This window comes from Paenibacillus sp. 05T425 (assembly GCF_056396205.1).
Map to the genome: position 1 here is coordinate 576,714 of NZ_JBFTLA010000001.1, position 57,671 is coordinate 634,384.

Here is a 57,671-nt window from a genome sequence, read left to right on the forward strand (position 1 = left end):
AGGGTGATTATCGGTTTGAATGGTTGGATGCGGCTATAGAAGTATTCGCCGCGCGCGGCATGGAGATCGTTTTATGCACACCTACCAATACCCCGCCGAACTGGATGACAACCCGTTATCCCGATGTGCTGCCAATGGATGAGCAACGTCAAATCATCCGGCCGGGTGTGCGTGGACATCGTTGCAACAACAGCTATTCCTTGAGAATGCTGGGCTCCAAATTTGTGGAAGCGATGTCACAGCGCTATGCGAAGCATCCCGCCGTCATTGGCTGGCAAATCGATAACGAGATGCACTATCAGGAATGCCATTGCGATACGTGCAATCGTGCATTTGTCGCTTGGCTGCAGAAGCGTTATTCCAGTCTGGAAGAGTTGAACCGGGAGTGGGGCACGGTCGTCTGGAGCGGGGAGTACAGCAGCTGGGCCGAGGTAACGACGCCGCTCGGTACCAGTAAGCCGATGAATCCTTCCTATCTTCTGGAGTATAAGCGGTTCTGCTCGGATAGCGTAGGTTATCTGCTGGGATGGCAGCTTGAAATTCTACGCAGCAACTGTCCAGGCCAATTCGTGACGCATAACATGTGGCAATACCCGAATAGCCTGGACTATTATGATCTTTACAAAGAGCTGGACTTCGCCTCAGTCGATTATTATCCGAATGAGCTGTATCGCGATTATGGCGATCGGTTTCCGAGGAACGGAGCGCTGTCGCTGGACTTGGTTCGCGGCATCAAGCGCCGCAATTTCTGGGTAATGGAGCAGCTGAGCGGAGCGCAAGGCGCATGGATGCCAATTCAGCGCACACCTTATCCTGGACTGATCCGAGCTCGTTCCTGGCAGACAATCGCCCGCGGCGCCGATATGGTCGTCCATTTCCGCTGGCGGAGTGCTGCCGTCGGAGCCGAACAGTTCTGGCATGGGCTTATCGACCACAGCAATGTTCCTGGACGCAGGTTCAGGGAGTTCGCGGAGCTTACTCGCGAGGTGAACCTGCTTGGCGAACTGCTGGCCGGCTCGACAATCGTTACTCAGGTTGCGATTCTGCATTCGCACGATCAGCATACGGCGCTTTCCCTTCAGGCGCAAGCGGAGGGGGGAATGCACTATATGGACAACTTGTCCTCTATGCACAATGCATTTCTGAAAATGGGCGTCGGTACGGACGTTATCAACTGGACCGAGGAGCTCGATGGCTACAAGCTGGTCATTGTCCCTTCCCTCTTTCTGTTAAGTGAAGAAGTAGCGCAGCGGCTGGAGCGTTTCGCAGCCGGGGGCGGCACGGTCGTCCTCACCAATCGGACAGGCGTGAAGAACATGAAGAATGTATGTGAGATGCTGCCTCTGCCGGGGCTGCTGGCGGAAGCGGCGGGTGTTGTCGTTAGTGAATATGATGCAATCGGCAACAGCGAGCATCGGATTCGGAACGCGGAGGGCCGGACATTCGCTGCGAAGCAATGGTGCGATCTGCTGGAACTGCGAGGAGCAGAACCGATTGCCTGGTATGACAACGACTTTTACGAGGGTGTGCCGGCGGTAACTGTCAATAAGCTTGGTGAAGGTGAAGTGTATTATGTCGGCACTTGGCCGGAGCCATCGTATTTCTACCAGCTGTTCGAAGGCATATTGAAGGAAAAGGACTTGGCGCCCAAGCTCCAGCTGCCGGAAGGTGTCGAGCTGTCGATTCGAACGAAGGGTGAGGAAAGCTTCCTGTTCCTGATCAATTTGACCAATGAGCAACGTGAGGTTACGCTTGACGTTCCCTATCGCAGCTTGTTGACGAGCGAGAAATCAGAGCAGAAGTTGACGCTGCCAGCTCTGGGAGTAGATATTCTAACTTTATAAGATCAGTGGCTTGCATCTTTGCGAAGGGCTGTCTCACAAGGCTGAATACCTTGAGGGACAGCTCTTTATCGTTGTTCATTTGAAGTGAGGTAGAGTATTTATAAGGGGATCGCCCCGAAAGCTGTTGGCTCTCGGGACAATCCCCTATTACTCCGCTTATTCGATTAACCTTCGATCAGCTTCTTGTAAGCATCCATTTGACGTTGCAGCTCGGCGAGCACTTTGTCGTAACCCGCTGTTTTCAGCTTGTTGCGGAATTCTTCAACCGCTTTGACAGGGTCGCCTGCTTTACCGTACCCAATGGCAGGCCCCATCTCGCCGGATACTTGCGTAACCGCTGTGAGCTCAGCCTCAACCGGCGTTTTGTCGAAGACGAATTGGCCGTAAGGGTAAGGTTTTTTGTAGCCGTCGTATTCCGCATAAAGCGTTTCTTCCAATTGATCCCATGTCGTTGCGCTCGGAATTTCGAATTTGTCGACGCGGCCGCCCCAGAAGTCGGCGTAGAATGCGTGCTTCGCTTCGTCGTAGCCTGCCGGCTGTTGACGTTTGCCGTCTACCACTTCATATTGAACGCCTTCGAGACCGTAGTTGATGAGGTGATAAATTTGCTCGTCGTTGCGAATCAGATCGTACGCCATAAGCGCGCGCTCCGGGTTTTTGCTGTGCGCCCCGACCGAAGTACCGCCGTGCGTGATCGACAGCTCCATCAGGTTGTTGGCGCGGGTACGGTGGAACGGGAACATTTGCAGCTCGGAGCCCGGTTGGTCTTTGTCCATTTGGACGCGAAGTCCGCCGAACGTCTGCGTATGATGCTGGTCAACGCCCGACAAGCCTGCACGGAGCGCTGCGCGCGCATCGTTCTTATTGTTCAACACGTCTTCGCGCCAGTAGCCTTTGTCTGCCCATTCCTTCATCAACTTGGCGTAGTTCAGGAACGTATCCTCGAATACAGGGCTGTTCACCGTATATTTCTCGTCATACGATTTCGTTGCGTAAATCGGCGTGTAACCCGTCGCGATCGGAAGCTCGAGGTTATCCGAATACGAAGCGACATAACCGCCGAACGTGCTCGTTTGCGCGGCTGCGTCCCAAGGGATAACATCCGGTTTGTTGTCTTTAATATATTGAAGGTACTTGCCCATTGTTTCCCAATCCTTGATCGGCTCCGTAATGCCAGCTTCCTTCGCCCAGTCTCCGCGGTAGAAGAAGCCGTGGTTAACCCATTGCGTGTACTCGTTCTCGGGAATGAGTACGATTTTGCCGCCAAATTTGCTTTCTGCCCAGTCTTCTTTCGGAATCGAGTTCCATGTCTGCGGCGCGTACGTTGGAAGAAGATCGTCGAGGTTCATGAACGCTCCACGCTGCGCATTGCCCCAAGTATCGAGCCAGTCCGTGCCGATCGTGATGAGATCGATCGCTTCGCCCGACGCGAGCAGCAGGTTGTATTTCGTTGTCCAGTCGGCCCACTCCACCCATTTCCACTCCAGCTCGGCGTTGATTTTTTCTTTCATCAGTTTATTAACTTCGGCCAGCACCGCCTCGAACTGTCCATTGGTCGGTTTGTTGCCGAGTACGACGTAGCTGATTTTGACGAACTTGGACGTATCCGGACCTTTCGTTTCTTCTCCGCTGTTGTCTGGGGCATTCGTCGCTGCACCTTTATTCGTTTCGGCTGGCGGTTCGTTGTTGTCTCCGTTATTGCCCGAGCAGGCCGCTACAACGAAGATCATCATGATCGCAATCAGCAGCGCGGAAATTCTCTTCAAGTTGGACATTGCTATTCTCCCCTTTGATTTGATTAATTGGGCCTTAGCCCGCTATGTGAATAGACCGCTTGCGACAGACGGCCTACGGCACATTGAACACCAAACGCCAAGCACTACCCTTTTACCGCGCCAACCGTAATCCCTTTAATGAAGTAACGCTGTACGAACGGGTAAAACAGTATAACTGGCCCCGTAGCGACGACCGCAGTCGCCATTTTCATCGATTCCAGCGGCACATCGCGCAGTTCTACGTTGGAGGCGGCAGCGGAATTTCGAATGTAATCAGCGCTTGTAATCGTGTTGTACAAAAACAGCTGAAGCGGACGATACTTCATATCCGCCGATAGGAACAGCATCGAGTTGTACCATTCATTCCAGTACCCCAAGGCGATGAACAAGCCGATCGTGGCGAGCGCCGGCGTCGTCATAGGCAGAATCAGCTTCAGGAAAATCGTAAAGTCGCCTGCGCCGTCGATTTTGGCGGATTCGGTAATCGCATGCGGGATCGAGCGCACGAAGCTTTTCATCATAATAATGAGGAACGGGCTAAGCAGCCCCGGAAGAAGCACAGCCAAGTAATTGTCCTTTAGCGTCAAGTATTGCGTCATTAGCAGGTAGAAGGGAACTAACCCGCCGGAGAACAGCGTCGTGAAGTAGATGAAGAACGAGATCCCGTTGCGGTAGCCGAAGTCGGGACGCTGCAGCGCGTAGCCGGTCATCGCGACCAGGAACAAACCGATTGCAGTCCCGGCCAAAGTCAGGCCGAGTGTAACGAAATACGAGCCGATCATCATATCGGGATTTTCGAAGACGACTTTGTACGCGAACGTACTGAATTCTCTCGGCCAGAAGTTAAAGCCAAACTTCTTAATGGCTCCTTCCGCGGTGAATGACGTGCCGAGTATGAGCAGGAAAGGCAGCAAGCAGCAAAGCGCGAAGAAGGATATGAACACATAGCCGAACACTCTGACGATAATGCCGCTCATGTCGGTTCGTATGCTTCTGGACTCCTCCGATTGTTCCATGACATTCACCTCCTAATGGGTCAGAATAGGGAGTTCTCGGGTGACGCTTTCTTCACAAGCCAGTTCGCGGTGATGACAACGATGAAGCCAAAGACCGATTGATACAGGCTCACGGCGCTGCCGATCGAGAAGTTGAAATTGGTCATAAGCGCGCGGAATACGTAGGTCTCGATAATATCCGTCGTCGGATACAAAGCCGTATTATTCGCCCCGACAAGGTTGTAAAAGAGTCCAAAATTGCCTTTCAGCACGCCGCCGAGCGAGAAGAGCATCAGAATGATAAACGTCGGCTTCAGCCACGGAATAACGATGTAGAGTATGCGTTGGAGCGCGTTCGCTCCGTCAATCTCGGAGGCTTCTATAATTTCGTTGTCGAGACCCATGATTGCTGCAAAATAAATGATGGAGCCGTAGCCGGTAGCTTGCCATAAGAAGGTGAGGACGATAATGAACGGCCAGATCGTAGGATTGGAGTAGGTTTTGACTGGCTCCATGCCAAGAGATTCGAGTATCCCGTTCAACAGGCCGTAGTCGTAGCTGAGGATGTTGTAGGCAATGAGGCCGATAAGCACGGCCGAGATGAAGTGAGGAAGAAACATGAGCGTTTGCGATACTTTTTTGAACCATTTTTTGCGCAGCTCGTTAAGCAGGATGGCGACGAATATTTGCAGGAAGTTGCCTAACACGATAAAGACCAGATTGTAGGCTACCGTGTTGAAGGTGAGCCGCCATAAGTCGCCGTTGATGACGAGAAAGCGGAAATTGTCGAAGCCGACGAAAGGACTTTTGAATATGCCGTCCGAGTAGTTGTATTGAATGAACGCAAGGTACAAGCCCGGCATCGGCAAGTAGGCGAATATGATGAAGAAAAGGATAGCAGGCAAGCACATAAGCATTAACGTCTTGTTATTCCAAAAGCGCCTGAGCCGTCCCGAGCCGGCAGGCAGGGGCTTGCTGCTCGGGACGGATGTTTTCAGAGCGGTTGACATGGTAATCCCTCCTTGTTGCCTAGCATTGAACAGGCGTGAACGAGATGGAATCCAGTGTACCCTTGTTGCTGCGATCGACAGCCTCCAGCCATATCCGGACTCTGCCTTCACCCCCTTGAAGCCAAGCACCCGGCAAGTAAGCCGAATTCGTGCTGCCCCCTGTCAGCACCGGCCGATCATTATCGCAAGGTAGCCATAGTCTGCCTATGATTCGATCCTCCAGCATAACGGTCAACTTCAGCCCCCTGCCATTAAACTTCATGCGCCAGCCTGCGCCCGAACTGGAATTGACGACCGCCCCATACAGCCAAGCCGTTGCTCCCGGTTCAAGCGAGATCGGCAGCTCCACTCGCGTTGCTTGATCGCGCTCCCCGTCTGCCGCCGCTGCCAGTTGCTGCTCCTCCGCGCCGCTGACGGACCAATCGGTCGCATCATTGCCCTCGTATAAGACGACATTGCCGGATGGCAATCCGAGCACTCTCTCGATAAATATGGTCAACCGCGTCTCCTTGCCTGCCTCTACATAAGGCGTAATGTCGACATAGGGATCGAATGGGTTGACGACTAAGCCCGCAGCCGTGCCCGCAACAAATACCTTCGCATGCGACTGCAAGTCTTGAAAATAAAGCGTCCACGAATCGGCATCCGCCGCTGCCCGGAAGGTCCGGCTATAATATTCGAATGCCGGATGATCGGGAGACAACCAGCCGCCGAAGCTGACGATCGGCCACAGACTCCGATCGATGTCGCCAATAAGAGCTTCCTGAAGCTCTCGCCTGTCTGTGCGGTATACGCTCCAATTCCGGCTTAGATCGCGCACAGCCGTTATCGCTGCCATGCCGGACATTCCCTTCATCGCGTTCAGCCTTAATGCCGGAAGCCTCGGGTCATCGAAGTTCGTATGACCCCATATTTCAGTTCGGGCGGTGAGCCTGCCCGCCTGCAACGGACGCGCTTCGTCCAGCGGCATGTAGCGGCTGCCACCGCCCGGCGTTGCCGTACCGACATAATCACCGTCTGCATACAGCGAGATGACATCGCTTGCTTCGCGAAGCAGAATACCCTGCACGGGCTTGCCGCCAGGCACATCGACAGAGGCTTCGTACCAGGAATAGCCTCTATATACGCCTAACATTTCTAAGCGGCTTGCTTTCGCTGCTCTGCTGACTAGATCCTCCCGAGGGTTGATCGGCTTAGCCTCATCGTCTGCGCTTATCTCATACGCGATGACCGGATGGTCTTCGGCACTCTCATAACGGATAGCCTCGCCGAAGGCAATCGCTCCAAGCTCATCGAATGGCTCGGCAATAAGTGCTTCCTCTCTGCTATGCACATAAAGCATTAGCTCGCTTCCGTCCGCCAGTCGAATGCAGCACTCGGCAGCTTCCGTTCCCTCGAAGCTTAACTGCAGCGCACTATCTCGCTGCACGGCTTCTAGATGTTGCGCTTTTTCCACGAACCAGCCTTCTCCCAGCTCCAGCAAGATGCGGCCTCTTCCTTCCGTGTGGAACGAAATCGCCGCGCCGCCTGCAAGCCGCTTCGCCATATAGAGCTCCGCTGTAGACTGTGCAAGCTTCCCTTGAATGCCCCAGCCGGTAAGCGGCAGCTGCACCGGGAGCGCCAATGATCGACCGCCCTTCAGCACGAACGTCCTAGATCTGCCTACTATCCATGCATCCGAGAATGCAAGCTCCTTGTCGCGATCGTCCAAATTCGTTATGAACAGCAGTTGCCCTCCGCCCTGCAAGGTCAATACATGCGGTCCAGCGACTCCGCTCGTTTCACCGGCGATTGTCATGTTCGCGGCTTCCTCTGCGCTCGCTACCGAAGCTGCGGCAAGCGATGACCCGTAGGCTTCAAGCAAGCATCCGAGCAGCCTGCCCTCGTGAGCCTCCTGCCGAATATGGCCTTCCGGCGAAATCATGCCGCCGAAATCGTAATCCGAAGTCATGAACGCAAGCGGCTTACCCCAATTGTTCGTCGCGTTCGTGAAGCCGAAGTCCGTACCCGATACTTGCAGATAAGGCCCAAGCAGCTTGGCGCCGCAGGCTAACAATCTTCGCAGCAAGTAATGCGCTCTGTTCGTCTCCGTCACGAGCAGCGGGTAGTTCCGCTCGGCCAACAAATCACGATAATGCAATACTTTGGACTCGAACTCCGGATCGCGATTGTCCGGATAGAAGTTGCAGGTCGGAACGACTCCGTCCGCAAGACCGGATGCCTGCGGCAATCCCCCTTGTCCGGCGCAGGCGAAGATGGGTACCGAAATGCCGTGAGCCAGCGTCATATCGCGAAGCGATGCCATGTACCCCGCCGGATCGGAGCAATCGTAGAAGTCCAGCTCATTGTCGAGCTGCACCGCGATAACCGTACCTCCTTCTCCCGCTTGGTAAGCTTTCAACAGCGGCAATACCCGATCGTACCAGCTTGATACGCTTCGCAGGAATGTATCGTCGTTATCCCGCAGCTTCATGTCTTTGGCGAACAAATACGCCGGCAGAGCGCCGCCATCCCATTCCGAGCAAATATACGGTCCAGGTCTGGCTACAACCCACAGTCCAACCTCCGCAGCAGCCGCTAGAAAAGCGCTTATATCACGCTCGCCGCCGAAATCCCATACCCCCTCTGCCAGCTCGTGATAATTCCAAGGGAAGTAGACGTCGATGCTGTTGTAACCGAACGCCTTAACCTGCTCCATCCGCTCCTTCCAGTAAGCCCTCGGAATGCGGAAGTAAAATAACGACGCGCTTAGCAGTACTTGCGGCTTGCCATGAATGCGTACCGCTTCTGCTTCGAATTGAACGGCTGCCTTCGCCTGAATGTCCATGCTCATGCCTTAACCCCCTACCGCATTTAGTGTTTAGTCGCGAATGTTCGCAATAATCATCGAAATATGTAACCCGTTTCATGAAACCCGTTACATTTTAGGCAAAAATAAATACACTCTCAATCGACCGAGCGTGAACGGCCAAACGCCTCTACAGTGGCGGCGTTAAGCAATCGTTTCGCGCAGAATTCTAAATGACTGGCTAGAATTCAAAAAAACAATAAATGTTTTTTCTGCGGTATCCTGACGTGTATCGTGTGCGGATCGTCGTATGTGTGAAAGCACCGAAATAAAATGTAACGGGTTTCATTTGTGAGTGTGACAACTGCCAAAGTTTAGACACCTTGATTCTATTCAACCGTGAAAGCGTTGTCAATAAGTTTTTTTGGAGCTGCTATTCGTCTTATCATCACCTTGCTTATCTCGGAACCGCAGTCGTCTCTCGTATGATGAGCTCCGGTCTTACTCTCGTATGCTTATTCGCTTTCGTCTTCGTAATCAGCTGGTGCAGCACGTCTGCGGCGCTCCGGCCCACATCGTAGCATTTCAGAGAAACCGTCGTCAGCTCGGGAATGCTGTTCGCGGCATACGGAATATCATCAAAGCCGACTAGCGACAGATCTTGAGGCACGGACATGCCGGCTTTGTAAGCAACCTTCATGACGCCGATCGCAACAAGATCGTTCGCGCAGAAAATAGCGGTCGGAAGCTCCGACTCCTGCAGCAGCTGGTTCATGAACCGCTTGCCGCTTTCGACCGAGAAGCCCCCATCGAGCAGCCATTCTTTGCGAACCGTCAGTCCATTCTGCTCCATTGTGCGGACGTAGCCTTGAATACGCTGCAGCGTATTGGACATGCCTCGATAACCGCCTACAAAGGCAATATCGCGGTGCCCTAGATCAATCAGGTGCTGAGTCGCCAGCACGGCGCCTTCGCGTTCATCGGCAAATACACGGTTCATCGAATGGCCGGGCAAGCTCCCGTTAATCAACACCGTCGGCACGCGCTTGCTCACTTCGAGTACCTCGCTGACCTGCTCCTTGGTAGGTCTAGCTAGATTAATCCGGCCGCCGATCATGACGATCCCATCCACCTGCTTCTCGAGCAAAATATTTAAATATTGCGATTCACGCTCATACTGCTCCTTGGAATCTCCGTTCGTAGATACGGTATCGCAAAGAAAGAAAGTATATCCCTTGCTTCTCGCTTCCTGCTCCAAACCTGCCAGCACCTCGGGAAAGAACGGGTTCGTAATGTCCGGCAATATGACCCCGATCATGCCTGTCTCCTTCTTCGATAAGCTTCTAGCCAGTGCATTCGGCTGGAACTGATACTTGTTAATGAGCTCGACGATCCGCTCGCGCGTCGATTTCTTCACGGGAGCGGTGTTGTTAAGCACGCGCGACACCGTCGCTACCGAGACGTTCGCTTCCCTTGCTATGTCGTATACCGTGACCGGTTTCAAATGTGGTCGCTCCTTTCCCCCTGATCCGTTCTTAGGTAGAATAGCAGACTTTTCCTAAAATAAAAACGAGTATTTTCCAGCTTTTTCAAATTTGTTTTTATGACAGCATTCGACTCTTTTTAACTATTCGGTATAGATTGGATTTTGTACAGGCTAATGGGCTAAATGACATCAAATATGTAGTTTGAATGGATTCCATACAGGCAAAAGAGGCAAGTTGGACGGAAACAAGTAAAATCGGCGAATTAGGCTGTATGAGTTCCAATCAAAGGTGCTTCTTCACTCTACAGCAGGGTATTAGGTTGGACGGTTTCCATTCAAATGTGATTAACGATCGGATGCGGATGAAGCTTATGTCCCTAAACAGTTCGCGTGACATAAGTATCCCGATCCATACGCAAAGAACCTCAAACCTTCCACTGCAAAGTGAAAGCTGAGGTTCCTTTTCTCAAAAGCATATGGCTTTGAAACTATTACTGCTTCTATGATTCTCGTATCCAAGTCTCATATCGACAAAATGTCTTATCCATTTCTCGTTGTTAACCCGACGTTATCTCGTACTGCTCGACAAACGCTGCGCTCGTCCATCTACGGGCTAGCGCATCACCAAAAAGTAAAATACTGCCGCAAGCACGAAACGGTACAATGCGAACCATTCCAGCTTCAGTCGCTTGATCAAGTTAAGGAATGTCACAACCGCAATCATAGCGACAACGAATGCCGCGATAAAGCCGATCAGGAACAAGAGAAGGGAATCCGAGTTCAGATGCTCGCGGCTATCGTACATATCGAGAATCGTCGCGCCGAACATAACCGGCACCGAGATGATGAAAGTGAAGTCAGCCGCCGCCTTCTGGCTCGTCCCGAGCAGCAAGCCGCCGGAAATCGTCGAGCCCGACCGGGAGAAGCCCGGCCATAAGGCGAAGCATTGGAACAAGCCTATTCCTAGCGCCTGCTTATACGTAATATCGTCGGTGTTCTCCGCCGTCACCTTGCGCTTGACGCGGCTGGCGATAATCATCAGTATGCCGCCGATCACAAGCCCGATGAGCACCGGTCCCGGCCCGAACAGCACATCCTTGATAAAGTCCTTGAATACCAAATAAACGATAAGCGCAGGGATCATAGCAACGATGAGATGCAGGGCGTTCAGCTTGCCCGGCGTCTTGAATTTAAAGGCCAGCATGTCCTTCAATATGCCCATATACCTAGACCAATAGAGAACGAGCACCGCCATGACCGCGCCTAGTTGAATGACGATTTTGAACGTATCCGCCGCTTCCCCTTCGAAATTGAGCAAGTCTCCCACAAGAATCATATGGCCCGTAGACGATACCGGAAGAAACTCCGTCAACCCTTCCACGATGCCAAGAATAATCGCTTTAATGAAATCGTACATAAATCATTGTCCGCCTTTCTTACCCTATCGGTTAGTGAGTGCGATAACTTAGCAAAGTATACTATAATTACAATGCTGCTTGTTTACTAGATATATAAGATGCCAGCTGCAGTTATTCCATTATGCCAGAAATAGACAAGCCCGTACAAGGAGACTGAGTCCTATGCCGTTCTTGTTCCAACCAGGCGATTATCCGGAAAGTCCTGGCTGCTATATGATGAAGAGCGCCGATAGCCGCATCCTGTATATCGGCAAGTCCAAAAACTTGCGGAATCGGCTGCGCTCTTACTTCACCAAGCAGCATGAGCATAAACGCATCAAGCAGCTCGTAGAAGAAATCGCCTCCATCGAGATTGTGCTCGTCAATAACGAGGCAGAAAGCCTTTTGTTGGAAAATAATTTGATCAAGCTCCATAAGCCGCCATACAACCGCGCCCTAATGAAAGAAGAAAGCGGCTACGCCTACTTGCAGTTTACAAAGGAGAAGCTTCCTAGACTGGAAGTCTACTACCGAAATCAAATGAGCAGCCATTCCAAGGAATCTGCTGGCGAGAAGTTAGGTCCGTTCAAGAGCTCGCGATATCGCGATGCGCTCCTGACGGTCGTAGCCGAGCATTACGGACTGCGTACTTGCGATCCTATGCCGAAGCGCGTCTGTCTGCAATATCATATCGGCAAGTGCAGCGGCGTATGTGAAGGGCTCATATCAGAATCGGATTACTTGGACAATGTGCGCCGGGCTTCGGAACTGCTCATGAACAAAGGGGAAAGCTTGATCGAAACCTTATATGCGCAAATGGAGCGCTATGCGGAGCTGATGCAATTCGAGAAGGCGCAGCGTCTCTTTCTTAGCATTCGCAACCTGGAGCATGCATCCGACAAACAAATCGTAGAGAGACAAACCGCGATTGACCAAGACGTCCTCTACTTTGAACATCCGTTCGTCATGATCGCCAAAGTAAAAGAAGGCATGCTGAGCGAATTCCAGTTGCTGCCCCTGGGCGACGGATCGCAAGACAATGCTGTTGATACGTTTCTTATGACGCAATATGCGCCGTTTAAGGGACAAAGCAGACCAAGCGAACTGATCGTGAATGCAATCAACGATTTGAAAAATGTCCGCTCAGCGTTAAACCCTCGGGGAGCAGCCCCCATTACGATCACAATCCCAAAGCGCGGGATCAAATACGAGCTGCTGCAGCTCTGTCGAATTAATTATGAATACCGCGTCAATGCGCCAAAATAAAATCGACGACCGGCTTCGGATCCTCCAAGCTATGAGGATGATGCCCAACTCCCGGCTTGACGATCATCTCGATCTCTCCGCCGAGATTGCGGTACATCTCCTCAAGCACCGACGCATTTTCGCTCATCGGAACAGGAATATCCGCATCGCCTGCAACGACAATGATCGGGACGCCAGCTTGGGCCAGCGGCTCGAGCCGATCAAGAGGCGATACGCCTTCATAGGCGGTTTCCTTATCCGTCATGCCATAAACGGCTTTGCACTGCTCCCATTCTGTTTTCCATTCCCAATCTGCGCCGACTCCTTTACCTTTGCCGCCCGGCCAACTGCTGATGTCGAGCACGGGGGCGTCCAAGTAAACGGATCGGATGTGTTCGGGATGGGCAATCGCATAATTCATCGCGTAAAGCCCGCCGCGACTGAAGCCGAAGAGGACGGTCTTGTCGGCCACGCCGAACGTCTCGTTAACGAATCTATGAAACTTTTCCATCAGATCTACCGCACCAGGGCAACCGTACAGATCGCTAATTCTGTAATAGGCGATTGCCCAGCCTTGGCTGAGAAGCGCCCGATCAACGGTCGCGAAAGCATCGAAAAACTCGGCACGCCACAGCCACGGCTTGCCCGGCGCGTAATCCTTCGGGGCCACGATGAAGCCTTCTCTTCCTTCCAGCATGAATTCGCTTCGTTTATAGCCGTTCCAATCTCCGACTTTAATGCCGTCATCCAATTGCAGCTCTCGTTCCAACTTGATATTAAACAACGATTGAATCAGTCTTCTAGCAACTAGCCAATCAAGCTTCATTTGAGGCATCCCCGCCGGCATTTCATCAAGCCGCACAACGAAATCCGCATCAAGTTCCGCACTCTCCCTGATCAATACTGAATCAGACTCCACGACAACGATCGCCTTAGCACCGGCGGAACGTACGCTCTCGATGGACCGATTCAATAATTCTGCGGTAGAATGCAAGCTTAATAGGACCCAATCGATTGGCTCTGCTTCCAGCTCATCCAACTTAACAAAGCGAATCTCTCGATTTGGGTGATGCTTCCCGAAGTATGCGTCCAAACAGCCTGCCACGCCGCTATCTTTCCAAAGGCTGCCTTCAGCGAAAGCGACTGTCAGCTTGGCGGGAACTTCGCCGTTTTTACCGAATAAAGGTATCATACCATCCCAACCTTCTCTCCATTAGTCTAGCAGTTAATTAAAGGAATCTTTGCATTGATCATACACCTTCATCCATCAATGGTCATCAGTTAGGGACCTAGGCGACGCTATTAGGCCAAATTACAATCCTATTGCGCGGTTACGGACCAAGGAGACTTTATGGGCTCATTTTCCAAACAAATCAGCGCTGTTTGTCACGGATAGAGTATGCTGAGTCCGTAATGATGGGAATCAGAGGGAGAAAACGCAATTACGGTCTATATGGTCCGCAATACGATCAACCAGCTAATTACTTTCTTATGGCTCAAGATGAAAAAAAGCCTAGCGAAACGGAGGTCAACATCCTCAGATTCGCTAGGCTTTTGTTTACTTGGTCTAAACCACATTATTGTCCAAATGAATGATTGCGCGAGCCAATGCCTCTGCTCCCTGGGCGATAGGCTGAATATCCGTCCATTCTTCCGGACAGTGGGAGCGTCCGCCTAAGCTTGGCACGAACAGCATCCCGATCGGCGCAATCCGGCTCAATTGGTTGCCGTCATGGCCGGCGCCGCTTGGCAGCTCGGCATACAGCGAGTCGCTCCCTAGCGTTTCACGGCATGCTAGAGCAAGCGCGCTGCGGATTTGCTCGGGAACGGTTACCGGTTCCGAGCGGGTCAGAGCTTCAATTCGAATGAATAGTCCCCGATTCTCCACCAGTGCCCTGGCGCGTTCCAAATATTGCTCGCACACTTCGGCGATCAACGCGGCATCGATGCTTCGAACCTCAAATTTAAACGTTACTTCGCCAGGCACGACATTCGCCGCATTCGGATTAACATTTACGACGCCGATGGTGCCGACAACAGGACTGCTGTATGTTTTGCGGCAAATCGTTTCCAGCTCGACAAACAGCTCTCCGGCCGCTGGCAAGGCATCGCGCCGCATCGTCATCGGCGTTGTCCCGGCATGATCCGGTTGCCCTATAACCGTTATTTGATAGCGGCTAATGCCGACAATTCCGGTTACTACCCCGAGCGGTTTGGACGTTTCCATCAAGACGGGGCCTTGCTCAATATGCAGCTCCAAATAAGCGGCAACCGAGCCTTGCTTCCTCGCCTCTTGTTCAAGCCGAGCAGGATTACCGCCCGCTTCGGTGATACAATCGATCAGCACGCGTCCCTCAGGATCACGGCTGTTGCGCATGTCTTCGCTCAGGTTGCCGACCATTCCCCGGCTTCCGACGGTTGAAACGCCGAAATCGGTCGGTTCCTCCGCCGTAAAATCTACGATTTCTAGCGAATGCTCCAATTGAATGCCCGTTTCCTTCAGCATCCGAACGATTTCCAACCCTACCACTACACCCGCTATGCCATCGAATCGTCCGCCGCCTGTAACGGTATCCGTATGCGACCCCACCATAATCGGAGGCAGCTCAGGCTTGCGTCCCGCAAGTCGGCCAATGACGTTCGAGGCCGCATCCTGATAAACATCCAGCCCCAGCGAATCCATCTCCCGCTTAAGCCATGCGCGTCCGTCTTCATATAGCGCCGTAAAAGGACGTCTGGTCCATGGCCGCTCCGGATTCGTGATTTTGCTTAATGCTTCAATATCGGACCAGATTCTGGCCTCACTTGGCTTCAATGACAACCGAATCATTGCTCTTCGCCTCCTTGTAAGGTTTTAATGGCAAATACGACACATGGTCGGGCTTAACGAATTGCCCGATACACTTATCGGACACGGACTTGCCGTCATAAACCTCATGACCGCGAACGTAGGACGCCCCGATTCGGCCCTTCATTTCCAGTCCGTGATACAAGCTCCAGCCTGCGTTGCTATGCTGGTCGTTCTCGTCGAGCATCCACCGAGCAGCAGGATCGATTGCGATAAAATCGGCATCCGCGCCTATTTTGAGCGCTCCTTTGCGATCGGAGAGTCCATATACTCTTGCCGGATTTTCGCTCACTAACCTTACAAGGTCGTGGATCGACAGCCGCCCTTCCGCTACGCCGAAGGCATACAATAACGGCACAAGCGTTTCTACTCCCGGCGCACCCGATGCATTATCGAAAATGTTCGACGCGCTTTTTTTCTCGATTTTCCAAGGAGCATGATCAGAGGTCACGAGACCTATAGCCCCGTTTCTGCACTGCTCCCACAGCTCCGATTGATCCGCAAGCGCTCGAAGCGGCGGATTGATCTTAGCTTTGGCACCCATCCGCATCATATCGCGATCCGTTAGCACAAGGTAGTGGATGCAAGTCTCGACGCTTACGGCAACGCCTTCCCTTGCATAGCTTTCCGCCAACCTTACCGCATGCGGAACGGTCGTATGATGGAAATGGACATGCGCCCCGGACCAATACGCAAGCTCAAGTGCGGTCGCCACGGCCGTGCTTTCCGCAACCGGCGGCCTTGATTTGCAATGCAGCAGCGGATCATGATGCACATCCCCCGCCTCATGCTTCCTCGAAAGCCGGCGAACGATTTCATCATTCTCGGCATGCAGGCCGACGGCGCGCTTCTGGGCGGCAATATGCTCGAACGCTTCCAGCATTTCGCCGTCATTGATTCGAGGAAATCGATACGGGTTCGTATTGAAGGTCGATAGCTTAAAGCCGCAAGCGCCCGCTTCAGTGAGCCTGGCGATTTCGCCCATGTCGCCATCCGGCCGGATCGTCGCAAGCAAGGCAACGTCAACGAACGCTTCCTTCCCGATGCGTTCGGCTTTCCTTTCCAGAAGCTCTGCCGTCCATACCGGTTCGTCGGAATCGTATGGCATATCGATGATCGTCGTCACGCCGCCGGCTGCCGCGGAGCGAGTCGCTCCCGATATTCCCTCGGAAGGCTCGCTGAAGCAATGAACATGCGCATCTATCGCTCCGGGGACGATCCACATGCCGGCAAAGTCTTGATGGTTGTAGGAATCAAACGGCTCTCCGTCTTCTAATATCGCCGCAATGCTGCCTTGATTGATAGCCAACACGCCGTTATTCACGATTCTACCGCCGGGCAGGACCAAATTGCCGCGAACGGAAAGTTCGTAGGCTTGATCTTTCATTTGTAGGTTCACTTCTTTCGATAGAAATCGAGTTGATTAGACAACTATTATTGCTCGCCTAATGCGGATTTAATGGCTTGCAGCAGTTGACCGCTTTTGCACAATTCATATATTTGTTCAATATCCTTGGTTTGCTCACGATCTTGGTCCAAGAAAGGCACAACGGAGCGAATAGCGCGATATGCGGCTGCCGCCCCCTTTCCTAATCGAAGCTCCCCGCGCAAATCAATCGCTTGCGCGGCATGAAGCAGCTCGATTGCGAGTACGTAGTACAGCCGGTCAATAATATCCCTTGTTTTGGCTACGACGAACGGCGCATTCGTGCCATGGTCCTCAATATCCCCTGCGAGAGAATAATAATCGGCAGAAGCCGGGTTAGACAGATGACGGATTTCGGCGTCAAGCGCGGTTACCGTTTTCTGTACGGTGCACAATCCGATCGACGAAGCTTCATCCGCGGTAAGAAAGCGGGGCAATCCCGTAAAGGCGGGGTTGCCAAGCTTTAATGTCCGGAAGCAGGAGCTCCGCGAGACGTGGACAAGCGCATTGCCCAGCATCTCGAAGCCGAGCACCCATACAATCGGATCAAAATTAGCACAAGCTACGATACGCCCTTCATCCGGAAGCACGCACGGGTTGTCATCCGAGCTGTTCAAATGGGTAACAAGTCGGCTCTCTGTATAGGCGAGCGAGTCCCTTGCGGCTCCGTGAATTTGGCATGCATCTCTAAAGCTTAGCGGGTCCTGCAGCGATTCGGCATTCTGATTGTCCCAAAGGTCGCTATCGCGAAGTAACCGACGAATTCCACCTAAACTTTCAAGCTGCCCTTGATAAGGTCTGACATGATGCACGGCGGGATCGAGCGTACTGACATTGCCGCGCAGCGCCTCGAGCGATAAGGCAGCCGCAGCGTCTGCAAGCTCCAGCAGCAGGCGGCCTTCATGCAAAGCCAGCGCTCCGATTCCGGACGAAACCGCATTGGAGCTGACGATTGCGAGCCCGTCTTTTGGCCCCATCCGCAAAGGTTCCAGCCCTGCCCGAAGCAATGCTTCGCCAGCCGGGATGAGCTCGCCGCCATAGCGCACGTCCCCTTCACCGATCATCGCCAAACCAATGGGCGAGATAAGGGTAATATCCGAAGCGCCGACCGAGCCGCGAAGCCGCAGCACGGGATGAATGCCGTGATTAAGAAACTCCGCGTATCGCAAGGCGACCGCCGGCTGGACGCCCGTATGTCCCAGAAGAAGGCCGTTCAGCCTGGCTAGGAGTACCGCGCGCACTTCCTCCTCCGTCGCCTCCGGCTTGACCGCCGCATGATGGGAAAATAACAAATTACGGTTAAAGTCTTCGAAGAAGGAGGGCGTAATCTTCTTGTCCTTGTTCCAGCCTACGCCACGGTTCAGTCCATATACGGGCTGATCCTGCTCGGCAAGCTCGAATACGAGCTTCCGCGACCGCTCCAGTCTCTCCGTCGCCGCCGCAGCTACCGAAACCCGCTTTTTTCCGTAAGAGACGTTGTATAATTCCTGTATCGTAAGGCTTCTTCCGTCAAGGAGCAGCGTTTCCCCGCGATCTACCCTCCCGCTATTCACGGCTAAACCCCTGCTCCGGACGGCGTTCCCAAATATTTCAACAGCTCGATCCCCATCGCTTGCTCCACTTCCGGATAAACGGAAGGATCCTTCACGCTCGAGCTCAGCGGAATAAGGGAACGGTCAATGACGAATACGCCGATCTCCGCCCCTTCTTCGATATGTCCAACACTTACGGGACGTCCCGTTTCCAGCGATAAGGTGGCGATGACATCCGGGAAGGTGCTAAGCCGCTCTCCGTCCGGCCCATCCACGGCCATATATTCATTCATGACATGCAGCTTCACAGCTCTGCCGTCCGCTTCTTCCAAATCAATCGTGCCAAGGTCGAAAGCGCCCGCATAATGGACGTCCTTCTTCGTTATGCGTCCTCTAGCCAGCAATTTGCCGCCGGTATGGCCGCAAATCGTTTGAAGCACATGCTCCGCGCCTTGCTGCTCCGCCTCGATAATAGCCTTGCCAAGTTCTATCGCGATAGATATGCCGCCTATCGCCGCATGCTCCTTTATATACTTCGCAGGCAGCGGATGCCGCGCCGCAGCAATAAACCCGCCAGCCATATCGGATGCCGTTCGCAAAATATTGGACGTGCGCGCAGGCGTTCCTTTCACGACCAGCTCGATATACGAGCCAAGCTCCGGTTTGCCGCCGACAACCGCTTGTATCGTTTCGTATTCAAGGCTTGATGCGAGTCCCAGTGAACCCATCTTGCCGGTTGGATGCGCCCTGATGTCGCCGGTGGCGTCTACCACGACAAGGCCGAGCGCAGCCGCTGGCAGCCAGCCGTTAATCGAGCTCGACATGCCGTTCTGCGGCGTCATGACGCCAACGATCCTTCCCTCGTATTGCTCCATAATGAGCTCGACCGCTTTGATATAATCTTTGCCTAGCATCTGCCAATCCGTACCTGCAGGCGCTCCGATTGCCGTGCATGTCAGCACGATCGCATCGTCCGGCAGCTCATCCACCGATACAAGCTTCGGTTTGCCGATCGCCAGCGCCGCGCCTCCAATTTCTAGTCCATGGTCGACCCAGCCGCCGCCTCCGCTTGCATAGACGGAACCTCCCCGGACCGCTGCGAGCACGTCCTCTTTCGTTAATTCACGCATGTCATTATCCTCCTGCCAGGTAGTAGTGAAAGTGTGCAGCTCATATCAATCGGCGTTAACGCGCCGTATCCCTTTTTTGTCGATTTCGTCGAACGATTCTTCGTAGCCGGCATCGGCGTAACGAAGCACGCCAAGGCCTGTATCATTAGTCAGCGCCGTCTGCAAACGTTCCTCCGTCGCCTCTGCTCCGTCGGCTACGATCGTAATTCCCGCACTGGTCATGAAGCCGGCATAACCGCCGCCTCCCGAATGGATGGCAACCAAATCGGCCATCGACGAGCAGCTCATCATCGCATTCAATAACGGCCAATCAGCGATGGCATCGCTGCCGTCCTTCATTCTCTCCGTCATAATCGTCGGATGCGCCATTGCACCGGCATCCAGATGGTCGCGGGAAAAGGCGATCGGTCCCGAAAGCTTGCCTTCTCTGACCATTTGGTTAACCGCTAGCGCCAGCTTCGTTCGGTCGCCGTGCCCGAACCAGCCGATTCGAGCAGGCAGCCCTTCCACCGGCACGTAGGCGTTAGCCAACCCGATCCAGTTGGTCACGATATCGTTGTCCTTGAATTCGTCCAAAATATACTCGTCGATGATGCGAATATCTTCCTTATTACCGCTAAGCGCGATCCAGCGGAAAGGTCCGATTGCTCTTGCGAACAGAGGGCGCAGAAACGCTTCGGTAAATATATCGATGTCGAACGCACTGGGCTCTCCGTATTTGACCGCTTGCGTTCGAATGTTATTGCCGTTGTCAAAAACGATCGAGCCGCGCGCTTTAAATGCGAGCATTGCGCCCACTTCCCTAGCGATGGAAGCTCCCGCGTCGTCTTGCAGTTTTTGCGGCTCCGCGGCTCTAGCTTCAGCGGCCTCGGCTACCGAATAACCGCTTGGAATGTAGCCGTATAGAAGATCATGCGCCGACGTTTGATCGGTAACGATATCCGGAATGACGCCTCTTTCCAGCAGCTCCGGATAGACGTCCGCCGCATTGCCGAGCAGCCCGACCGATACGCTTGAGCCGCTCGCCTTCGCTTCGGCGATCCAGCGCAGCGCCTCGTCCAGATCGCTGGTCTTGCGCTCCAAATAACCGGCCGCGATTCGCTTGTCCATTCGCTCCTCCGACACCTCGACGCAGAGGATAGCCGCTCCCGCCATCTTCCCTGCGAGCGGCTGCGAGCCTCCCATCCCGCCAAGTCCCGCGGTAAGGATAAAGCGGCCGCTTAAGCTGCCTCCGAAATGCATTCTAGCGATGCACTGAAAGATTTCATAGGTGCCTTGAAGCACCCCCTGCGAGCCAATGTACTGCCATGCGGCAGCCGTGAGCCCGCCCCAGATGATCAGCCCTTTTTCCTGAAGGGAGTAGAAGTTGTCGCTTGTCGCCCAGCGTCCGACGATGTTGCAATTGGCCATAATGACCAGAGGAGCGCGCACATGCGTTTTGAACACGCCGATTGGCTTGCCTGATTGAATGACGAGGGTCTCGTCCTCCTCCAGCGTCAGCAGCGTATTCACGATGGCGTGATAGGAAGGCCAGTTGCGAGCGGCCTTGCCGAGCGATGCGTACACGATAAGCTCTTTCTGGTTTTCTCCGTTTTCCAGTACGTTTTCCAGCATGCGGAGCAACGCCTCCTGGCGCCAGCCCTTGCAGCGAAGCTCCGTTCCTCTTTGCGCTTTAATCAAGTCCATTCGCGATGCTCCTTTCTAGATGTTGCTAGCCTATTCCGGCAATCAGATGCCTTTCAGATAGAGATGCTCGCCTTCGACAGGCTCCCACTTCTCCCCGTCGATATAGAAAGCCTCCGCCTTCTCTTGATAGAAACCAATCAAATCCTTCAATTTGTGCGCTTCGGGAGCAGGTTCCGAGTAACGAACCGCAATCTCTTCTTTGAGCCCGTTTATGTTCGCCGTCCAGATTTCCGAAGTTCCCTTGTAGGGCGAGTATGCCGTTTTGTCCGTCAACGCAAGCTTATCCAGCCGCACGTCCTCCTTCGGCAAAAAATATCGCGGGGCCATTCCCGTTTCGAAAAGAATGACGGGTCGCCGGCTTTCGGCAAGCGTCTCGCCATTAACGACGACTTTAATCGCGCGAGTACTGTGCAGCGTATCGATGCGTACTTTGGGGTCGCGCGGGAAACCGAATACTTGCTCGTTTTCCTCGAATACCTGAACTTTTTTCCAATAGAAAGCGACGTAGCCTTTCAGAAAAGCGCTTTTTTCGATCGGATCCTCGTACGTCCAAATTGCGTTCTGCGCCAGTTCGCCGTCTACCTTGATATGCCAATAGGAAGCGGTCCCCTTCAAATTGCAGAATGAGCTGCGGTCGGTCTTCACCAGCCACTGCTCGTCAACGTCCGAAAGCGGGAAATAATAGACGGGCACAACCTTCTCCTCGCGCACCAAAATGACATGTTCGCTCTCTGCGATCTTCGCTCCGTTAAAAACTACCTTTACTTTACGTTTTACTGGCTCGTAACTGATCGTACGTTCTTTGACGGCAGGCACCTCGCACAACAAATCTTGGTTTTCCATTATAAAATCGCCTCCTTTATTTTCAATCCAAGCTGCTCGCGCAAAGTTCCTTCCGCGTACTCTCGCTGAACGAGACCCCGCTTTTGCAATTCAGGCACGACAAGCTCCACGAAATCTTCCAGCCCCCCAGGCATATGCGAAGGTATGATGTTAAAACCGTCGGCAGCGCCCGATTCGAACCAAAGCTCCAGCTGATCGGCAATCGTTTGCGGCGAGCCGGTAATCTCGAATGCGAGCTTCGATTTGGAGAAGCGTTGATAGAACTGGCGAATCGTCAGGTTTTCCTTGACGGCCAAGGCGGTTATGCTGTCCAGGCCCGTTTTGCTTTTGTTGAATGTATCGCGGTCCGGCAATGCCGGCATTGGACCGTCGAGCGGCAGTACGGACAAATCGATCCCCAAGCTGCTAGACAGCGAATCCAGCCCGACTTCGGGCAGCACCAGCTCGGCCAGCTGCGCTTCCTTCTCGGCCGCCTCCTCATCCGTCCTTCCGACAATAAGGAACACGCCCGGCATTACCTTTAATTGCTCCGGCTGTCTTCCATATGCAGCAAGTCTGCTCTTGAACGCATTGTATTGCGCTATCCCCTCTTCCAGCGTTCGCGGGGTCGTAAACACGATATCCGCCCGCGAGGCGGCAAGCTTCATGCCGGCCTCCGAGGATCCTGCATGAACAATAACCGGACGACCTTGCGGCGAACGGCCAAGATTGAGCGGACCTTTGACGCTAAAATGTTTCCCCTTGTGCTCAAGCGGCTTCAGCCTGCTCGTGTCGGCAAACACGCCCGTTTCCTTATCGGCAACGAAAGCCCCTTCCTCCCAGCAGTCCCATAGCCCAAGCGCGACGTCGACGAATTCCTGCGCGCGCTCATATCGCTCCGCATGCGTAAAATGGGTTTCCCTTCCAAAATTACGCGCTTCCTCGTCGTTCGTCGAAGTAACGATATTCCATGCCGCCCGGCCGTCGCTCAGATGATCGAGCGTCGCGAGCGACCTCGCCGCGTGGAACGGCTCATGATAGCTGGTCGATAAGGTTGCCGCAAGCCCGATATGCTCGGTAACCGCGGATAATGCCGACAGCAAGCCGATGGGCTCGACGCTTTGAAAATTAGCCGTATGTTTGATCGCAAGCTCGGATTCGAATATACATAATTTATCCGCAACGAAAAAAAGGTCGAACAATCCCCGCTCCGCCGCTTGAATCAAACGCTTGTAATAGTCCAACTGCAATAATTGGTCGGATGCAGCCTCCGGATGCCTCCAATTCGCCAAATGCGTCGAAGAGGTAAAGGCGCCAAGCAGCATTCTATCGTTTCTTTTAACCATTTGCTTTCTCTCCTCCCGACAAGGCATAGCGGTTCGCTGGACGGCTTAGCCCCAAGTTTTCCCGCAAGGTAGGCCCTTCGTATTCCGTTCGGAACAATCCTCTTTGCTGCAGCAACGGAATCACGTTATCGACGAATTCATCCAGCCCGCCTGGCAAATAAGGCGATGTAATATTAAAGCCGTCAGCCATGCCGCTTTCAAACCGCAGCTGCAGCTCGTCGGCAACCTGCTCGGGCGTCCCTACGATTTCCCACATCGAAGCCTTCATTAGGTCGGTATATAACCCGCGAACCGTTAACCCGCTCGATTCCGCCTCGATTAGCTTGGCTAACAGCCGCTTATTCGTTTGGTCCGGTGCAAGCGTATCGGCCAGCTTAGGAAGCGGCTCATCCAGCGGATAGGCGGAGTAATCGACTCCGAATAAGTCCTGCAAGCGCGATAGGCCCAGGCCTTCCGGAATCAGGCTGTCCAGCAGCTCCGACTTCGACCGAGCCTCTTCCTCCGTCTGCCCTACGATGACCAATACGCCAGGCAAAATGTTCAAATCATGCGCTTGGCGTCCGTATTTGGCTAATCGATCCTTGAAGCTGGCGTACAGCTTCTTCGCCTCGTCAGGCGATTCCGGCGATACGAATACCGCATCCCCGTTACGGGCAGCCTGCTCCTGGCACGCCTCCGAAGCTCCCGCGTATACGATGACCGGATTGCCTTGGGGCGGACGAGCGGCGTTGAGCGGACCTCTAACCGAGAAATGCTCGCCGACATGATTAAGAACATGGAGCTTGTCCGGATCGGCGAATACACCGGTTCCCTTGTCGACAACGAAGGCATCGTCCTCCCAGCTGTCCCAGAGGCCCTTCACGACCTCAACGAATTCATCCGCCCGCGCATAACGCTTGCCATGCTCCAAATGCGATTCTCGGCCGAAATTCCTGCCTTCCTCGTCATTCGTTGACGTTACGACATTCCATGCCGCCCTGCCGCCGCTAATATGATCGAGCGATGCCAGCTTGCGCGCCGCGTGAAAAGGCTCGTTATACGTCGTGGAAAGCGTGCCCGCAAGGCCGATATGACGGGTTACCGCCGATAAGGCCGAAAGCAGCGCAAAAGGCTCCATTCGAATGTAGCTCGTATAGGTACGCATCGCTTCATGATCGAATACGGCCAATTTATCCGCGACAAAAAACATATCCATTTTGCCTCTTTCGGCGGTTTGTACGACCTTCTTATAGAAGGAAAAGCGGTGACGCTCCGCATCACCGCCCGGATAACGCCAGCTGCCGTTATGGTTAGTTGAAAGAAATGCATTTAAAATCATGTGCTTTGGCCGGTTAGTCATACCGTTCCACCTCATTTTCTTGTCAGTAAAGAGAGAAAAGAGCCATTTTGAGTAGAGCGGCTCTTTTCTGCATTGATTTTACCTAGCAAATACGCAGGCAATTATAGCAGTCCATTTTCCTCAAGCCATTGCTTCGCCACGTCGGCTGCCAGCTTTTGCTCGATATCTACCTGCTCGTTCAGCTTCTGCATCGCTTCGTCATTGATTTTGCCCGCCAATTTAGCGTAGACGTCCTTAAGCTCGGGATGAGCTTCAAGCGTTGCTCCTTTTACGAAAGGCACCGCATCGTAAGGAACGAAGGCATTTTTGTCATCTTCAATAATGACGTTGTTGGTCGAAGGCAATGTGCCCGAAGTGGATAATGTCGTGAAAATATCGATTTGGCCATCTTCGGCTGCTTTGAACTGCAAGCCCGGATCCATCGTTTTGATTTCTTTGAAATTCGTATTGTAAATTTTATTAATGAGCGGCAAGTCATCTTCGCGGGTAATGAAAACCTGTGAAGCGCCAAGCACCAATTCTTGCGACTGCGCGGCGACGTCGGTCAAATTTTTGATGCCGCGCGCTTCCGCTTTGTCTTTCGGCATGACGAATACCAACGTATCGTTAAAGCCGATTTTGTCCAGCACCTCGACGTCGTTTTGCTCTTTCATGCCTTTCTTGACGATGTCGTAGGCTTCGCTCGGCTCGTACACCGGTTCATGCTTCAGCACGTTCAGCAATGCCGTTCCCGTATATTCCACGTAAGTATCCACTTCGCCGGACTTGATGCCGTCGTACAGCAGCGTATCGTTCAGCTTGACGATTTTTGTAGACAAATCCGTTTCCTTCTCGATTAGCTGCGCCACGATGTTAGCAAGAATATCCTGCTCTCCGAAGCCTTTCGTCGCGATTGTAATCGTTCCTGAACCAGAGGATTTAGATGAAGAGCAAGCTGCCAGCATAATAACCAAAATCAAGCTTATTGCAATTCCGAACCATTTTTTCATATGAATACAAACCCCTTTATCGTTTATTCAACGTATGACGTAACCCTTTGGGCGTCAGCAGTCGGTATAAGACAAACAAAATAATGTTGGCGACGATAACAAGCAGCGATACCGGCAAAGCCCCTTCCAAAAGCGTAATCGTATTGATCGAGGCCAGGCCGCGGGTAATAATGTCGCCGAGTCCGCCCGCTGCGATATAGGAAGCAATGGTTGCTCCGCTAATGGCATGCACGGCTGCCAATCGGATGCCGGCCATAATGTAGCTGCGGGCAATCGGCATTTGAACCTTCCATAGCAGTTGCCCTCTGGTCATCCCCATGCCGACACCAGATTCAATGACGGATTGGTCAACCCCTCTAATGCCCTCATACGTATTCTGAAGAATCGGGAGCAGCGCGTAGAGCGTCAACGCTATGACGGCCGGCTTCGTTCCAATCCCGACAATCGGAATGAGAAAGCCGAATAATGCCAAGCTTGGAATCGTCTGAACAACGGAAATTGCGGTAAGAATCACTTTGGCGAACCGCTCATGGCGCGTACAGTAGATGCCGAGCGGAATGGCGATTAGACATGCAATCGCCACGGAGATGAAGGCAACGTTAACATGTTCGACCGTTTTGGCGGCAATTTCGGGCCAATCCCGAGCCAGCCTTTCGAATAACAGATTCACGCCTTCACCTCCTCGGGAAGCAGCTTAGCGGCAGCCGCCTCGATGATACTCGCTTGGCTAATAACTCCGCCGATATGATCGTTTTTCCCGAATACGGGAATGATGGCATTCCGTTTGAGAGCTTGCAGCACTTCGCTTAGCGAAGCATCAGCAGCAATAGGGGCTGCTTTGACGGGCTGCAGATCCGACAACAAGGCAGTTCCGTCGAGCTTATTCAAGGCACGCAGTTCCAGTGCGGACAAGATACCTGTGTAAACCTTGTTTTCATTTAATACAATCAGCGCTTCGGCCCTTGTATCGTCCGCCACCTTAACCGCTCTAGCAACGGTATAGTCGTTTGATATGAAGACGGGCTCCGTTATGAAATCGCATGCTGTAGCCGGGTGATTCGCGAAGCGGTTATCCACTTTGGCCGCATAACGCTCCGCTCCGACGAACTCCTTCACATAATCGCTTGCGGGATTGCGCAGCAGTTCATCGGGGGCACCGATCTGTTCGATCTTGCCATCCCGGAGCAATACGATGACATCCGCGATCTTTAAGGCTTCATCGATATCATGCGTTACGAAAACGATCGTCTTGCCAACCTTCTGGTTCAGCCCGATAAGCTCGTTCTGAAGCTGAACGCGGCTAATCGGATCAAGCGCGCTGAAAGGTTCATCCATTAAAATGATTGACGGCTCCGAAGCAAGCGCCCTGGCTACACCTATGCGCTGCTGCTGTCCGCCGCTAAGCTCATGGGGATAGCGGCGCCGGAACTTCTCCGGTTCAAGGCCGACCATTTGTAGCAGTTGGGCTGCACGATCAGCAAGCTCCTTCTTCTTCTTCGCTGATTTCAAGCGAGGAACTATCGTAATATTGTCTTCGATCGTCATATGCGGGAATAACCCGATCTGCTGAATGACATATCCGATATCGCGGCGAAGCAAGACGGGATCGAGACTGCCGATATCTTTTCCTTCCACGAGGATCGTACCGGCATCGGCATCCACCAGACGGTTGATCATTTTCAGCAGCGTTGTCTTCCCGCAGCCTGATGGTCCGATAAGTGTTAAAATTTTCCCTGTCGGAATCGACAAGTTGAAATTTTCTAACACGTTGCCGGCTCCGTAGCTTTTGGTCACGTTTCTGAAGTCAATCGCCGTTGCGCTCATGCATGTATCCTTTCTCCTATCAAATTTTAACCATAATTTCCGATGAGTTTAGTTGGTTTAATATTCGAAAAAATAAATAATCGAATCAACCTTTGCCAAATAAGAGAATGGAACACCTCCCGATGGAGCTCTATACCATCTGTATTAAACACCCTCCATTGGCATGGTTGGATTATTTATCACTTAATGATAATCAATTATTATTAATTAAATATATTTTAAAATCAACGTTCTGTCAACCCACTATTCCAATCGGATTAATAGTTTTATCATTGTAAAGCTAATGGCTTCGTTCTGGCAAACCCAAGTGTTCGCGCAGCGTCGCCCCCTCATAGTGGTTGCGGAATAAGCCCCTGCGTTGCAGGACCGGAATCGCCAAATCCACGAAGTCGTTTAGACCGCCCGGCAAATACGGAAACATAATATTAAAGCCGTCGCTACCCTCTTTGTCCAGCCACTCCTCCATATAGTCGGCGAGCTTCTCGGGTGTCCCGACAAAAGACAGATGGCCCCGGGAATCGGATATTTTTCGGCTCAGCTCCAAAATCGACAGGTTTTGTTTGGACGCCAGTTCCGCTAATTGGCTGCGATACGCCAAATCATCATGCGTCAAACGAGCGCTTGGCTCAGGCAACTCGGGCAGCGGTCCGTTCGGATCGTAACCCGAGAGATCAAATCCGAGACTTTGCGAAAGGCTGTTAATGGACAGGGTTGGATGAATCAGACTCGATAGATAGGCCTGCTTCTGAAGCGCCTCTTCTTCGGTAGCCGCTATAATCGGGCGCAAACCCGGCAATATTTTGATATCGTCGCGATTTCTTCCGAATGGAGCCATTTGGTTTTTTATATTCGCGTAAAAGGCTCTTCCTTCTTCCAGATTGGAGAAGGTCGTAAAGACGGCATCGGCCGTCTTCGCGGCTTGACGCTGGAATTCGGCCGATCTGCCGGCCTGGATAATCAAAGGCTGCCCTTGCTCGGATGCAGGGATGTTCAACCCCTCGTTAACTTCAAACCACTTGCCCCGATGATGAAAAGCCGCTTCGGAAGAGGCTCCGCTTCGCCAAAGCTTCTTAACCAGCTCGATGTACTCGTCCGTACGCTCATAACGATCGGCATGGCTCATCGCTTCCCGCTTGAACAGATTGTCATCGTCTTTGCCGATCGTGCCGGTCACCGCATTCCAAGCTGTTCGGCCTCCGCTTAACAGATCGGCAGTCGCCATCTTGCCGGCAATTTGGGTAGGCTCCATATAACTCGTATTCAACGTACAAATGAGACCTATTCTTTCTGTGTGCGATGATAACGCCGAGATTAGCGTTAACGGCTCAATGCCTCTTGTAAGGGAATGCTCGGCGATTCGATCTCCCCGCTCCTGACCCGGCAAGGATAAGGCATCGCCGAAAAAAAGCATATCGAGCTTGCCGCGCTCGGCCGTCCGCGCCAGCTCCTTATAAAACTCGAGCGTAAAGATACCTTTCGGATCAAGCTCCGGATGACGCCATGTATTGACCGTGGACATGATGGCGCTTAATATGAGCCTTTTACCTGCCATCGTCGCCATTCCCCTTCCTTTGTTGTTCTTCAGTAAGAGAATACAGTCTATTTCCCGGACGCGACAATCCGATGTTTTCCCGAAGAGATTGACTTTGGTAGCATAGCTGCACGATGCCCCTCTTCTGAAGCAAAGGAATGACTTGTTCCACGAACGCTTTCACATGCGCCATCAACGTCTCCGATGAAAGAATGAAGCCATCGACCGCTTGTTGGTCGAACCAGTATTGCAATTCATCCGCCAATTGCTCAGCCGTGCCGGATAGCAGAAGCAGAGGTTTCGCTTCTCGTCCTCGTTGGTCGCTTCCAATAAGATCTTGCTTGTCTCGTTCTGCCACACTTTCCATCGACTCCGTTACTTCAATCTTAATGAGCGCAAACTGTCTCGCTTCCGCTTGCCTGTTCCGAAGTTGAAGGCGACGCTTTATTTGCCCATTACTTTCGATAGCGTCTGCTAAGGAGGACGGGCGCAATATGACAATGTCTGTCCAGCCTGCCGCGTAATCATCGTTTAAAACAGACTGCTCTTCCGTCGCCATCACAGGATACCCTTGCAGCGGACGCGGAATGCTAAGCGGCCCTGCAACGTTAAAGTGCCGGCCACGATGATCGATCGTGCGTACGCGATCGCGATCCAAAAAACGGCCGCTTGCTTGATCCGCCAATATCGCCTCATCGTCCCAGCTGTCCCACAGCTTCATCGCGACATCGAAAAACTCCGCTTTCCGCTCCTCGCAATCTCCAGCCGTTTGCCCTGCCACCAACTTCCACCCAGCCCTTCCGCTACTGGCATGATCCAAGGACGATAGCGATCGCGCGACGTGGAACGGCTCATTATGACGAACGTCCGCTTCGGCTATGAGGCCGATATGACTCGTTATTCCCGCTAGATAACCCATTAATGAATAGCCGTCTAGATGAATGGGCGAGTTGGAAAAGGGTTCTACGGCAATAGGGGCTCCAGACGCCGGATCCCTCTCCAGTATGAATGCGAAAGCCGCCGATTCGGCTAGCTGGACCTTTTGTCGGTACCAACTTCTCCATTCGGCCGCAGCCGATCGGCTCTGAGCCTGCCTATCCTGTTCCCCGATGCTCGTGCCCGCGTCTCCCAAAGACAGCGCGAATAGAAGCGGTCTTTCACTCAAGCTATGATTCAACGCGTTCACTCCCTTGCGACCAAATACGAATTAGAGTTTTAATTAATTATCATTATTAGATATTTAAATATTACATATCGATAATATTAGTAAATATATAACCATTCATTTCGTCTGTCAACAACTTTTCACAGTATTCTTATCCGAATTAAACAAACAAAAAAAACAGGACTGTCCCTAAAGGTGTTTTAACCTTTTGAGACAGCCCCGTTTTTGTAAATTCACTATATAGGTTCCGAATTTCCGCTTGCCTGCATTCCAAATTTTCGGGATAGCTGTTGAGCCGCGTGCCAGACAAGCCCCTCGTTGTCCGAATCCTTCACGAATCTAAAGTTAGGGCCGGCAATGGAAATGCTGGCAACAACCATGTTGTAGCTGTCGAGGATCGGAGCCGCAATTGCAAATACATCCGAATCAACTTCCCCATGCGTAACGGCAACTCCCTTACTGCGAATAGAAGCAAGCTCTTCCCGTAAATCTGACGGAGACCCGGTATAACCTTCCGCCTCTATATCCTTAATAAACTTTTCCTGGAACTTCTGATTTTCATAAGCTAAAATGACTTTCCCGGATGCGCCAAGATGCAAGGGCAGCGAGCGTCCGTCTTCAATAACAAACTGAATCAATTCGCGGCTTTTGACATGTTGAATGCAAATGGCATTGATTCCAGAGCGAATGAACAGCAATGAAGTTTCATGCGTTTTTTCCGTCAATTCCTGCATAATCGGCAATGCCAATGAAAGCAATTCCCTATAGGTTTGCTGCGTAAGACTTCTTGCCAAGTCCAATATCCGCAGTCCCAAGCCTATTTGACGCTTTCCTTTACGCTCTACAATGCCGTTCTGTTCCAGCGTCTGAAGAAAGCGGTAAGTCGTGCTCTCGGGCAAACCTGCCTTATCCGCAATTTCAGTAACGGATAAAGTGCCGTTCGATTCGGCCAATGCGAATAAAATATCGAGCGCACGGCTGAGCGTTTGCGTTCCGTTCATTTTACAACCTCCATTTACGTCCATACAATCGATCGTTTCATGCAGATATGAAATCTGGTTAGTTATAACAGGTTGCAACCTCTCAAAAAGTATAGTTAACCGTCAATAAAATAGCAATGCTTACTCACATAGAAAAAGAGCCTGCTCTTAAGCAGACCCTTCCCCTATTTCAAATTTATTGTGCCGCTGGAACGGTAAATACCGTAGCCGACAAATAAGTGCTCTCCATGTAACCGATATCGACGATAAATGTTTGTTCCTTATCCGTTGCTTTGAATGGCGTGAAGCGGAACGTCACCTTATTGGCTTTGGCATCGTATTCTCTCGATGTAATCTCAATCGGAGTGTACTCTCCGTCCACATCGTAAGAAAGATCGACTTCATCGATATTCATATTCGCCTTGTACGTTTTGCCGTCATACTCGTATTCAAACCAGTCCGGTTCGTCGATAAAAGTAAATTCGATAACGCCGTTGCTGCTTGTGATTTGTTTGATATTGTTGTAGTCCAAGCGTACTTTCTGAACGCCGACAATCGCTCCGTCTGCTTGCGACGTCGCGACAACCTCGAATTCGCCAACCCAGAAATACCAGCCAATCGTTAAGCGGCCTGTGTTCGGATCGATGCGAATACCGTAGTCCTCGCCGTCACTCCACGCTGGAAGCTCCGTTTTGAACGGAAATCTAAGGCTCCATGTCACTTTCTCGCTGTCACCCGTATACGTATACGGATAGAACTCCTTCAGATCTTCCAGCGCATAGTCGAGAACGATGTTCTTCGCGCCTTTGATCGTGGTCGAAATATCTACTTTCAGCGGAGGAAGCTGAGTTGGATCGGAAGGCGCTTCAGGGCGTACCTTCAACTCCGTCATCCTATTCAAGTTATTAATCATTCTAGCCCTCTGATTACAGAATAATTTTTATAATTAGCATAAGAAATAGCGGTCCCGAATTGGGACCGCTATTTCATGTATTGACTGTATGTTTAATAAGCCAACCAACCTGCATCTGCTGTAACGACCGTGCCGTTCACGAAGCTTGCGTCATCGGAAGCGAGGAACAAGGCAACCTTCGCGATTTCCTCAGGCTCGCCCGCGCGCGGGTTAATGCCCATGCCGGCCATCGCGCGGCCCATGCCGAACTCGTTCGGAGCGGTGAGCGTGGAACTAATATTCGTAATAACGCCGCCTGGCGCAATCGCGTTACAACGGATGCCTTCATTCGCGTATTGGAAGCCAACGTTTTTCGTGAAGCCGACTACGGCATGCTTAGCAGCCGTATAAGCCGCGCCCGCTCTAGAACCCTGCAATCCGCCTGCAGAAGCGATATTGACGATGACTCCGCTTTTTTTCTCGAGGAAGATTTTCAAGGCTTTGCGTGTCGCTCTCATCGGACCTGTCGTATTCACCGCGAAGACGCGATCCCACAGCTCGTCCGTCAGATCAGCAGCCGGAACGAAGTTATCCATAATGCCCGCGTTGTTAACAAGAATGTCCAGCGTGCCGTATTGCTGCACCGTCGTGTCGATCAAGTTCTGAATATCTTCTTCCTTAGCGACATTCGTTGCCAGCGCAAGCGCCGTTCCGCCTTTGCTTACGATCTCATCGACAACCTTGCCGGCCGCCTCCACATTAATATCCGATACGACTACTTTAGCGCCTTCTGCCGCAAACAATTGTGCAATTGCTTTGCCCATTCCCGATGCCGCACCCGTCACAATAGCTACTTTGCCTGATAGTTTCATGCTTCATCCTCCGTTTGCTTAATTGATCATGCTCTATTCATCGAAACCGCTCAACATTAGCAATCATGCGACAGGATAAACATCACACCACATGATACTTTTAGTATAATAAAGGTTAAATGGACGAACAATCAGTAATCGCCGGCCGTTTGTTCAGTAATGAACAATGAGACCTCGTATGTTCGTTAACGCTGCAAAAAAAAGGACGTGTTGCAAGGTGCAAGTGTCCAAGCCCAAGCTTGACCGCAGGATTGTACGAAGTAAAGATGCCCTGAAGCAGGCGTTGTTATCACTAATGACGAAGAAAAAATTGTCCTCTATCTCGATCACGGAAATCGTCGAGCTCGTCAATTACAATCGCGGCACGTTCTACGCTCATTATGATAATAAGGAAGCTCTGCTTGACGAGATCATTGACGAGCTGATGGATGAATTCAAGCAAGCGTATCGGTCACCTTACGAGCAGGTCAAAGTATTTCATGTTGCCGAAATGTCGGCGAACGCGATCAAAATATTCGAGCATATCCATACACGGGCTTCCAGCTATAGCGCCTTAGTAAACAGCGACGTCCTCCATGTCATTAAGGACAGAATGTATCGCGTCCTACAGCAATTGTCCATCACAGATATGGAGCAGATGAACAACGAAATCAATCAAGAGCTGCTCACGGTCTACAGCGTAAGCTCATTGCACGGTCTAATCTTCTACTGGATCGAGAACGGCTTTCCGTATTCACCGTCCTATATGCAAGAGCAGCTTCACAAATTAATTAACAGTCAAGCCATAACAAGCCCCATCCATATGCGCCACTAATCAGCAATGTGCAGCTCTCTGTACTTAGCTGGGGTCACGCCTTCCTTCTTCCTGAAGGTTGCGACAAAATGGCTTACGTCGTTAAAACCAACCTTTGCAGATACATCCTTAAGCGCCATGCTTGGATTATGGACCATAATTTTTTTGGCCTCCCGTATTCGCAATTGAATGAGGAAGGAATACGGGCTCATGCCGAAGGCGTCGCGGAACAGTTCATTCAGGTAAGAAACACTCATTTGAGCTTGCTCCACGATTTCGGGAAGTCCAACGTTAGCTGCGCAGTTATTCTCCATCCACTGTACGACGGGCCTTAGTTTATCATAATACTGGGATAACGACGGCTGATCATTGCGCATTCCGAATTTTCGCAGCAGCATAAGCAAATGGTACAGCTCCGTAGAAGATTCCAGACCTGAGAATTCGGCGTCCCGGTCTGCCCTATGAATCATCTCTCCCATGATGCTCGAGAAAGAAACGCGATCTGCCTGCTCCGTATACATCGCAGAGCTGTTCATATCGAGAGACTCCAATATAGCAGGCGCAGCTGCCCCGCCGAACGTTATGTAGATAGTGGACCACCGGTCTGAAACGGGGTAGTAAGCATGCGGTGTGAACGGCGTCAGCAGAACGCCTTTTCCTTCTGTCAGGGAGAGGCTTTCGCTTGCCAGATCGAACTTTCCCTCTCCTTCAAGCGTATGCAGCCAATGATAGTACGGGTACCCGTCGGGTCTCGTGAAGATCCGCTCCCATGCGCTATAGCCAATCGTCTCGACGTAGACAGGCAATGAGCGCTCCAAGGAGTTGAAGACGCATCTAATGTTCTCATCTGCCCAATGCACGATTCATCCCACCCATTATTAGACTTAATATGTCCTTCTTTTTGCTAACTGTTCGACAATATCCTCCTTTTCCCTTTTTAGCGTTAGCTGAAAGAATGCTGAAAAAAAAGCGTTCTGTTCCATTTGAATAACAGGAACAGAACGCTCTTATAGCTAGAATTGGTTGAAAACATTTATCGAATCGAGAGCTTTTCCTTGGAAGTCGAATAAACCTTGGTTAGCCCAGTGATTCCCCATTGAAGCCACATCGTTGCCATACTTCATTCCAGCGAGGCTTGCCCAGCTCGTATGCTCAACCGGCAGCCAGCCCGGCTCCCAGTATACGATGCCTAGTCCCTTGTGCGCCGGAAGCCGGCTCACCATTGTCATCAGGTCATGCAGAAACTGCTTTTGCCCTTGAACAGTAGCCGGGTAACCGCCACGCGATGCTAGTTCTTCGTTGAAGATATCTCCCCCTGATGGGCTATCCGATGTGAAACCGTACGCCGTCTCGACGACGAGCACCTCTTTGTCATACCTTGCGCTTATATCTTCCATATTGAAGCGCAGCTCTTCCAGAGTGCCGTGCCAGATCGGATAATAGGACAAGCCGATTATGTCGTAATCTACTCCTCGTGCACGCATCTCATCGAACCAGGTCCGGTAAAGCACATTAGAGCCTCCCGCATCGAGATGCAAAATAATACGCATCGAGCCGCTGTCTCTTACCGCCCGGATTCCTGATTGAAGCAGTCTAGCCAATCGATCGTAAGAGGATTTCCATTCCTCAGTCTCTACCGACTCGAATTTCCGTTCTTCGAACAAATACTTAGGCGTCTTGCCTTCCGGCCATAACATGCCGTTCGTCGTCTCATTGCCGATCTGTACGAAGTCCGGCAATACGTCGCATGCTCTGCATACCTCAAGCACTTCTCTCGTATAGCGATAGACTTCTTCCTCAAGCTCATAGCCCGTCAGCGCATGCCAGCTTTTAGGCTTGTATTGCTTCTTCGGATCGCACCAGAAATCGCTGTAGTGGATGTTAAGCATGAATCGCAGGCCGTGCTCCTTCGCTCGGCGCGCGAGCTCAATCGTCGTCTCCAAGTCATTCGTGCCGCCCATATACGGGTTGCCTTCCTCATCATGAGGATTAACCCATAACCGAAGCCTTACGACATTCAGTCCCTTCAGCTTCAAAATCTCGAATAAGTCCTGCTTCCGACCATCGAGAAAATAGGCTCCCCCGAGTGTCTCTACTTCCTTCAGCATCGAAACGTCTGCACCCTTAATGAACGTATGATCCATCTCTGTCTACCCTCTCCTATCCTTTGTCTCCGCCTGCGGTCAAACCGTTGATCAAATACTTCTGTAGCGCGATATACAAGACGGCTATCGGAATGGCAACAAGCACAGAACCTGCTGCGAAAAGAGTAAATTCATTCCTCGTCTGGTCACTAATCATTGAATACAATCCAATCGCGACTGTCTTTTTCTCCTCGCTAGAAATAAGCAGCCTAGGCAATATGAAATCCATCCACGGTGCGGCGAATTGCAATACGGCAACGAAAGTGAGCATCGGCGTTGCCAGAGGCATAATAATTCGAATAAATATTTGTGTCCGGGTTGCCCCGTCGATAAGCGCTGCCTCATCAAAGCTTATTGAAATGTTATCGAGGTAGCCTTTCAACAACCAGATGTTATAAGGGAGCTGCGCGGCGACTCCGACAACGACCAGTCCCGTCAAGCTGTCCAGCAATCCAAAGTTAAGGAACAGCATGTATACAGCAATCGCCGTCAGGAAGGCAGGAAACATTTGCAAAATAAGTATGGTAAGCAAGCTTACCTTCTTCCCCTTGAACTTGAACCGGGAAAATGCATACGCGCCGAGCGTGGACAGCAGTACGCCGAATAACATGTTGGCCGCCGCTACCTTCAGCGTGTTCATATACCAAATCGGGAAATTCGTATTCCGAAACAGCTCCTTATAATTTTGCAATGTGGCATGGTCCGGTATTGCCGACGCGTTGGCCAGTCCCTTCGAGCTGCCGAAGGATGCTCCGACTATCCAAATGAGCGGATAAATAACGATAATGGCAACGACGATGAGCTCGACGTAGATGAGCAGCGTCCTAAGCAGACCTGCAACGCTTGTTTGTTTGCGATTCATTGCTTTCATAACTCAAAGCTCCTCGAAAGATTTCGATTTCCGCAGATTAATTAGCGAGAAGCTGGCAACGATCAGGAATACGATGATCGACATGACCGCCCCCATGTTGTACAGCCTGTTGTCCAGCGTCAGCTTGTATAACCAAGTAATCAACAAGTCGGTGTTGCCCGCGAAGTTATAATCCGGGTTCGCCGGACCGCCTTCCGTTAAGAAATAAATAACTCCGAAATTGTTGAAATTGCTAACGAAAGAAAGCATTAATAATGGCGCAGTCGCCTTATAGACGAGCGGGAACGTAATTCTCCAGAACATTTGACCCGAGGATGCTCCGTCGATACGCGCCGCCTCGTAATAACTTTCCGACACTGTCGTCAACGTACCGCCGATTAATGCCATGAAATAAGGGAAGCCCAACCACAAATTAATGAGCAATGCCAATATTCGCGCCAAATAAGAATGGCTTGGATCGGTGAACCAATAGATCCGTTCAGACATCAATCCGATATCCATAAGAAATTGGCTGACAGGACCGAATTGTCCATTGAACATCGACTTGAACACAAGCGCCGAGATCATCGCCGGTACCGCCCAAGGCAAAATATAAATGCTGCGCCACAGCTTCTTGAACTTAACCGAGGAATCATTCAGCAGCACGGCTTGAAAAAATCCGGCAAAGTACGTCGTTACCGTCGCCAATATCGCCCAGACGAACGTCCATAACAGCACGCCTACGAATGTATGCATCCACGAGAACACCTGCGTAACTGTAGCGAAATTGTCCAGTCCTACCCAGTGAATAAGCTTCGTTGGCGGCGTATTGCCCCTGCTATAATCGGTAAACGCAATGAGCACGCCGAACACGATCGGCAGCACGCAGACGAACAGCATAAGCACCGCGGTTGGTGACAGGATGATGTAGGCGTACATCGACTCCCATAACCTTCGTAGATCATGCAGCGAACTTCTCTGCACGCCGGTTTCATTCAACAGCCGTCTCGTACGTGCCGCATCGTATATATTCCATACATAGAAAAGGAATAAGAGCATGATGAAGAACAGAGCAATGATGCCATTAGCCATAAGTACGATAGAATGATCGCCATCGGTCAGTCCGCTAAGCCCCATTTTGCGCGGATGCGTTCCCAGCGTAAGGAGACCCCAGATGCCCTTCAGGAAAAAGCCGCCATTCCCTCGGAAACGGAAGCCGCCTTCCATAGAGATATAGTTGCCTGTAGCAATTTCCGCCGCCGCGCCGCTCATGCCAATTAGAAAGAAAAATATACCTTTTAAGTATTGACGATTCGCCCACTGGCCGGCTCCCAAGACGATTGCGGACAATAATCCGGGGAGCCATGCAGCCATCTGCCCGTTATGCGCACGGCTCGCTGCTGCGCCTTCTACGTTGCGAGTGACCAAGCTCACTTGCCTAACGCCTTCAAATCGGTATATTCCTTCTCCGCCTTCTGCTGCGCGTCGCCTACCGGCATCAGATTATCCCATACGTTTACAATAAGCGCATTGCCGGACGTATACATGTATTCTGGAATTTGCGGGGTCAAGTCAGCATTTTCCGACTGTGCAATAATGCCTGCAATATGCTCATTGCCGTCGATGCCTTCGATATTTTGCAAACGCTCGCTTTTAATGGCGGGAATAGCTCCTGTTGATTTGTATAGCGCGGCTGCGCCTTCGTCGGATGCCATGAAGTTGGCGAACACCCGAGCTGCCGCCGGATATTTGGAATAACCCGATACGATCGCTACCGATATCCCCGTCAAGGAAGCCGCATCTTCGCCTGAACCCGCTTTCGGCAGCTTCGTCACGCCATATTCGAACTTGTTGTCGGCGGCTGCTTTATCGAAGTCCTTGAATACCCAAGGGCCGGTAATGACATACGGCGTCTTGCCTTTGACAAATTCATTCTCGATCGAGTCCCAAGTGGCATCGGCCGAGTTAACGTTCCAAATATCGCGAAGCTTCTTGTAGTAATCCAGTCCCTTGGTCAACTTCTCTGAATCGAAGTTCGGCTTATCAAGATCATCGTCTTCGTACAGATGCCAGCCAAGCGATGAAAGCACCGGGTAAGCATAATACAATTGTCCCGCAAGGAATCGTATCGTCCATTGGTTAGAGCTGCTGTTATTGTAGGTGCCCGCCAGCTCCGTTATCTCTTCCCAAGTGGCAGCCGGCTTGTCGCTTCCCGTAAGCTCCTTTAGCAATGTTTTGTTATAAAAGAGCGCAATCGATTCCGTAGAAATCGGTATGCCGAACATTTGGCCGTCATGGCTAGCCACTTCGACGAATGTATTCGGCATGCTTTCTTTCAACGATTGCTCATACTTCCCTAGCGGTGCCGCCGTTGCGTTATCGATAGCCTGAGCCAGCTTGTCGTAGTTGGCCATGAAGACGTCCGCGCCTTTACCCGCTTCTCCGTCAAGCGCCATCCGGTCGACGCTGTCCACCTTCGCGACAACTTCAATCTCCACATTCACTTTTGGGTATTTCACCTTGAAAGCTTCCACGAGCGCCTTGCCATAGTCCTCGTATTCAACCCAAACCTTAAGCGGTTGTTCTCCGGAAGCGACCTCCGGCTCCATGACGTATTCCATTGCCGATGTATCCCATTCCAGTTCGTCATCCGCTGCCGAATTCGTGCTTGAATTGTTCCCGGCGCTTCCGCAGCCGGACATAACCAACGTCGCAACCAATGCAGCGCTTACGCTAAATAAACCTAGTCTTTTCATTTTTATCCCCCTGATATGAAATATCTTTCCATCTCACATCGAATTATAAAGCGATTACAAATTGATTTATATATAATAAACGGAGGGTCGAAAGTATAAGAATCTTATGGTTTCACGCGCGTTGAAGTCGTCGATTATGAGGGGATTGAAAGGAAGAGTTGACTGTCGTTGCACATCCTGCAACGGACTTTAGCTTAGGAGCACTTATGCCGCGTGCTGGTTGCATAATGTGCAATGAAACGAGGATCCTAAGTGAGTCTAGAGGGCAATCGCCCCAAATAGAAACGGGACGGAGCAGATATAATATCTGCTCCATCCCGTTATTTAAACCTGCTTACTTCGCCGTTACGCCGCCGTCCACCGGCAGCTCGACGCCTGTAATATACGATGCGTCATCGGAAGCAAGGAACAGCACCGCTTGCGCGACCTCGGAAGCTTGTCCCACTCTCGGCAACGCCGTCTGCGACAAGAACCATTGCAGCATTTGCTTGTTGTTCACGTGCTCGGAGCTCATTGGTGTCTCAATATAGCCAGGGTGAACCGAATTGACGCGAATATTGTCTTTGCCGAAGTCGGCTGCTGCCGCTTTGGTCAACATCCGAACGCCGCCTTTGGATGCGGTATACGCGCCAGCACCGCTGCTGCCCGTCAGACCTGCGATAGAGGAAATATTTATTATAGAACCGCCCTTGTTCGCTTGCATATGCGGAACGACATGCTTCATCCCAAGGAAGGTGCTCGTCAAGTTGATTGCCATTACTTTATTCCATTGCTCGACGGTCGTATCCAGTAAGCCGATCGCCAGCGAGATGCCTGCGTTGTTGACGAGAACGTCGATGCGGCCGTATGCGGCTATCGCGCCTTCCACTACTTTGACCCATGCATCCTCTGAAGCAACGTTATGTCCGAAAGCAATCGCTTGTCCGCCGCTTGCAACGATCTCGCTTACAACCGCTTGAACCGCCGTTTCATTAATATCCGTTGCTACGACAGCCGCCCCTTGGCTTGCGAACAATAGCGCTTCCTCGCGTCCCATGCCGCTGCCGGCTCCCGTTACGATTGCTACTTTATTCGATAATCTAGTCATGCTCATCTCTCCCCTTCACGAGTGTTTTCACTAAAGATGATCTATTGGAAAGCAAGTTGTGATAGTATTACTATCACTATGATTCATATAATATCATATGACGATTCAGAACTCAATTGTATCTTGCTTACAGGATGCCCCTATCGGTATAATAGCTAGAAATACAGGTGCGAAGAACGGAAAAGGACAAGGTGCTCATGGATCCAAAAGAAAGATACGAGAAGGAACGTTATGACAGCAAGCAGCACCGATTAGCAACAATCATCGATGCAGCGGAGCGCGTGTTCACGAAGAAGGGAATCGAGAAAACGACAATGCAGGATATTGCGAGCGAAGCGAATATCGGCATCGCGACACTATTCCGTTATTTTGCCAAAAAAGAGAAGCTTGTCGTTGCCGTCGCCTCCAAGCTGCTGGAGCCAATCTACGAGCGCTTCCAGGCGATCGCCGCGCTTCCAATGAACTGCCTGGAGAAGCACGAGGTGTTGTTCGACTTCTTCATCGAGGACCATAACAACCCCAGCGCAAAGTTTATGGCTGATTTTGAGAGCTACGCCTCTCATTCCACGGAGCCGCTTGAAGATATTTTGGAATTCAACGCCTTGAACCGGAGTGTATCGCGTGAATATGCGAAGATTATCCAGCAAGGCATCGCTGACGGTTCTGTCCGATCCGATCTTCCGGTTCGCGAGACGTTGACGACGCTCGTTAATACGTTCGGATTATTTTCCAAGAAGCTGTCCTCTCAGAAAAACATTATGCTGTTGGAGTCCGACCTGGAGTCCGATCATCAGTTGGCCATTCTCAGAAAAGTATTCATTGATTATTTAAAAGCATAATCACAAGTAACGAAAAAAAGCCGGGCAGAACGGAAGCTACAACCTCCGTAACGCTCGGCTTATTCATTGTCGATCCAAAACCTTCTAATTACGTTGCCGTCTTCTTCCACAAAATCGCGATCTGGGATGCCGCCGTTTTTTAGAATCGTTTTGGCAGAGGCTGTATTGCTTTCGTCGCATACCACAAGAACGCGGTTGATGCCTAGATGCTTCGCTTCAATTAGGGAAAGCCGCAACAGCTCGCCGGCGTAACCTTTTCTTCGCTCCGAAGGACGAATCCCATATCCGATATGACCGCCTCTCTCTAACAAAAAAGGAGTTAAAGCATGTCTGATGTTAACAACGCCAAGCAGCAGCCCCTGCTCTCCTACAAGCCAATATGTAGAATCCGGCACCCATCCTTCAGGCAGGTTTTCTCCCCTCTCCCGCTCTTCATACCACTTAAGCATCCCATCGAAATCAGAAGGATCCTTGCTGACGACCCACGGAACAGCGTCTTCGCCGCTCAATTGCCATTCCATATAGTACGCCATATAGGCATCCCTCAAGGCTTCTGTAGGCTTCGTTAATCGAACTTTCTCCATTCCTGCCCGCCTCCCATTCGTTGAACCGCTACTATTGGATCATTTGCCGCCCGATCAAATTTCCTTTTTGTTGCAACTATATCATATATCGACACGTTAATAGGATAGATTTGGTTATTTTTACAGAATGCATGAATCGCTACACACATTGAGGAGGGTAATTATTTATGCGTAAAAAGAGAATGCTAGTCAGTATCGCCGCCGTACTAACGGTAGTAACCTTGCTCGTGAACAGCACGCCGGCATCCGCAACCGTCACCTCTTTCGGCAAATGGGCAAGCCGTACGAAAACGATGTACGTCAACACGAGCAGCGCCACTACGCCATGGGCAGCCGGCGCTAACAAATGGAAAACCAACACGAACTTCAACATAAGCACAACGCTTGGAACGAGCAGTACCTATTATGCGGTCAATGTGAACACATCGATGGCCACGTGGGATGGGCTGTGCACATTCACCGTAGACGGAGGCATTATATCGCAAGCGACTTTGAATATTAATACGTATTATACCTCGCAGAGCAAGTATACGAGCAGCATAATTACTGCCGTTGCCGCGCATGAAGTCGGACATTCGCTAGGTCTCGAGCATACGTCCGTCGTGGAGACGACCTCTATTATGCATCCTTACACGTTTAACTCGAACGGCACAACGGCAAGAGCGCTCAACCCTTCCGCCAATGATATCTCTGTCGTCAACGGCTTGTACCCGCTCCAATCGAGCTTCGCGCTTGACCAATCGAGCATCGAATCCGAAGCGCTGGCAGACGGCGTCTACGTTCATCCATCCTGGTCCGTCTATTACGAGGACGAAGCCGCGCTCACCGAAGCGGCCGATCTCGTTGTACGCGGCCAAGTCGTGAAAGAGAAAGGAAGCAAATATAAGAAAGGCGACTACAAGAATTACAAAACAGATGTTAACGTCGGCGTTCTCGAAGTGCTGAAGGGCGAATACGAATCCGAACAACCGATTACTTTATCGCAAATGGGAGGAACGGACGGGGATGTTACTGTTTTCTCCGATATGTCCACCTACCTGAAGAAAGGACAAGAGGTCATCTTATTCCTACGCAAGATGGCTGATGGAACGTATATTCCGATCAATGAAGACGACGGCATTTATGTAGCCGATTCTAGTTCTTATGCGAACATTGCATCGAGCAAGAAGCTGGATCAGAAGAAGATAAAGTAGATTCGCTGCAGGAACAAAGAACCGCCTCTCGGCTTGCAGAGGCGGTTCTTTCTGTTTTCCAATAATATGCAACATCTAGGCCAAACCATGCGTTTAGAGGATGAGGTGAACAAGATGAAAAAACTAATATTAATTCTACTGATCGCTTTGACTAGCGCTTGCTCGAACGGCGATACCGCCAGTCGGGCTGACGATTCCGCCGAAGCTCCCAGCGCTGCCGCCGCTATGGCAGACAATAGCAGTACAGAGACCCTAAAGAAGAGCGTAACAAAGTCATTCGCTTCCTTCCCTTATGCGCTAGTCAAATGGAACAATACCGTTTATAGAATTACGTTCGCTGAAGCGATCATGCCAAGTGAAGAAATCGGCGAGATTCAATATACATCACTAACGGAATCTGGAGCGACGCCTAATAATTTTTCTACCGAATACGAAGTGGGAACGAAGCTTTGGTCGATCGACCAGATCGATACGAGCGACGCCATCGCCATTGAGGCAGCTCCAGGCAAATACGTGAAGGCGGTCAATCCTAAGACAGAAGAATAGCTTCTACAACACCAGCATGTTAAGCGCCTTTATTAATGGCTCGCCTTGAGTCCCGAATGACGATATCCATTTAACGATTATCTCCTCATCGATCTTCATGATCCCGGCAGATTGGACATAAGCCTTAATGCCATCTTGAAGCGTAACCCGAACCGAAGCGGGGACCAAGCATTGTACGGCGAAATAAGCCGCTCTCCCCCGCTCCGTCCATTGTTCGCCAAGTCCTAAGTCCGCTTCATACACCCGCTTCCGAGCTTCCTTCTCCAGCTTCAAAGCTTCTTTCTCTACAATTCCGTTCAATGGAATACCGATACGTTCGAATTGCTCCGGCGGGGCATCGTTGGCCCGCATCAAATCCGCCATCAGCTTTATCATCCTAGCTTCAGTCGTTTCATCCACGATTGGCGTTTGCTGGCGTGGGTCAACCTCCAGATCGAAGAGCAGCGTCCCGTGCAAGTAGGGATTCAAATACGTATGCGCCTCAATCTCCAACGTTCGGCAGCCCTTCGTAAACGCAAAAGGCTCGCGCAAGTGTAAATCGGCAAGCTCGTTAGCCCCAAATCGATTATGCATATGAGTCGGCATCAGCGTATACTCGCGAAGCGGCCCATTATCGAAGCGCTGCGGCGCCCGCATATAGACATATCTGCCGTCGGTTACGTTGATATGACCGCCATGCATGCCGAAGATAGCAGCTTCCCGCAGCTTCGTCCCGTGGTCCCCATCTTTCCCGTCGATAACTCCGCTAAGCGGCTTGCCCTGCATATCCGATGGGATCGGCGTCCCGAAGAATTCAAGCAGCGTCGGCGCGATATCGATCGTCTGGACAAGCGCATCCGTTCGCGTTCCCTTCGTTTGATGGCGCGGGTCCCACACGAAGAGCGGAAGATTGACGATTTCATTGTAGAACGGCTGAATGTTTTTGCCCCACCATCGGTGCTCACCCAATAGGAAGCCATGGTCGGTGTTGACGATCAGCATCGTATCCTCCCAAAGATTATGCCGGTCGAAAACATCCAGCACCTTGCCCAGATACGTATCGCACATGCTGAGCAAAGCCGCATACTCGTAGATCGCATGCTGAATTTCCTCCGGCTGCTGCGAGGCTTTGCCGTAATCCGGCCAGTCGAAATGTTTGCCGTCATAGAGATGAGGATACAAATCCTTGTATTTCTTCTGAGTGAAAAACGGTTCATGGGGATCAAAAGCCTCAATCTGCACAAACCAATTGTCCTGATTCCGGTTCGTCTCGATAAATTCGATGCCGTTGTCGAAGGTTACGGCAATCGGCTGCTTCTCTTCCGTATCCAAGTAAGCGCGATTCACCCAATCTTGACGCCATAAGCCGCCGATCTTTGGTCCCGATAGCGACTCGGGGATATGGGGATCCTGCACATTGCCCTTCCACGGATCGCCCTCCTGCCCCCTCGCATACTCCCAGCTGTTAAAGCGAGTGTGATAAGTGGCGCCTCCGTCCTCGAAATAATGCGTATGGTCCGTGGACAGATGGGTATATATGCCGTTTTTCCGTAAAACGTCGATTGCCGAATCGTCGAAGGGCTCCAATGGCCCCCAACTGCGATGCAAAAAATTATGCCGTCCCGTGTGCAGCTCCCTGCGCGCCGGCATGCAAGGCAAGCTGCCCGCATAACAGCTATCGAACGTGACGGTCGCCTCCGACAGCCTTTCAAAGTTAGGGGCCTTGATCCATTCGCAGCCGTAGTTCGGCAGCATATGCTTGTTAAGCGAATCAAACATGACCATTACAGCCTTCATTTCCCGTTGCTCCTCTCGCTTGCTCCGACCCGAAACCCCATATTGCCAGCCGAGCTATCCGGGCTGTTCGAGCTTCGAGCCGCGACGCGGTATCGATTGCAATACGACTTGTGGCATAAATACGAGCCGCCGCGGGTCGATCTCGTCTTCCCCGAGCTTGGTCCTTGCGGATTGATGCGCACATCATGCACCGGCGAAGACGGGCTGAACCAATCGGAACACCATTCCCATACATTGCCGACCATATTGTATAGGCCATAGCCGTTTGGAGCATAGGCATCCACGGGCGCCGTCGTTTCGTAGCCATCGCTGGCATTATTTTTGTACGGAAACTTCCCCTGCCAGATGTTGCATCTATGCTCGCCATCCGGTTTCAGAAGATCTCCCCACGGATAACGCTTCTGTACTAGCCCGCCGCGCGCGGCGAATTCCCATTCCGCTTCGCTTAGCAAGCGCGTGCCGGACCAGGCGCAATACGCAGCCGCGTCGTTCCAAGAAATATGAACAGCCGGATGGTTCATCCTTTGTTCGATATGCGAACCCTTTCCTTCCGGACTTTGCCAATCCGCGCCTTCTACCACCCACCACCATGGGGTGCTTTGGGCCGTACTGCGTACCTCCTGATCCGATTCCTTCGTCACGTACAGATGGAATACATATGACCAGCCGAATCGCTCGGCATCCGTCCGATAGCCCGTATCGGCGACAAAGGCAGCAAATTCCGCATTCGTCACTGCGTATGGAGAGACGTAGAAAGGATCGATTGTCACCTCGCGGATAGGTCCTTCCCCGTCGGCCGGAAAGCCTTCCCGGTCCTCCGTTCCCATCAGGAAAGAACCGCCCTTCAGCAGCACCATCCCTTCATGCGGAACACCAGCAGACATCTTGCCGAATTCGTTATCGCTCGTCTTGCTTTCGTAAGCTACAGCTTCTGTGCCCCTGCCGACTTGGCAGCAGCAACTGCCAGCTGCGGCATTTCCGCTAGCAGCAGTAAGCTCCCGCTTGATCGGGTAATCCATCTAAATTCCCTCCTGACGCCGGAGCTCGTCGTACCAGCGCGTAACGGCTTCTTCCAGCTCCCGAGCCTTATCGGGGTATTGCTCGCGCAAATTGTTGCGCTCGCCGGGATCATGCTCGAGGTCGGATAGATGAACGGCATCCGGCGCCTGACGGCCGAAATCGAGCTTGCCGTTAAGCACAAGCTTCCACTTGCCTTCGCGAACGGCTAGTTGCCCCTCGTATGACCAAAATAACCGCTCGTGATGCTGTTCCCCCGGCTGACCAAGCAGCGGCACGATGCTCTTGCCATCCAAATGGTGCACAGGCGGTTCGATTCCCGCAAGCTCCAGAACCGTCGGAACGACGTCCATCATGGCGCAAGGCTCATGTCGGACAATACCGCCGCGTCCAAGCAGCGCCGGATAGCTAAGAATAGCGGGCTCGCGAATGCCTCCGTCGAACAGACTGCCTTTGTGTCCGCGGAATATTCCCGCAGAACCGCCGTAATAAAGATCCTCCGTGCCGTCCAAATAATTGCGCGACTCCGTCGACGGTCCATTGTCGCTAGAGAAAAATATGATCGTATTGTCATATTGCCCGGTTCTGCGCAAAGCGTCGACAATCTCGCCGACACCGTCGTCCACCGCGGAGATCATCGCCGCCATAATACGCTTATCCGGAGGCAGATCCGGATAACGATCTACGTATTTCTGCGGCGCATGCATTGGATAGTGGGGAGCGTTATAAGCCACATAAGCGAAGAACGGCTCATCATGGCCTTCATTGCCGTCCGCTTCAATGAAGGCGACGGTTTTTTCCGTAATAAGCTCGGTCATATATCCGCCATTGCTCCATACTTCCTTGCCGTTATGCCATAGATCATGGACAGGATTAACGCCCCTCTGCTGCTCCCAATAAAAAATATGCGAATAATAATCCACGCAGCCAGCCAGGAAACCAAACGACTCGTCGAAGCCGTGGGCATTCGGATTCTGCTCCGGCGTTACGCCGAGATGCCACTTCCCGAACAATCCGGTGCGGTAGCCGTGCGGCTTCAGCAGCGACGCGATCGTCTTCTCGTCCAACGACAAGCCCGCTGTTCCGCGTTTGCCGCTTAAGATACTCTCCACTCCCGTCCGTACCGGATAACGTCCGGTCAGCAGCGACGCGCGAGACGGGGAACAGACGGGAGAGTTCGAATACCAATTCGTAAACCTGGCTCCCTCTTCCGCCAGCCGATCGAGGTGAGGCGTGCGGATATGCTCGGAGCCGTAGCTGCCCAGATCGCCATACCCCAAGTCGTCGCAATAAATAACGATAATATTCGGTTTGCTCATCGTTTCTCTTCCCTTCCCCATGGATTCGGCGAAGCATCCAGCAGAGTCCGCGTGTAAGCATGCTGCGGACTTGAAATAATCTGCTCCGTTTCTCCGCTCTCGACGATTTGTCCGCCGTACATGATAAGGATTCTATCGGACATATATCTTGCGCTTCCCAAGTTATGCGTGATCCATATCAAGGAAAGATCATAGTCGTTTTTCAAATCCAGCATTAAATTCATAATGTCGATTCCTATGGATACATCCAGCATCGATGTCGGCTCATCGGCGACAAGGACACGCGGATTAATGCCTAGCGCCCTGGCGATCATAACCCGCTGCTTCTGGCCGCCGGATAGCTGGGAGGCGTACTTGTCGATGTAATCCTCGGCGGGAGTCAGACCTACTTGCGCGAGCAGCCCCAGCACTTTCTTCCGAATATCGCCCTGCTCTCCATGCAGTTGAAGCGGACGGCCAATGACGTCTTGAACGCGGTAATTCGGATTCATCGTTTCGAACGGATCCTGAAAAATCATTTGCAGGTCTTTCGCGACCGCCTTGCGGTCCTTTGATTTCCTGCTTGTCTGACTGCCGTCCAGCAAAATCTCGCCGCTCGTCGGATCGATCAAGTTCACGATCATTCTGGCGAGCGTGCTTTTGCCGCAGCCGGATTCTCCGACAATCGCCAGCACTTCGCCCTTGTGAAGCGTAAAGCTTACGTCTCTGACCGCACTGAACTTTTTCTTCTGCAGGAAAGAGCCCGATTCGAATACTTTGCTAACGCGATTGACTTGCAGCAATGGCTTCATGGTTACCCTCCCCCGATCCATACAGATGGCAAGCTACCATCCCTCTATCGTCGTTGATTGCGCTTGGCTCAAGCGAAGAGCAAACATCGGTCGCATGCGGGCAGCGCGATTGAAAGCGGCAGCCTGCCGGGGGCTCGACGAGATTCGGCGGCGAGCCCGGTATACCTTCGATTCGCACCTTCGGCCCCGACAAGGAAGGAAAGGAGCGAAGCAGTCCTTGCGTGTAGGGATGGCGAGCCCCGCCGAGCAGCTGCTCCGCGCTGCCAACCTCGACCATTTTGCCGGCATACATGATGCCGATCCGATCGCAAATTTCCAGCATAAGCGGCAAATCGTGCGTAATGAACAAAACGGAAAAACCGAGCTCCTTCTTCAGCTCGACAATACGGCTCACGATCCCTTTCTGAGTAACGACATCGAGCGCGGTCGTCGGCTCATCCATAATAATAAGCTCCGGCAGCAGCGCCAGCGACATGGCGATAACGACGCGTTGGCGCATGCCGCCTGACAGCTCATGCGGATAGCTGGCCAACTTCTCCTTGGGCATCTCTACGAGAGCAAGCAGCTCTTCCGCTCTGCGGAGCGCATCGCGCACGGATACGCCCGCCCCGTGCGCAAGTATCACATCCGTTAGTTGGTTCCCGATCCTCATCACCGGATTTAGGTTATTCATCGCGCTTTGCAGCACGACCGAAATTCTCGACCAACGATACGGCCGAAACTCGGCTTCGGTAAGACTCGTGAGCGGTTTGCCGTCGAAGACGATGCTGCCTCCTGCCAGTCGTGCGGGCGGACGCAGCAGCCTGCTGATGCCGTAAGCGGTCGTCGACTTCCCGCACCCGGATTCGCCGGCTAGCCCAAACATTTCTCCCCGCTCGATGGAGAAGCTTACGCCATCGACCGCCTTGAACATTCCCCGCGGCGATTCGTATTCCACTTGCAAATTGCTAACGTCCAGTAAACCCATGCGTATCGCCTCCTGTATTTCAAGAAAAATGCTGCTGCGCGCCCCGTTTCGCCCTGAATCGCTCAAGCGTACCGTTGCCGAGCAGCACGAAGCCGAAACAAAATAGCGCTATCGCTACGCCCGGCGGCACAATCCACCACCACGCATCGTACATAATGGCGTTGTTGGTATGCGCCAGCGTAAGAATCGTGCCCCAGCTTACGCTCCGCGGATCGCCGATGCCGAGAAAGCTTAGCCCGGCCTCCGCCAGCACCGCCTGCGTCGTTACGCTGACCAGGTTGGCCGCGATGATCGGGAATAGGTTCGGCAATATTTCCGTCGTCATGATTTTGAAATTGCCCATCCCGACGACCCGCGCCGCCTCCACGTAACCGCGCTGCTTCTCCGACAGCGTCTGGCTGCGGATGCTTCGTGCCATGTACAGCCAGCTGAGCAGGCCGATGACGAGAATGATGCTCGTGAGTCCCATGGACGGCAGAAACGAAGCCAGAATGATCATAAGCGCGATGACCGGAATGATGAGCAGCAAGTCGACGACGAACATCAAGGCATCGCTTACCCATTTGCGGTAGAACCCGGCGGTAAGTCCGACGAGAACGCCGATGACCGTCGTAATGGCTCCCGCCAGAATGCCGACCAGAAAAGAGGTTTGCGTACCGTATATGAGCTGCGAGAACAAATCCTGTCCATAGCTGTCCGTACCGAGCAGATGTTTCATGGAAGGCTTAAGCCACGCCTCGAATTCAATGTCGTTTTTGTTATAAGGGGCAAGCAGCGGGCCGATGAACGCCGCAATCGCAAAAAAAGCGAGAATCGCGAGCCCTGACAGCTGCTTGCCGTTCCATGCGCGGGAACCTTCCAACGGGGAGTTGGTCTTCATATCCGTTCAGCTCCTAATTCAGATTGACGCGAGGGTCAATAAAGGGATAAATCAAATCGGCGATTAAATTAACGGCGATGATCGATACGGCAATAACGAGAAATGCACCTTGGATTAACGGATAGTCATGATTCAATATCGCGTTATTGGTGAGCATCCCTATTCCGGGGTAGGAAAATACGATTTCCATCGTAATCGCCCCGCCGACGACATGACCGAGCGACAACATAAATCCCGTAAACGAAGGCAGAAAAGCGTTACGGATTCCGTAGTGGAAAACACGTCTTCTCGATGACAGACCTTTGGCTCGCGCGAGCACCATGTAATCCTCGGATAAAACCCGGATCAAATTGTTCCGAAGCACGAGAATATGGCTCGCAACCGATGCCAGAGCGAGCGAAACGATCGGCAATACGGCGTGATAGGCGATGGAACCGACCTTGCGGATCGGGGAAAGCGTATCGTAATCGACGGGAATCGCCTGACCCATCGGTAACCAATCCAGCTTGTATCCGAAAATAAGAATAAGAATAATGCCGATCCAAAAATACGGAACGGAGTTGATGAAGAAGCTGACGCCGAGCGCCGAATTATCGAACCACGAGCCCGGTTTCAATGCGCCCTTGACGCCGATCAGCCAGCCGATTCCGTAGCTCAGCAAGGTGGCGATAAAAACCGTACCCAGCGTCCACGGCAAGGCGTTCCAGAGAACGTCCTTGACGGGCACCGGGTAATTGAAATAGGAAATGCCTAGATTGCCTTGGAACAATTGGACTATATAGCTGCCGAACTGATGGAGCAGGCTCGGATTGTCGAGTCCGAACTGCTTTCGCAGCTCATCCGCTATCTCGGCCGAGCCAAGCGCGGTCGTCGAAGCGATCATTTCCGCAGGATCGCCGCCTATGAGCCTTGGCAGCAGGAAGTTCATGACGATCGCTGCGAGGAGAGTCGCGATTGCGAACGCGACTCTCCTGATGACGTAGGACAATTGAATCTTCATCGGTACAGCTCCTCTTTATTTCTTCGTGACCTTCGCTAGCGAAATGACGGAGGTCGCCGGAACATTCGTGTCGTAATTCGTGAACGCCGTTTCGCTGTACGGTGTCTTGCCCGTACTGTATAGCGTAACGATAGGCGCGAGCTCGGCGATTCTCCCCTGTACCTTCTTGTACAGCTCCGCACGCTGCTCCGCATTCGCTGAAGCGGCTTCGTCGAGCCATCCGTCCACTTGCTCATCTCTGAATCTCGCCCAGTTAAGTCCAGGAGAATTCTCGCCGATGGGTGCCGTCATTTTGCTATGGAACACTTCGAGCGCGGCTTGCGGATCCGGAGGAACGGTAATCCCGTTTTGAATCAAATCATAATCGCCCGACATCGCAAGGCTCGTAAGCTCCGGCCAAGTCACCATCTTGATCGTCGTTTCGATGCCCGCCTGTTTCAGCCAATCGGTGATCATCGCGCCTTCTTTGTTCTGCGCCGGAGCGTTAGCCGCCATATAGTACACGAAGGATAGCTTAACGCCGTCTTTCTCGTAGATGCCTTTGCCGTTCTTCGCGTAGCCTGCATTCTCTAGCGTCTTGCTCGCTTGTTCGATGCTGAACTGCAACGAAGGATCGGATGTTAGACTCTCGTCAACCAGACTGCCGAAGCCTTGGGACAGGAATCCAGGATTGCCGAGCGTGGCTGCTCCCATCTCGCCTTTCTCTACGACTTCCTCGCGATTGACTGCTTGCTGAATCGCTTTGCGGACGGCTGCGTCGTTCAAGCCCGGCTTGTCGTTATTGATAATGACCGCGTAGGTGGACAGACCCGGGAATTGCTGCAGCTTGTTATCCTTGTTCTCGAGCAGCTTCGGAAGACTCGGCATCGCGATCGCGCCTGTCGTCCCTTGAATCTCCCCTTTTTGCAGCGCTAGCGTAATAGCCGGCGAATCTTTGAACCGTTGAAGAACGAGCTCGGTAATTTGCGGAGCTCCTAAGAAGAAGTCCGTATTGGCATCGAGCAAAATCGCGCTTTCGTTGATGTTTCTGAATTTGAAAGCTCCTGTGCCGATCGGCGTTTTGTTCAGAAACGTCGCCGGATCCTCTTTCTCGAACAAATGCTTAGGTACGATATAAACCGTGGTCAGGTAGTTCTTGAGCGAAGGGAACGGGCTGTTCAATTGAAAGACGACCGTATCGGAACCGCTTGCCGTCACGCTGCTTAGACGGGTGTCGCTCCATAACTGATAAGAATCGAGCACGGCATGATCCTTCAACGCTTGGAACGTATACGCAACATCGTCGGCCGTGAAAGCTTCTCCGTCATGCCACTTCGCGGCCGTGTTCAGCTTCACGGTAAACGTCTTCTGATCCTCGGACCATGTACCGCTATCTGCCGCGAGCCGATTGATCAGTTCCCCCTTGACTGGATTGAAGTAATAAAGCGCGTCATACACATAATCGAACAATGGACGATAATTGCCTGTTTTCAAGTAAGGATTAAAGTTGTTGACCTGCTCCGGATTAATGACGTCTCCGATGCGGTACGAAACCTTCTCGCCCTTGGCCGGCTCTGACGTCGCGGGAGAATTGGTTGCTTCCCCTTTGTTTCCTGCAGGAGGCTCGTTGTTGGCGTTATTGCTGCAGCCTGCGAACAGGGCGACCGACAATAACGCCGCGATGCCTAACGGTACATACCTTTTGAACAAATTCACTTTCGATTTGCGATTACTCATACATAACCCTCCACCATTGTAGTCTGCCGCTCCGATTCCAATATCGAATATGCGGCTAAATAAAAAAAACACAATACAAAGCTATCGCCATCAGGCAATATTTTCGCATTGTGTCTCCGGCTGTCCGGTAGACAAATATCCTATAAGATTACTCGGCTTTACAGCCGACTTCATCATCATACAACCTAGTTAACAACTTGTAAACACCTATTTATTATGTGTTCATATTTGTCGAAATAACGCTTATAATAAGGTTCGAAAGAGGAGTTGGCAGTAACTGACGCGAATGAATAACACTATAAACCGTTGCGGGAATGAGGCTGGAGCGCTTTGAAAACATGGGAAGAGGAGTTAGACGACCTTCGTGTGAAACGTCGGGATCAAATCCTTGAGGCTGCTAGAGAAATTTTTTTGGAGAAGGATATGTCCCAAATTACGATGGTGGATATCGTGGCCAAGGCGGGGATCAGCCGGGTGACGATGTATAAATATTTTAATTCGATACATGAAATCGTGTTTGAAATACAGATCAAAATCATGAACGAAATCTCGCATTATTTTCAGGTGGACGGCGATTCCGGCAAGACTGGCGCGGATAAACTAAGCATTATGCTGAACGGCTGGCTGCTGCTTTACCGCGAGCATCCCGACCATCTGCGGTTCATCGGGCTGTTCGATCACTTCTACCGAAACTCATTTCCTTCGGAGGAGCTTCGCAAACGGTACAAAAACTCGATGGAGGATCGCGGGGAGCGTTTCAAGGCCGCCATCGAAGAAGGCATTAGCGACGGCTCGATCCAGCCTTCCTTCGATCCGAACATCCTCGAGACGATGATTCAGAATACGATCATCAGCATGATGCTGCGAATGGCGATGCGGGGACATCTTATTCAGAAGCAGTGGGATGTAGATCCGGAGCAAATTCTGATTTACTTAATGAATTTCGTATCGCAGTTCGTCCGCACGAAACCCGATCTTAGCGTGTTTGAGCTTGTCTCTCCCGCCGTGACGGAGCAATAACATGAACAAAAGCCGGCTGATCAGAGAGGCCTTTCATACAGCCCCTCTGATCAGCCGGCTTTTGCCGCTACCTAATATCCTTTGAACTCGTCATTCGATAGTTCCTCCCTAGCCGCGATCAGCCAAGGATGGACGAGCTTCATGTTCGCCCGGTTGTCCCAGAGGTGATCGAGATACACCAAGATGCCTTCGATGAGCTGGTCGTTGTTCACCTTGTCCTTGACGCTCTGCAGGTAAGGGTGGTCGCCGGGAAGCTCCCATGCCATTTTGTCCGAGATGAACAGCACTTTATCGAGCAGCGTAGAATTTGCCTTGAGCGTTGTGTGGCATTCGATCGCATTCAGGATTTCCTCGTCCTCGACATGAAACAGTTCGGCCGCCATCGCTCTCGACAGCTTCTGATGAACGATGCGGTCGTACTTCCTTTCCTCGTCGAGGATTGGGATCGCCAGCTTCTCAGCCGTTTCCATCATGGCGTTAACGGGAATGACATTGCTGATGTCATGAAGCAGCGCCGCTGTTACGGCTTTCCTCGGATCGGCCTCGTATCGTTCAGCCACCCTCTGCGCAACTCCGGCTACCTTGTATGTATGATCCAGCGTGTCCCGATCGTCGTTCAGCTCGAAAAACCGCTTAATATCTGAACGTAAATTACCGGTTGGCTCAAACCCTTGCACGTAAGGAAGTAAAACCTCATTCATCGAAACGCCCCCGCCTCTATTTATTTTCGGCCAACACGGTTAGCATTCAAAAAATCATTTAACGTACTTATTTCGTCTGTCATGAATACTAACTCTCTGTTCTTTCGCTCTAACAATACGTAATAAGATCCATCTAGATTCAAAGCAACGCGTTCGTCCGGAATGTTGAAGCCGTATGTATGAATTAAATGCTGCGTATCTTTAATCTGGATAAGATGCCTCTCGGGATGGTCGCCGTAAATCGTTAGTGCGTAAGGCTGATCATGGCCACGCGTGTTTAAGTAGACCGTTGCACCGATGAACAATGCCAGCATCCCGATTCCCGAAACAAATAGTATCCGATTGAGACCCCATTTCCTTCTGTCCCTCATGCTGTTGCCACCTCTCCGATGAACGCCATCCCTAACCACCTTTATATTATATCATTTGTTAAAATTTTGAAATCGGTAATTTGGAATTCAGCTAGAGCGGTTTAGTTTCATTTGGGTGCTAGCGAGAAACCATTGATCATTACGAGCTAACTGCCGTCTAGAGTAAGGGGCTGTAGAAGTGCTGTACAACGCAATAGTGGTATTTCGTCGTTACTACTTACGTAGCCCTGAACCGAACTAAATCGCAACCTCCGCCAAAGCTGTGTAGCCATCCATAATAGGATGTGATACCCAGCTTATTCGCACAAACCTAGGTTACTTGAGGAGAATAGGATGCGAAATGCAGCTTATGGTTGGTGAAAGTGGCAATGGTGGGGGAGCAGGCGGCGTGGCGGATAGAATAGGATGGGGAATTCATCCTATTCGCACAAATCTAGTTTACTTGAGGGCAATAGGATGGGAAATGCAGCTTATGGATGGCGAAACCGACGGTTGCGTGGGCGAGCAGACGGCGTGGCTGTGCGTGTAACGGCATTTCGTCAAACTAATTCGGCTTATTAGACCATACATCGGAGATCAGCTCCATTAACGGCCTAAAATCGAACTAAATGAGGCAATTCCACTGCTACATTCCCATTAGTGGCCCAAAAAGACACTATTAGCACGTCAGGGCTCTGCTGAGGTTTTGGTGCAGCGTGTGTGTCCGTATTTCTTGCAAAAAAAGAGGCCGCGAAGCATCCACAGCTTCGCAACCTCTGTTCCACTTATAATAATGCCTTCGCAATGAGTGCTTGCCATTCTTCGACTGACGTGTCTCGCGCGACGAACCATGCTTTGCCTTCGCCGTATCTGTTCTCGGTATAGACGCCGCCGCTTGGTCGTACGCGAATCGAATCGGTAACGAAGTTATTCGCGTTCCATCCGAATACGCTGCCGTACAGTTCTGGCACCTGAGTCAAAAAGACGTTGTCGCCGTTTTTGCGGAACAAGTCCGTCGTCGCGATGAGACGACCACCACTTTGTACGTATTCTGACAAACGTTGCTCCAGCGCGGCGTCATGAAGCAGATGCAGCGGTACGATGACCAGCTTATGATCGCCAATATGCTCTGGCGTATATAGTACGTCGACCGAACGAGTCTCGTCGTATAACGAACGATAAACGGTGTCTACCATGTAATCGGCATATGCGATATGATCGGATACCGAGATCCGGTAGCTCCATGAGCTCTCGAAGTGATAGTAAAGGCCGATTGGCGCAGCTTGCGCTTCCGTCGGCTCGATATAATCGAGGTGACGCTCCGTGTAGTCACGCACGACACCATAGTTGGCGGACGGCTCGCCCGTCAGCGTCAGCAGCTCGGGATGTCCCCCGCCCTGCTCCTGTCCCCATGGGAACGGCTTCGCCTTGAACAGGAAAAACCGGCTGCAGCCGCGGTCCTTCAGCAGCTCCATCTCGCTGATCAAGTTGCGCGAGCCCGTGCCGTATTCCATCATCCAGAACGGACGCTGCAGCACGCCTCGGCATGCGTCTCCGTAGAAAGCAATCTCATGCGGCTTGTCGCTGTAGATGTCCATGCCTACGACATCCAGCCCGTCGAATAGCTTCGACCAGTCGACGCTGTCGCCCCAGCGGAACATGAACGCGTTCGTCGTTATCGGCCGGCCGTCAATAAATGGCCTTAATGCTTCGGCCTGCTTCCTCGCATAGTTGACGATGGACAAAGATGAGAACTTGGCGAAAGCCATCTCTAGACTCGGATTCTGCCACATCGTTACATCGGCGTCGATCTTCGCCGGAAGCGGAATTTGATCGAACCGCTCATAACGCTGTGACCAGAACACCGTACCCCAGCGGCGGTTAAGCTCTTCTACCGTGCCATATGTTTCCGCTAGGTACGCATGGAACGCCTCCAGAGAACACTCGCCGAAATCGAATTTTGTCTCGCCGCCGAACTCATTGTCGAGCTGCCATGCTACGACAGCCGGATGGCTGCCATAGCGCTCTGCCATCTTCGTTACGATGCGCATGGAATAGTCCACATAATGCTTAGAAGAGTAAGAGCGATGCTGTCTTGCCCCGAAGCGGACGGTAGCCCCGCTGCGATTCACGGGCAGGACATCCGGATGCTTCTCAACGAGCCAGATCGGCGGGCAAGCGGTAGGCGTGCAGAGCACAACTTCCAATCCGCAGGCTGCCGCTTCCTCAATGGAGCGGTCCAACCACTCCCAATCGAACTCGCCGTCCCGCGGCTCCAATACCGCCCAAGCAAATTCCGCGATTCGAATTTGCGTAATACCCGCTTCTTTTATTTTCTTATAATCAATCGTCCATTGTTCCGGCTGTTCATGCTCTGGATAATAGGCAACACCAAGGATCATGCCCTATTCGCCCCTTCC

At 51.9% G+C, this 57,671-nt stretch carries 50 protein-coding genes (2 of these 50 cut by a window edge); 8 read left to right on the top strand and 42 right to left on the bottom strand.

The window, feature by feature from the left end; translation table 11 throughout:
* Nucleotides 1–1,844 carry the 3' portion of a beta-galactosidase gene (locus tag AC1DF0_RS02440; RefSeq protein ID WP_477572957.1) on the top strand. Its footprint begins 142 nt before the window's first position, so 1,844 of the gene's 1,986 nt are visible here — the last part of the coding sequence; its start codon lies off the left edge, out of view; it ends in the stop codon at nt 1,842–1,844.
* Nucleotides 1,845–2,008: 164 nt separating this feature from the next.
* Here the strand turns inward: AC1DF0_RS02440 and AC1DF0_RS02445 are convergent, their stop codons facing one another.
* The 6 genes from AC1DF0_RS02445 to AC1DF0_RS02470 all read right to left on the bottom strand — a co-directional run bounded on the left by AC1DF0_RS02445 (nt 2,009) and on the right by AC1DF0_RS02470 (nt 11,315).
* Entirely contained in the window at nt 2,009–3,619 is a 1,611-nt protein-coding gene (locus tag AC1DF0_RS02445; RefSeq protein ID WP_477572958.1) for a DUF3502 domain-containing protein, read from the bottom strand.
* Between the two features lie 104 nt (nt 3,620–3,723).
* A complete protein-coding gene (locus tag AC1DF0_RS02450) occupies nt 3,724–4,635 on the bottom strand; it encodes a carbohydrate ABC transporter permease (RefSeq protein WP_477572959.1) in 912 nt (303 codons plus the stop codon).
* Between the two features lie 20 nt (nt 4,636–4,655).
* Complete coding sequence (locus tag AC1DF0_RS02455; RefSeq protein WP_442052261.1) at nt 4,656–5,624, bottom strand: ABC transporter permease; 969 nt, start codon at nt 5,622–5,624, stop codon at nt 4,656–4,658.
* Nucleotides 5,625–5,643: 19 nt separating this feature from the next.
* The gene (locus AC1DF0_RS02460) at nt 5,644–8,457 is read right to left on the bottom strand and encodes a beta-galactosidase (RefSeq protein WP_477572960.1); all 2,814 of its coding nucleotides are present in this window, start codon (nt 8,455–8,457) and stop codon (nt 5,644–5,646) included.
* 412 nt (nt 8,458–8,869) lie between these two features.
* The gene (locus AC1DF0_RS02465; RefSeq protein ID WP_477572961.1) at nt 8,870–9,916 is read right to left on the bottom strand and encodes a LacI family DNA-binding transcriptional regulator; all 1,047 of its coding nucleotides are present in this window, start codon (nt 9,914–9,916) and stop codon (nt 8,870–8,872) included.
* A 595-nt stretch (nt 9,917–10,511) separates the two neighbouring features.
* Nucleotides 10,512–11,315 carry an undecaprenyl-diphosphate phosphatase gene (locus AC1DF0_RS02470; RefSeq protein WP_442052264.1) on the bottom strand — a complete coding sequence of 268 codons (804 nt, stop codon included), beginning with the start codon at nt 11,313–11,315 and terminating at the stop codon, nt 10,512–10,514.
* Nucleotides 11,316–11,478: 163 nt separating this feature from the next.
* Between AC1DF0_RS02470 and AC1DF0_RS02475 the strand changes: the two genes are divergently transcribed.
* Nucleotides 11,479–12,561, top strand: a complete 1,083-nt coding sequence (locus tag AC1DF0_RS02475; protein ID WP_442052265.1) for a GIY-YIG nuclease family protein — start codon at nt 11,479–11,481, stop codon at nt 12,559–12,561.
* Here AC1DF0_RS02475 and AC1DF0_RS02480 read toward each other — a convergent pair.
* The 17 genes from AC1DF0_RS02480 to AC1DF0_RS02560 form a co-directional block, all read right to left on the bottom strand.
* Nucleotides 12,545–13,732, bottom strand: a complete 1,188-nt coding sequence (locus AC1DF0_RS02480) for an alpha/beta hydrolase (protein WP_477572962.1) — start codon at nt 13,730–13,732, stop codon at nt 12,545–12,547. The two genes, AC1DF0_RS02475 and AC1DF0_RS02480, sit on opposite strands and share 17 nt — an antisense overlap.
* A gap of 375 nt (nt 13,733–14,107) precedes the next feature.
* On the bottom strand, nt 14,108–15,370 hold the full coding sequence (locus AC1DF0_RS02485) for an allantoate amidohydrolase (RefSeq protein WP_477572963.1): 1,263 nt from the start codon (nt 15,368–15,370) through the stop codon (nt 14,108–14,110).
* The gene (locus AC1DF0_RS02490; RefSeq protein WP_477572964.1) at nt 15,342–16,775 is read right to left on the bottom strand and encodes a dihydroorotase; all 1,434 of its coding nucleotides are present in this window, start codon (nt 16,773–16,775) and stop codon (nt 15,342–15,344) included. Before AC1DF0_RS02490 ends, AC1DF0_RS02485 begins: the two co-directional genes overlap by 29 nt.
* 47 nt (nt 16,776–16,822) lie before the next feature.
* Nucleotides 16,823–18,367, bottom strand: coding sequence for an HAL/PAL/TAL family ammonia-lyase (locus tag AC1DF0_RS02495; RefSeq protein WP_477572965.1), 1,545 nt, complete (start codon nt 18,365–18,367; stop codon nt 16,823–16,825).
* 2 nt (nt 18,368–18,369) lie between these two features.
* Nucleotides 18,370–19,476, bottom strand: coding sequence for a DUF917 domain-containing protein (locus AC1DF0_RS02500; RefSeq protein ID WP_477572966.1), 1,107 nt, complete (start codon nt 19,474–19,476; stop codon nt 18,370–18,372).
* 45 nt (nt 19,477–19,521) lie between these two features.
* Entirely contained in the window at nt 19,522–21,162 is a 1,641-nt protein-coding gene (locus tag AC1DF0_RS02505; protein WP_477572967.1) for a urocanate hydratase, read from the bottom strand.
* A gap of 42 nt (nt 21,163–21,204) precedes the next feature.
* The gene (locus tag AC1DF0_RS02510; protein ID WP_477572968.1) at nt 21,205–22,005 is read right to left on the bottom strand and encodes a DUF427 domain-containing protein; all 801 of its coding nucleotides are present in this window, start codon (nt 22,003–22,005) and stop codon (nt 21,205–21,207) included.
* Nucleotides 22,005–23,330 (bottom strand): LLM class flavin-dependent oxidoreductase, encoded by a 1,326-nt coding sequence (locus AC1DF0_RS02515; RefSeq protein ID WP_477572969.1) that lies wholly within the window; start codon nt 23,328–23,330, stop codon nt 22,005–22,007. Before AC1DF0_RS02515 ends, AC1DF0_RS02510 begins: the two co-directional genes overlap by 1 nt.
* Nucleotides 23,323–24,669 (bottom strand): LLM class flavin-dependent oxidoreductase, encoded by a 1,347-nt coding sequence (locus AC1DF0_RS02520; RefSeq protein ID WP_477572970.1) that lies wholly within the window; start codon nt 24,667–24,669, stop codon nt 23,323–23,325. Before AC1DF0_RS02520 ends, AC1DF0_RS02515 begins: the two co-directional genes overlap by 8 nt.
* A gap of 101 nt (nt 24,670–24,770) precedes the next feature.
* The gene (locus tag AC1DF0_RS02525; protein WP_477572971.1) at nt 24,771–25,658 is read right to left on the bottom strand and encodes an ABC transporter substrate-binding protein; all 888 of its coding nucleotides are present in this window, start codon (nt 25,656–25,658) and stop codon (nt 24,771–24,773) included.
* 16 nt (nt 25,659–25,674) lie between these two features.
* Nucleotides 25,675–26,328 carry an ABC transporter permease gene (locus AC1DF0_RS02530; RefSeq protein ID WP_477572972.1) on the bottom strand — a complete coding sequence of 218 codons (654 nt, stop codon included), beginning with the start codon at nt 26,326–26,328 and terminating at the stop codon, nt 25,675–25,677.
* The gene (locus AC1DF0_RS02535) at nt 26,325–27,482 is read right to left on the bottom strand and encodes a betaine/proline/choline family ABC transporter ATP-binding protein (RefSeq protein WP_442052277.1); all 1,158 of its coding nucleotides are present in this window, start codon (nt 27,480–27,482) and stop codon (nt 26,325–26,327) included. Before AC1DF0_RS02535 ends, AC1DF0_RS02530 begins: the two co-directional genes overlap by 4 nt.
* Before the next feature lie 280 nt (nt 27,483–27,762).
* Nucleotides 27,763–29,034: an NtaA/DmoA family FMN-dependent monooxygenase gene (locus tag AC1DF0_RS02540; RefSeq protein ID WP_477572973.1), complete on the bottom strand. Its 1,272-nt coding sequence runs from the start codon at nt 29,032–29,034 to the stop codon at nt 27,763–27,765.
* Nucleotides 29,024–30,190: an LLM class flavin-dependent oxidoreductase gene (locus tag AC1DF0_RS02545; protein ID WP_477572974.1), complete on the bottom strand. Its 1,167-nt coding sequence runs from the start codon at nt 30,188–30,190 to the stop codon at nt 29,024–29,026. Before AC1DF0_RS02545 ends, AC1DF0_RS02540 begins: the two co-directional genes overlap by 11 nt.
* Before the next feature lie 224 nt (nt 30,191–30,414).
* Nucleotides 30,415–31,179, bottom strand: coding sequence for an IclR family transcriptional regulator (locus AC1DF0_RS02550; RefSeq protein ID WP_477572975.1), 765 nt, complete (start codon nt 31,177–31,179; stop codon nt 30,415–30,417).
* Between the two features lie 175 nt (nt 31,180–31,354).
* Nucleotides 31,355–32,071: a hypothetical protein gene (locus tag AC1DF0_RS02555; protein ID WP_477572976.1), complete on the bottom strand. Its 717-nt coding sequence runs from the start codon at nt 32,069–32,071 to the stop codon at nt 31,355–31,357.
* Nucleotides 32,072–32,163: 92 nt separating this feature from the next.
* Nucleotides 32,164–32,922, bottom strand: a complete 759-nt coding sequence (locus AC1DF0_RS02560) for an SDR family oxidoreductase (protein ID WP_442049518.1) — start codon at nt 32,920–32,922, stop codon at nt 32,164–32,166.
* Nucleotides 32,923–33,217: 295 nt separating this feature from the next.
* On the opposite strand from AC1DF0_RS02560, the gene AC1DF0_RS02565 reads away from it, so the two are divergent.
* Nucleotides 33,218–33,736, top strand: coding sequence for a TetR/AcrR family transcriptional regulator (locus tag AC1DF0_RS02565; protein WP_442049519.1), 519 nt, complete (start codon nt 33,218–33,220; stop codon nt 33,734–33,736).
* Here AC1DF0_RS02565 and AC1DF0_RS02570 read toward each other — a convergent pair.
* The 6 genes from AC1DF0_RS02570 to AC1DF0_RS02595 all read right to left on the bottom strand — a co-directional run bounded on the left by AC1DF0_RS02570 (nt 33,733) and on the right by AC1DF0_RS02595 (nt 40,552).
* The gene (locus tag AC1DF0_RS02570; protein ID WP_477572977.1) at nt 33,733–34,575 is read right to left on the bottom strand and encodes a helix-turn-helix domain-containing protein; all 843 of its coding nucleotides are present in this window, start codon (nt 34,573–34,575) and stop codon (nt 33,733–33,735) included. The two genes, AC1DF0_RS02565 and AC1DF0_RS02570, sit on opposite strands and share 4 nt — an antisense overlap.
* A 153-nt stretch (nt 34,576–34,728) precedes the next feature.
* A complete protein-coding gene (locus tag AC1DF0_RS02575) occupies nt 34,729–35,859 on the bottom strand; it encodes a glycoside hydrolase family 53 protein (protein ID WP_477572978.1) in 1,131 nt (376 codons plus the stop codon).
* Between the two features lie 16 nt (nt 35,860–35,875).
* A complete protein-coding gene (locus AC1DF0_RS02580; RefSeq protein ID WP_477572979.1) occupies nt 35,876–36,730 on the bottom strand; it encodes a sugar ABC transporter permease in 855 nt (284 codons plus the stop codon).
* Between the two features lie 3 nt (nt 36,731–36,733).
* A complete protein-coding gene (locus AC1DF0_RS02585) occupies nt 36,734–38,143 on the bottom strand; it encodes a carbohydrate ABC transporter permease (protein WP_477572980.1) in 1,410 nt (469 codons plus the stop codon).
* Nucleotides 38,140–39,465, bottom strand: a complete 1,326-nt coding sequence (locus AC1DF0_RS02590; protein WP_477572981.1) for a sugar ABC transporter substrate-binding protein — start codon at nt 39,463–39,465, stop codon at nt 38,140–38,142. The genes AC1DF0_RS02585 and AC1DF0_RS02590 overlap by 4 nt, the downstream gene beginning before the upstream one ends.
* Before the next feature lie 334 nt (nt 39,466–39,799).
* The gene (locus AC1DF0_RS02595; protein WP_442049521.1) at nt 39,800–40,552 is read right to left on the bottom strand and encodes an SDR family NAD(P)-dependent oxidoreductase; all 753 of its coding nucleotides are present in this window, start codon (nt 40,550–40,552) and stop codon (nt 39,800–39,802) included.
* A 197-nt stretch (nt 40,553–40,749) separates the two neighbouring features.
* On the opposite strand from AC1DF0_RS02595, the gene AC1DF0_RS02600 reads away from it, so the two are divergent.
* The gene (locus AC1DF0_RS02600) at nt 40,750–41,391 is read left to right on the top strand and encodes a TetR/AcrR family transcriptional regulator (protein ID WP_477572982.1); all 642 of its coding nucleotides are present in this window, start codon (nt 40,750–40,752) and stop codon (nt 41,389–41,391) included.
* 59 nt (nt 41,392–41,450) lie between these two features.
* Here AC1DF0_RS02600 and AC1DF0_RS02605 read toward each other — a convergent pair whose 3' ends face one another.
* Nucleotides 41,451–41,975, bottom strand: a complete 525-nt coding sequence (locus tag AC1DF0_RS02605) for a GNAT family N-acetyltransferase (RefSeq protein WP_442049523.1) — start codon at nt 41,973–41,975, stop codon at nt 41,451–41,453.
* A 167-nt stretch (nt 41,976–42,142) separates the two neighbouring features.
* Here AC1DF0_RS02605 and AC1DF0_RS02610 point away from each other — a divergent pair, with 167 nt between their 5' ends.
* Together AC1DF0_RS02610 and AC1DF0_RS02615 are read left to right on the top strand one after the other, a co-directional pair.
* Complete coding sequence (locus AC1DF0_RS02610) at nt 42,143–43,168, top strand: matrixin family metalloprotease (RefSeq protein ID WP_477572983.1); 1,026 nt, start codon at nt 42,143–42,145, stop codon at nt 43,166–43,168.
* Nucleotides 43,169–43,282: 114 nt separating this feature from the next.
* On the top strand, nt 43,283–43,714 hold the full coding sequence (locus tag AC1DF0_RS02615; protein WP_442049525.1) for a hypothetical protein: 432 nt from the start codon (nt 43,283–43,285) through the stop codon (nt 43,712–43,714).
* 3 nt (nt 43,715–43,717) lie between these two features.
* Here the strand turns inward: AC1DF0_RS02615 and AC1DF0_RS02620 are convergent, their stop codons facing one another.
* From AC1DF0_RS02620 to AC1DF0_RS02655, 8 genes are read right to left on the bottom strand one after another with little or no spacing between them, the layout of a single operon-like run.
* Nucleotides 43,718–45,490 (bottom strand): sulfatase family protein, encoded by a 1,773-nt coding sequence (locus AC1DF0_RS02620; protein ID WP_477572984.1) that lies wholly within the window; start codon nt 45,488–45,490, stop codon nt 43,718–43,720.
* The gene (locus tag AC1DF0_RS02625; RefSeq protein ID WP_442049527.1) at nt 45,487–46,509 is read right to left on the bottom strand and encodes a formylglycine-generating enzyme family protein; all 1,023 of its coding nucleotides are present in this window, start codon (nt 46,507–46,509) and stop codon (nt 45,487–45,489) included. The genes AC1DF0_RS02620 and AC1DF0_RS02625 overlap by 4 nt, the downstream gene beginning before the upstream one ends.
* Entirely contained in the window at nt 46,510–47,826 is a 1,317-nt protein-coding gene (locus tag AC1DF0_RS02630; RefSeq protein WP_442049528.1) for a sulfatase family protein, read from the bottom strand. It lies immediately after the preceding gene.
* On the bottom strand, nt 47,823–48,617 hold the full coding sequence (locus AC1DF0_RS02635; RefSeq protein WP_442049529.1) for an ABC transporter ATP-binding protein: 795 nt from the start codon (nt 48,615–48,617) through the stop codon (nt 47,823–47,825). Before AC1DF0_RS02635 ends, AC1DF0_RS02630 begins: the two co-directional genes overlap by 4 nt.
* A complete protein-coding gene (locus tag AC1DF0_RS02640) occupies nt 48,586–49,584 on the bottom strand; it encodes an ABC transporter ATP-binding protein (RefSeq protein ID WP_442049530.1) in 999 nt (332 codons plus the stop codon). The genes AC1DF0_RS02635 and AC1DF0_RS02640 overlap by 32 nt, the downstream gene beginning before the upstream one ends.
* 19 nt (nt 49,585–49,603) lie before the next feature.
* Nucleotides 49,604–50,464, bottom strand: coding sequence for an ABC transporter permease (locus tag AC1DF0_RS02645; protein WP_477572985.1), 861 nt, complete (start codon nt 50,462–50,464; stop codon nt 49,604–49,606).
* A gap of 13 nt (nt 50,465–50,477) precedes the next feature.
* Nucleotides 50,478–51,464 (bottom strand): ABC transporter permease, encoded by a 987-nt coding sequence (locus AC1DF0_RS02650; protein ID WP_477572986.1) that lies wholly within the window; start codon nt 51,462–51,464, stop codon nt 50,478–50,480.
* A gap of 15 nt (nt 51,465–51,479) precedes the next feature.
* Nucleotides 51,480–53,180, bottom strand: coding sequence for an ABC transporter substrate-binding protein (locus tag AC1DF0_RS02655; RefSeq protein ID WP_477572987.1), 1,701 nt, complete (start codon nt 53,178–53,180; stop codon nt 51,480–51,482).
* 330 nt (nt 53,181–53,510) lie between these two features.
* Here AC1DF0_RS02655 and AC1DF0_RS02660 point away from each other — a divergent pair, with 330 nt between their 5' ends.
* A complete protein-coding gene (locus AC1DF0_RS02660; protein ID WP_442049534.1) occupies nt 53,511–54,200 on the top strand; it encodes a TetR/AcrR family transcriptional regulator in 690 nt (229 codons plus the stop codon).
* Between the two features lie 71 nt (nt 54,201–54,271).
* On the opposite strand, the gene yqeK is transcribed toward AC1DF0_RS02660, so the two are convergent.
* Both yqeK and AC1DF0_RS02670 read right to left on the bottom strand, forming a co-directional pair.
* The gene (yqeK, locus tag AC1DF0_RS02665) at nt 54,272–54,901 is read right to left on the bottom strand and encodes a bis(5'-nucleosyl)-tetraphosphatase (symmetrical) YqeK (RefSeq protein WP_442049535.1); all 630 of its coding nucleotides are present in this window, start codon (nt 54,899–54,901) and stop codon (nt 54,272–54,274) included.
* A gap of 20 nt (nt 54,902–54,921) precedes the next feature.
* Nucleotides 54,922–55,272, bottom strand: coding sequence for a hypothetical protein (locus AC1DF0_RS02670; protein ID WP_477572988.1), 351 nt, complete (start codon nt 55,270–55,272; stop codon nt 54,922–54,924).
* A 349-nt stretch (nt 55,273–55,621) separates the two neighbouring features.
* Here AC1DF0_RS02670 and AC1DF0_RS02675 point away from each other — a divergent pair, with 349 nt between their 5' ends.
* The gene (locus tag AC1DF0_RS02675) at nt 55,622–55,801 is read left to right on the top strand and encodes a hypothetical protein (RefSeq protein ID WP_477572989.1); all 180 of its coding nucleotides are present in this window, start codon (nt 55,622–55,624) and stop codon (nt 55,799–55,801) included.
* Nucleotides 55,802–56,036: 235 nt separating this feature from the next.
* Here the strand turns inward: AC1DF0_RS02675 and AC1DF0_RS02680 are convergent, their stop codons facing one another.
* Together AC1DF0_RS02680 and AC1DF0_RS02685 are read right to left on the bottom strand one after the other, a co-directional pair.
* Nucleotides 56,037–57,653 (bottom strand): beta-galactosidase, encoded by a 1,617-nt coding sequence (locus AC1DF0_RS02680; protein ID WP_477572990.1) that lies wholly within the window; start codon nt 57,651–57,653, stop codon nt 56,037–56,039.
* Nucleotides 57,650–57,671, bottom strand: partial view of an alpha-L-rhamnosidase-related protein gene (locus AC1DF0_RS02685; RefSeq protein WP_477572991.1) — the 3' portion only. 2,429 nt of this gene lie beyond the right edge of the window; the window shows 22 of its 2,451 coding nt (coding positions 2,430–2,451); the start codon falls outside the window, past its right edge; the stop codon is at nt 57,650–57,652. Before AC1DF0_RS02685 ends, AC1DF0_RS02680 begins: the two co-directional genes overlap by 4 nt.

What these genes read in the sequence shown, in the direction of transcription:
- AC1DF0_RS02630 (WP_442049528.1), bottom strand. Translation starts at nt 47,826, where the DNA reads ATGAGCAAACCGAATATTATCGTTATTTATTGCGACGACTTGGGGTAT.
- AC1DF0_RS02555 (WP_477572976.1), bottom strand. Translation starts at nt 32,071, where the DNA reads ATGATTAATAACTTGAATAGGATGACGGAGTTGAAGGTACGCCCTGAA.
- AC1DF0_RS02460 (WP_477572960.1), bottom strand. Translation starts at nt 8,457, where the DNA reads ATGAGCATGGACATTCAGGCGAAGGCAGCCGTTCAATTCGAAGCAGAA.
- AC1DF0_RS02485 (WP_477572963.1), bottom strand. Translation starts at nt 15,370, where the DNA reads ATGATTCGGTTGTCATTGAAGCCAAGTGAGGCCAGAATCTGGTCCGAT.
- AC1DF0_RS02625 (WP_442049527.1), bottom strand. Translation starts at nt 46,509, where the DNA reads ATGGATTACCCGATCAAGCGGGAGCTTACTGCTGCTAGCGGAAATGCC.
- AC1DF0_RS02450 (WP_477572959.1), bottom strand. Translation starts at nt 4,635, where the DNA reads ATGGAACAATCGGAGGAGTCCAGAAGCATACGAACCGACATGAGCGGC.
- AC1DF0_RS02565 (WP_442049519.1), top strand. Translation starts at nt 33,218, where the DNA reads ATGACGAAGAAAAAATTGTCCTCTATCTCGATCACGGAAATCGTCGAG.
- AC1DF0_RS02595 (WP_442049521.1), bottom strand. Translation starts at nt 40,552, where the DNA reads ATGACTAGATTATCGAATAAAGTAGCAATCGTAACGGGAGCCGGCAGC.
- AC1DF0_RS02670 (WP_477572988.1), bottom strand. Translation starts at nt 55,272, where the DNA reads ATGAGGGACAGAAGGAAATGGGGTCTCAATCGGATACTATTTGTTTCG.
- AC1DF0_RS02490 (WP_477572964.1), bottom strand. Translation starts at nt 16,775, where the DNA reads ATGAAAGATCAAGCCTACGAACTTTCCGTTCGCGGCAATTTGGTCCTG.
- AC1DF0_RS02560 (WP_442049518.1), bottom strand. Translation starts at nt 32,922, where the DNA reads ATGAAACTATCAGGCAAAGTAGCTATTGTGACGGGTGCGGCATCGGGA.
- AC1DF0_RS02635 (WP_442049529.1), bottom strand. Translation starts at nt 48,617, where the DNA reads ATGAAGCCATTGCTGCAAGTCAATCGCGTTAGCAAAGTATTCGAATCG.
- AC1DF0_RS02525 (WP_477572971.1), bottom strand. Translation starts at nt 25,658, where the DNA reads ATGAAAAAATGGTTCGGAATTGCAATAAGCTTGATTTTGGTTATTATG.
- AC1DF0_RS02580 (WP_477572979.1), bottom strand. Translation starts at nt 36,730, where the DNA reads ATGAAAGCAATGAATCGCAAACAAACAAGCGTTGCAGGTCTGCTTAGG.
- AC1DF0_RS02590 (WP_477572981.1), bottom strand. Translation starts at nt 39,465, where the DNA reads ATGAAAAGACTAGGTTTATTTAGCGTAAGCGCTGCATTGGTTGCGACG.
- AC1DF0_RS02550 (WP_477572975.1), bottom strand. Translation starts at nt 31,179, where the DNA reads ATGAACGGAACGCAAACGCTCAGCCGTGCGCTCGATATTTTATTCGCA.
- AC1DF0_RS02540 (WP_477572973.1), bottom strand. Translation starts at nt 29,034, where the DNA reads ATGGCAGGTAAAAGGCTCATATTAAGCGCCATCATGTCCACGGTCAAT.
- AC1DF0_RS02505 (WP_477572967.1), bottom strand. Translation starts at nt 21,162, where the DNA reads ATGGACTTGATTAAAGCGCAAAGAGGAACGGAGCTTCGCTGCAAGGGC.
- AC1DF0_RS02600 (WP_477572982.1), top strand. Translation starts at nt 40,750, where the DNA reads ATGGATCCAAAAGAAAGATACGAGAAGGAACGTTATGACAGCAAGCAG.
- AC1DF0_RS02445 (WP_477572958.1), bottom strand. Translation starts at nt 3,619, where the DNA reads ATGTCCAACTTGAAGAGAATTTCCGCGCTGCTGATTGCGATCATGATG.
- AC1DF0_RS02610 (WP_477572983.1), top strand. Translation starts at nt 42,143, where the DNA reads ATGCGTAAAAAGAGAATGCTAGTCAGTATCGCCGCCGTACTAACGGTA.
- yqeK (WP_442049535.1), bottom strand. Translation starts at nt 54,901, where the DNA reads ATGAATGAGGTTTTACTTCCTTACGTGCAAGGGTTTGAGCCAACCGGT.
- AC1DF0_RS02675 (WP_477572989.1), top strand. Translation starts at nt 55,622, where the DNA reads ATGGTTGGTGAAAGTGGCAATGGTGGGGGAGCAGGCGGCGTGGCGGAT.
- AC1DF0_RS02535 (WP_442052277.1), bottom strand. Translation starts at nt 27,482, where the DNA reads ATGAGCGCAACGGCGATTGACTTCAGAAACGTGACCAAAAGCTACGGA.
- AC1DF0_RS02515 (WP_477572969.1), bottom strand. Translation starts at nt 23,330, where the DNA reads ATGGTTAAAAGAAACGATAGAATGCTGCTTGGCGCCTTTACCTCTTCG.
- AC1DF0_RS02470 (WP_442052264.1), bottom strand. Translation starts at nt 11,315, where the DNA reads ATGTACGATTTCATTAAAGCGATTATTCTTGGCATCGTGGAAGGGTTG.
- AC1DF0_RS02500 (WP_477572966.1), bottom strand. Translation starts at nt 19,476, where the DNA reads ATGCGTGAATTAACGAAAGAGGACGTGCTCGCAGCGGTCCGGGGAGGT.
- AC1DF0_RS02650 (WP_477572986.1), bottom strand. Translation starts at nt 51,464, where the DNA reads ATGAAGATTCAATTGTCCTACGTCATCAGGAGAGTCGCGTTCGCAATC.
- AC1DF0_RS02455 (WP_442052261.1), bottom strand. Translation starts at nt 5,624, where the DNA reads ATGTCAACCGCTCTGAAAACATCCGTCCCGAGCAGCAAGCCCCTGCCT.
- AC1DF0_RS02575 (WP_477572978.1), bottom strand. Translation starts at nt 35,859, where the DNA reads ATGGATCATACGTTCATTAAGGGTGCAGACGTTTCGATGCTGAAGGAA.
- AC1DF0_RS02620 (WP_477572984.1), bottom strand. Translation starts at nt 45,490, where the DNA reads ATGAAGGCTGTAATGGTCATGTTTGATTCGCTTAACAAGCATATGCTG.
- AC1DF0_RS02655 (WP_477572987.1), bottom strand. Translation starts at nt 53,180, where the DNA reads ATGAGTAATCGCAAATCGAAAGTGAATTTGTTCAAAAGGTATGTACCG.
- AC1DF0_RS02645 (WP_477572985.1), bottom strand. Translation starts at nt 50,464, where the DNA reads ATGAAGACCAACTCCCCGTTGGAAGGTTCCCGCGCATGGAACGGCAAG.
- AC1DF0_RS02615 (WP_442049525.1), top strand. Translation starts at nt 43,283, where the DNA reads ATGAAAAAACTAATATTAATTCTACTGATCGCTTTGACTAGCGCTTGC.
- AC1DF0_RS02640 (WP_442049530.1), bottom strand. Translation starts at nt 49,584, where the DNA reads ATGGGTTTACTGGACGTTAGCAATTTGCAAGTGGAATACGAATCGCCG.
- AC1DF0_RS02480 (WP_477572962.1), bottom strand. Translation starts at nt 13,732, where the DNA reads ATGATACCTTTATTCGGTAAAAACGGCGAAGTTCCCGCCAAGCTGACA.
- AC1DF0_RS02475 (WP_442052265.1), top strand. Translation starts at nt 11,479, where the DNA reads ATGCCGTTCTTGTTCCAACCAGGCGATTATCCGGAAAGTCCTGGCTGC.
- AC1DF0_RS02605 (WP_442049523.1), bottom strand. Translation starts at nt 41,975, where the DNA reads ATGGAGAAAGTTCGATTAACGAAGCCTACAGAAGCCTTGAGGGATGCC.
- AC1DF0_RS02520 (WP_477572970.1), bottom strand. Translation starts at nt 24,669, where the DNA reads ATGACTAACCGGCCAAAGCACATGATTTTAAATGCATTTCTTTCAACT.
- AC1DF0_RS02510 (WP_477572968.1), bottom strand. Translation starts at nt 22,005, where the DNA reads ATGGAAAACCAAGATTTGTTGTGCGAGGTGCCTGCCGTCAAAGAACGT.
- AC1DF0_RS02680 (WP_477572990.1), bottom strand. Translation starts at nt 57,653, where the DNA reads ATGATCCTTGGTGTTGCCTATTATCCAGAGCATGAACAGCCGGAACAA.